Below are 45,419 nucleotides of genomic sequence, written 5' to 3'. Positions count from 1 at the left end.
TGCCGCCCGCTTCCTTCAGATTCCACGTCGCCGTGGACACCCTTGCGCTTGGCTAACTGTTACTTCTGCCTTCACAGTTCGGGACTCGCACCCTATAGATTACGCCCATGCCGGGCACACCAAAAAAAGAAGCCTTCCCGTTTCCGGTTTGGCTTCTGTTAATCGATTTTACATAAATAGACCGGACATTCTTCACAATTGATTTCGTCTTTCAGCCTTGGAATCTGATGGATTATGATTTTGCCGTCTCTCATCGAGATAATGCCATCCTTTTTCAAATCGCTCAACATACGGTTCACCACTTCTCGCGTCATGCCACAGAAATTGGCCAACTCCTGATTGGTCAGCTCCACATCGATGAGAACGCCTTCGCTGTGGGTTTCGCCGTAGCTGTTGCTCAGACGGATCAGCGTCGAATACAGGGCGCCTTTTTTTCCGTGCAGCAAAAGGTCGCGGAATTTTGTCTGTGTTTTCTGCTGGTCGATGCCTGTCCAGCGCATAAATGCGATTGCCATGGTATGGTCCCGTTGCAGCGCTTCCTCCAGATCTTCAATCGTTATCTTGAGGCATTCGGTATCTTCGATGGCTTTGGCATCCAGCCTGTACTTGGAAGGTCCGGAAAAAACCGTAACCTCCCCGACCAGCTGGTTTCCCCCACAGATTTTCAAGGTCAGCTCCCTGCCTTCCGGCGTCACTTTGCCAATTTGGACTTTTCCTGATCTTAACAGGTAAATGCCTCTGATCGGATCGCCTTCCCGGAACAGGTAACTCCCTTTTTCATATTTCCTGCTGGTGTGACGGATAGTCGCGAGATCCAGCAGTGCTTCATTTATACCAATTTCTGTATCCCGTGCATTCATATTCATCCACCTTTTCAAAATAATGTTACAACAAGAATAGCATATTAATAGTTTTTTGACTCACAAATTACACACTTATTTCCTATTGAAATAAAATCACAGTTTTGACTGCCATGTTAAATTTTTATCATAGAAAGAAGGAAGATTCAAGGAGAATAGAGAATTGACTTAATAGCAAGAGTTTGAAGGAGGAGATTGGATGACTCTAAAATATTCTCACATACTCGCCGCCGTAGATGGCTCGCCACAAGCGGAACTGGCTTACCGAAAATCGGTCAGCATTGCTTTGCGCAATCAGGCTGTTTTGAATTTGGTCACTATTGTTGATAACCGTTCGTTTGGTATGGTGGAAGCTTATGACAGACAAAGTGCGAAGAGAGCACATTTAACCGCAAGAGAGTTATTGGAAAAATACAAGAAGAAAGCAGAAGAGGCCGGTGTTAAGACGGTCAATGCCATCGTCAAATACGGCGTTGCAAAACAAATGATCCCGCGGGATATGGCGGAACAAACCAATGCCGACCTGATTATCTGCGGGGCCACCGGGATGACCGGCGCCGAGCGAATCATCATGGGCAGCATCTCCCAAAGCATTGTCCGTTACGCGAAATGCGACGTCCTTGTCGTCCGGACCGCAGAAGATGCTGAAAAGACAGATGCAAAAACAGAGTAGGCGTTTACTGTGAAAAAGTCGATTCCCCGTTGGAAGGAAGCGGCTTTTTCACATGCTCTTTCCTGTTGGATATGAAAATTTGCAGCGTGAGAAAAGAATCATTTTTCTTTGCTTAGGTTTAATAGGGCAGTTGAACGGGCTATAGAAAGAGTAGCCTGGAAAACCATTCGCGTTTCCACCGGCCCCAACCACTCCACATACGCACTCTCCAACCGCAGATTTTTGACAGGATGACTCAGACATTTGTGCTGATACAACGTCGGAAAGGATCACTGGATTCTTTGTGGCTTTTTTTAATGGCGTTATTTAATACTATAATCTGAAAGGAGCGGATCACATGACTCAACTGGAAGAAACGGCTAACGAAGTTGCCTCGTTGCTGGATGCGGAAATTGAACTGACCGAAAACGGATGCCTGGTGAAAAAGAAAAGGCGTTTGGATATTCACACGGAACAAAAATATTTTTCCTGCATACTGGAATTGGATATTTCGTTCAAGAACTTCAAAAAAAATGGACTCGCCATGAACAAAGCAGAAATACTCCTGCTTCCCGAGGAGCTTCCAGCATTTACAGCGGCCTGGTCAAATTTCGATATCCCGCTGCCAGTAAATTTCAAGCAGCGTTGTGAAACAAATCCGAATATCGTCTGCCTGCATTTGGAAACAACCGAATGCCCAAAAGATTTTGCTGCACGCCTGTCAGCCTCCCTGCACGCACTCGAACCGCTGGAATCCATCAGTTGACTGGAAATGGGGAGCTGCCACGCCGACAGCGATTTATATTAAAAATTAAAAAAAGCCGGAGCACCCATCAAAGGGGCTCCGGTTTTTCAATAATATCAGGATTTTCCGCCGTATAACTGCTGAAGCTCATCCTCTTTCATGGTGAAGCGGTGTTCTTCGGCCGGGAATGCCCCGGATTTCACTTCATCCACATAGGAGCTCAGGCCATTTTTCATGACTTCGCCGGCTTCCGCGTAGGAACGGACAAATTTCGGCAGGTGATGCGAACCGTATTTGACGGTGTCGTGGTACACGAGCACCTGACCGTCCGTTTCACTGCCGGCCCCGATGCCGATGACCGGAATCGAAACCGCTTCTGTTACCTCTTTTGCCAATTGGTAAGGAATGCACTCCAACACCAGCATAAACGCACCGGCCGCTTCACAGGCCTTCGCGTCTTCAATCAGCTTTTTCGCAGCGCCAGCAGTCTTCCCCTGCACTTTAAAGCCGCCAAGGACCCCCGCTGTCTGCGGCAATAAACCCAGATGTGCAACGACAGGTATGCCTGTACGCGTCAGCAGGCGGGTTACGTCCACCACTTCATCCGCGCCTTCAAGCTTGAGCGCCTCGGCTTCCGTTTCCTGGAAAATGCGGACGGCCGTTTGCAGGGTGCGGTCGATGTCACCATGGAATGAGGCAAACGGCATATCGACCACCAAAAACGTGTCCTTCGCCCCGCGCCGTGCAGCTTTGCCGTGGTGGATCATGTCTTCAACCGTCACTTTCACTGTCGAATCATAACCCAGGACGACCATCCCCAGTGAATCTCCGACAAGAATAACGTCCATGCCGGCTTCTTCCGCCAACTTCGCTGATGGATAATCATAGGCCGTCAGCATGGCGATTTTCTCGCCTTCTTTTTTCATTTTTGTGAATAGAGCTGTGTTCTTCATCATTTTTTCTCTCCTTTTCAGGGAAAAAACCGGAACTAAAAAGCCTTCTGTACCAAAATGGACAGAAGGACAGGACTTTCATCAGCTGGTTTCCTCCGTCCCTGTCATTGATTGATCAAGGCAGAATGTATTCGTTTGGCAGTGCATTATAAATGCCGGTGCAGTTCCCTTCGGATACCGCCCACACTCCCACTATAGCAGAAGCTGCAATAGTCTGACAATATTTCCCGCTTGTCTTTCCAAGGTTGCAGTTCGGATGAGTGGACAATAAACTGTCATATTTCTTCCTTTTTTAAGCAGGATCCGTTACCAATTCCCAAATACCCTGTATAGTATACGATAGATAGTTTATTTACGGAGGTTCCCATGGCAATCATCAGCAAATTAATCATCATTTCCATCATAGCAATCAGTTTTGCGCTCGCGTTTCTGGTCTTCTATTTGATGAGCAGCCTGCCCCAAAAGCAGCGGAAGAAACAGATTGAAGAAATCACCTCGCAGCTGATCAACTTCGTGCTGTTCCTGTGGCTTGCAAAAATCCTGTTGAACCTGCCTTTGTTTGTCCGGGACCCGCTGGCCGTACTTGCTTACCCAAGCAATTCGGAAGCCTTTTATCTGGCAGCGCTGTTTACCGGAGGGCTGCTGTTCTATAAAGCCCGCAAACGGAAAATCGCTGGCGGACTGCTGGCGCATTCCTTTCTGCAGGTATTTTTGGCGGCTTCGTTCTTTTACGAATTCATCCAATTGATCTGGCGCGAAAACCCATTTTCTTTCCCTTATCTGCCGGTTTACGGTCTTTTGCTGGCAGTCTTCCATGTGCTGCAGGGCCGTGTCAGCCGCCAAAGCCAGATCAGTATCGTGCTCGGCGCCGGGGCGGCCGGTTTCTTTGCCATCAGCCTCATGCTGCCGTACCTCTCTATGTTCGGTTATATTGTGGAACCGTGGTTCCTTGCGCTGGTGCTTGCTGCGTGTTTCGGACTCCTCATCAAAGATCCGCAGGACGAACCGCATTCCGAATCAAATTAAATTCCTGGAGGCATCTCAATGAAAAAGGCTTTATTCTTTACGATCATCGGCGCCATGCTTGCATGGGCCGTCTATGACTTCACATTTTCCGGCAGCAATTCCGGAGGACAGCAAAATGAGGCTTCGCCTGCCGAAACGGCCGGGGAAGCAGCAGACACCGGGCTTGCAGTGGGCAACACCGCCCCGGATTTCACGCTCCAAACGCTTGACGGCGAACAGGCAAAGCTGTCGGATTTCCGCGGCAAACCGGTCTTCGTCAATTTCTGGGCAACCTGGTGTCCGCCGTGCCGGGCTGAAATGCCCGATATGCAGGAGCTTTACGACAATATGGATATCGAAATATTGGCCGTCAACCTGACAAACACGGAAAAAAGCGAAGAAGATGTGTCGTCCTTCGTCGAAGACATGGGATTGACATTCCCGGTGCTGATGGACCCGAATGGTGATGTCTCTTCCGAATACAATGTAAAAGCTTACCCTACGTCGTACTTGCTCGATGCCGATGGCAAAATCACCTACATCGCATACGGTGCGATGAACTACAACCAGATGGTGCAGGAATTCGAGAAAATGAAGTAGATTTTTTCGAATTCACTTTTATTTCCCGGGAAATAATTAACGTTTGGCGACGAAGGACTGGTTTCACAGGGCTTTTTGCCGACTTTTTTTCACAAGAAGCCGGGGTATCGTCGAACTCCCTTATTTACAGGGACTTAGATAGAAAAAAAGCCGGAGCCACTTAGGTGGCTCCGGCTTTTTTTCACCTTGCAACATACAGGAAACTTTCATCCTGAGTTTTCGCGCCATTCATCTTCCAGCATGCCCATTTCCCACAAACTCCAGTATTCGTCGCCAAACTTCTGGTGATCGCGCAGCAGCCCTTCTTTTTGGAAGCCGGCTTTCTCGTAACAGGCAATCGCGGGTTTATTGAAATCAAAGACTCCCAGTGTGACGCGGTGAAGCTCCAGTTCTTCAAAGGCAATTTTCAGCACCTGTTGCATCATCTGGCCGCAAATTCCTTTTCCTTTTGCCTTCGGATCGCCTACTAATACACGGCCGATGCGACCAGAGCGATTGTTTCGGTCAATCCGGGTAATGGAAAGATGTCCGATCAGCCGTTCTGTCTCCACATCGACCACACTGTATATATAGGAGGATGAGTTTTTCCTGTTGGCATCTTTCAGATATTCCTCCAATTGATAGTCATTCAATGGAAAGACGAAACTCGGTCCGCCCCATTGGAGCATCAATTCAGCCGTTTCCACCCAGTCGATCATCTGGTTGAAATCCGCCTTTTCAAAATAGCGCAATTCGATCATCAGGGTCCACTTCCTCTTCTTAAAATCAGCTCTTACTTGTACTCTACCCTATCCGTCTGCACCCTAAAATCGGCAGCGCCGAAAAACGGACCCAAAAACATCAATAAGGACCCGAATATCGTGTTTAACACAATCGCAACAAGTAACTTCATTGTAACTCCCTCCTTTTTCTTAACCTCCCTAACACTACAGATACGTAATTGTCTGGTTCTTTTATCTGCGGTGCTTCATTTTCCGTTTCAGCATCCGTATTTGGCCCCTGTGGCTGATTTCGTCTTCGAGCACATGAAACCACAGGTAATAATTATTGTAGGCGACGTCATTCGGCCAGCTGTTTTCTTCAAACAGCCAGGCTTCGTCTTTGGTCTTCAGCTGTTTTAACGTTTCCCGCCGGACTTCCGCCAGTTCTTCAAGGTAATATTCCAACGGCTGCCCTTTGATGTCGCTTCGTGCTTTATCGCCGAGCTCCAGCGCTGATCCCCACTTTTTCAGTTCATCTTCATTCAAATCACGCTTTTCGAAAGAAATGACCTGATGAACTTTTTCAATGGAAGCGATATGCAACAACAGAGCACCGATTGAGTTGCTGTCACGAGCGGAAAGATGATCCAGGTCTTCCTGGCTCAGTCCGCCCAGTTCCCAGATTGTGACGGCACGGGCATGCTCCAGCATTGAAACAAGTTCCCCAATTTTATCCGCGTAACCTTTTTGCGCTTTGATGACGAAATCGATCATCTGCTCCATCTCCTTTTTGTAATACACCAGCGTCGTGCGTTCGTTGATCTTTTCAATCCTGCCCGTCCGGTTGTAGCCAAGTTTTTCATATAAATAGCAATTGCCGGTTTCTTCAGCGAGTGTCGCCAGCTCCCATGTCCGGTTGTTCGCAAACTTCTGCTCTGCAAGCAGGATAGCCCGTTGCGCAATGCCTCTGCCCTGATATTTTGGCCCTATAAAAATCGGGCTGATCCACAAACTTCCTGCCGTCTCTTTTCGGACAACATTGAGCGCACCTGCCAGTTCACCGTCCGCTATAATCATGAAATAAAAACTGTCCGGATTTTTCAGGCGGCGGACTGTTCTCTCTAGCGTTTCCGTCGCAGGACTCGTGTTGTAATCCTCGTATTTTTTCAGTAAAGGCGTGAATGCGGCAACCTGTAAAGCGTGTATCGCCGCGGCATCCTTTACCTTAGCCGTCTGAAAGGTGATTCTCATTTTTCATGCCTCATTTGCCTACAGCTTTTTGCCAGTCTTACTTTCTCTCATTGTTTGAAACTTCGCGAAATCGGTCTTGAATTCCTGTTCTTGAGTGAAGCCGAAGTTTTCGTACAGGCGGATGGCCCGCTTGTTGAATGCCGCGACGGTCAGCCGCATGGGCTTGTCGGGATGGCTTGCACGTATCTGGTCTCGGACATAGGCAAAAAATTCGCTGCCTTTTCCTTGTCCTGTTTCCGCGGGCTTTACGCCAAGGCCAAAGTCGATGTAACCGGACGGATAGACTCCCATTCTCCTGCCGGCCGGAACCTGTGCGGACGGTCCGGTGCAATAAAAACCGAATAGTTCTCCCCGTTCGTCCTGCACTGCCCGATATGTGCCGTCCAGCATTTCGGCCAGCGACTCCTCGGTCATTTCATTGTTGTAAAAATCATAGGGATATGGATACCGCCATTTCAGTATTTCAGTAGCAATTGTTTGGGTCATTGGTTTTGCAGTGAGATTCATGTTTAGCACCTTCTTTTATGATGTAGCTGGATCGCCCAGATATTCCGTTTTCAACATTTCTTCTTTTCCCGGAGACACAAAATACGCCTTCGCGTCCGGACGTGAACTAACGATTTTCTTTACTTCCCCATCGACGTAATGGATGGCGGCTCCGTCGTCCGCAGCGATGCCCGCCTGCAGGATTCCTTCATCCACCAGCTTGCGGTATGTCGGCCTTCTCTCGGGCTCGCCGTCATAATGCGGACAATTGCTGCCACTCAGGAAACCCAGCGCTTTCAGCGGCTCCAACCCGTCTCCATAAGAATCCGTCACGCCTTCTTCAAACCAGCAAATCGAACCGGCGCTGATGCCGGCCAATACGACTCCTTGGTCCAATGCCTTGCGCAGGATGTCATCCAATCCCCATTCCCGCCAGAGCGCCAGCAGATTTTTCGTATTTCCTCCGCCTACATAGATGATGTCCTTATCCAAAACAAAACTTTCCAAATCGCGTACCGGCGGTTTGAACAGGGACAGGTCGCTGGGCACACAATTTTCCTTGCGGAAACGTTCATAGAATTTTTGGGTCATGCTTTCCGCGTCTCCGCTGGCCGTGCCGATATAGCAGATTTCCGGCTTCGCTTTTTCTGCCTGTTGCAGGATGTAGCGGTCCAACAGAGGGTTTTCCGGTTCCATCAGAAATCCGCCTCCGCCCATGGCGATGATCTGTTTCATGCTGTTCACCCCTTGCTGTTGAGTTTGATTTTGAAGTGCTTTTTCTGAGTTGAGCGTATTGGAGCTGAAGTTGATCGTATTTATCATAAAGTTGATCGTATTTCAGTGAAAGTTGATCGTATTAGCCTCCTAGTTGATCGTATTTCGAAAATCCATTGATCGGTAAGCCTGTTCCAATATTCTTTTATTATTCGTAGGTAAATTTTACCGTTCAATTGCCCCTTTTACAATGAAATTCACAATATTTTGACTTGCATAAATTTAGACCCCCTATTTTCCGGAAAATGAGGTAGAATGGATTTATTACAGAAACACCCCAGAGGATTCCCATTGCAAAATCCAAAACGATTTTAGGAGGAATGCGGGTGGATGTGGATACGGTTTTGAACTTATATATTTTCTTTCTTGCCGCTGCAGCTGTCCTGTGTATGGTGATTGCCTGGTTCGTCACTAGAATTTCCGAGAATCTTTTTATTGGTTTTGTCAGCATTTTCATCGCCAGCCTGCTCAGCCTGATGCTGATTTTCGGCTGGTTCCAGTCCATGACCCTGAATGCCGCGGAAGAGACTATCCATTGGGTTTTCAGCTACGGTCTGGTGCTTCTCCTTTATCCGATCTACCTGTTCATGAATTGGTTTATTCTAAAAAGAGCCCGGCGCTTCCGGGCAGAAGAATAGCATTTTCCCGGTTTAGGTGCCGGGATTTTTTTATTTCTTTGTCTAGACTACAGTGCCTAGCTCTTCGGTACATAAGCCGGCTCAGCTATGCGGCAAAGATCGCCGCGCCTCTATTCCGTCTTATGCCTTTCAGAGCTGAACAGGCACTTTCGCTTTTCTATTCAATAAAATATTTCATTTCATAATGAACTTTTTCGGCGTTGCCGTGTCTAATGTGTAACTGGAGAGAAACGAGGTGTTGACCGTGGCCGATATTGAAGTTGCCCGAAAAGCGATAGAAGGTGACGAAGAAGCTTTTGTCACATTGATGCAAATACATAAAGAAGCCTTGCTGCGGACGGCTTTGGCTTTCCTGAAAAATGAGCATGATGCGCTCGAAGCCCTGCAGGAAACGACTTACCGGGCATTCAGGAAAATCGGTTCCTTAAAAGAGCCGACCTACGCTAAGACTTGGCTCATTCGCATTACAATCAACTATTGCCAGGATCAATTAAAGAAAGACGGACGTTACGTGAGAGATGGGAAATCAGCTGATTCGGCAGTATTGGATGATCTAACTCAACTGGAATTGCAGGAAGCTTTGAGCACCTTGTCGGCCGCCGAACAGCAATTGATCTATATGAAATATTTTCAGAACGTCAAAATCAAAGACATCGCAGCTCTCGAGAAGATTCCTGAAGGCACTGTGAAATCACGGCTCCACAAAACATTGCGGACATTGCGCAGCCATTTTGAAGGCAAAGGAGAGATGGATCATGTATGAAAAAGAGGAACAGAAATTGACTGATTTCAAAGATCGCCTTGAACAGGTCCCTCTTCCTTTGGAAGCCGCAGATGGCGCAATTATGCAGGGGCTGGAACGGGCGAAACGCGAAAAACTGCAGACGCGTGCCAAGCGGAAACGGTCGCTTCTGAGTTTGGCTGCTGCAGCGCTGCTCATTTTAACTTTGGTCACAACAATCCGCGTGTCTCCCGCATTTGCCAATGCGGTTGCGTCGATTCCCGGCATGGAGAAATTTGTTGAATTGATCCAAAACGATAAAGGGCTACAAGCTGTATTTGAAAACGAATATTATCAGCCTATTGGCGAGTCACAGACGGTTGGAAATGCGACACTGACGATTGATGGAGTTATTTTGGATGAGTCGGGGATGAATATTTTTTATACGATTGAGTCGGCTGTTGAGATGGATGATATTCGGATCAATCCGATAGCCCTGAAAAATCAAGAGGAGATTTCTCCTGATGGTATTTCATGGCACCATTCTGATTTTGAAGAAGGTTCACCCAAAATTTTTCAAGATGTCTTAAGTTATAGATTCTCAGAGTCAACCAAGTTTGAGGACTTGGATTTCACCCTTGCTTTGCAAGTTAAGTTGAATGGCAAGGAATTCGATTTCTCCATACCGTTTACAGTGCCGGAGAATGTGAAACCGAGTATCGTGTATGAAATGCATGAAGAAGTAGAGGTTGAAGGACAGAAGTTTACAGTAGAAGAAGTAACTATTGATCCGCTTCGGGTTGGAATCCGTCTTACCTTCGACCCCGACAACACGAAGAAAATTCTACAGTTCGAAGATATCCGCCTTGAAGATGAAGATGGTGAATCGTGGAGTTCCATCGCCAACGGCTTCTCTGCAAGTGGAGAGGCCGAGGACGGCGAAATCGTTTATTATCTGCAAAGCAACTATTTCGAAACGCCGGAAAAGCTTTATCTGCGCATCAATAAAATGCAGGCGGTCGATATTGAAGATTCCTATTTCCTCGTGGATACTGATAAGAATTTATTGCTTCACAGTCCGAAAGATGGCCAATTGGAATTGATTGAATCGAACCGTTCCGGAATTGAAATGATTCTGAAAAGGAAAGATCAACCGGATCACACATATGGAATCGATAAAAAGATTACAGATGCCGATGGAGAGTTGCTAGATATACAGTCATCAGGAATATCCTCGGGATATGAAGGCAAGCAGGATATCAGTATAGACATAAATGACAACGGCTACACCAACCCAGTAAGAGTCGATCTATTCGCCTACCCCAACTACATCAACGGAGACGTTAAAATTGAACTGAAAAAATGACAAGCGTACACTAAAGGGCAGGAACCTTCTTGAGGTTCTTGCCTGTTTTATTTCAATTAAAGGCTATTTGAATTCGATAAATGGAAATGGAGTGGATGGATAATGGGCAAAACGGCAATCATCACCGGTGCCAGCAGCGGTATCGGGCAAGCAGCAGCAAAAGAGTTGGCGAACAAAGGATTTTCCGTCATGCTGGCGGCGCGGCGCGAAGAACGCCTTGTGGAATTGAAAAAGGAAATCGAAGACGCCGGCGGAAGCGCGGCTTATAAAGTAACGGACGTCACGTCAGCCGAAGAAATGAAAGCATTGGCCGAGGCTACAATTGAGCAGTTCGGACAAATCGATGTCATGCTCAACAACGCAGGCTTGATGCCTTTATCGTTCATGAATAAACTGAAGATCGACGAATGGGACCGCATGGTCGACGTCAACATCAAAGGCGTGCTTTACGGCATCGCGGCTGTGCTCCCGCATATGGAAGAACGGAAAGAAGGCCACATCATCAATGTTTCATCCGTGGCGGGACATGATGTCACTCCGGGGAGCGCGGTTTACAGCGGAACGAAATTTGCCGTGCGCGCGATTACGGAAGGATTGCGTCAGGAACTGGATCCTGCGATGAACATCCGCGCGACGATTATATCGCCTGGCGCCGTCACGACTGAACTGGTGGAAACGATCACGGATGAAGATATTTTGTCCGCCTTTTCGAGCGGCCCTTCAATGGAATTCTTACAGGCGGAAGACATCGCCCGCGCCATCGGGTATGCCGTCGAGCAGCCGGCGCATGTCGATGTGAATGAAATATTGATCCGTCCGAGACAACAGAAGTAAACTTTTATGAGATAGCCCTCTGGAATTTTGAATTCCAGAGGGCTTTTTTGCGGAACGCGCATAAGTGACAGCTAATCGCGCGTATTGATTTTTAATCGCGCGCATTTTTTCCTAACCGCGCATAAAACTTTTTAATCCACCACATTTTCGAGTAATCGCCCATAAATCTGTTTAATCGCCCACATTTTTTTCTAATCGCCCATAACCTCGTCTAATCGCCCGCAAACCTCCTTCCAACCCACTAAACTGCTCCCCCAAACCCACATCCCCTCTCCAAAAAACCTCCAAAAACAAAAAAGGAAGCTTTTCGCTGAGCGAAAAGCCTCCAATTCCAAAATTACATTTCAAGCGTAGTTTTCGGCTTGCGCACTAAGCACATAATGCCGGCAATCAGATAGAAGATACCTGCAATGACACCGATGCCCGTTGTGATAATCGAGATGATGATTGCAGTCGCGATGAAGATGATTCCCGCAACAACCGGTTTTTTATTGCCCTTCAGCAAGACCATTGCGACGATGCCGAGAACAACTGCGGCTATGGCTGATGCCAGCAGCAGCCATCCGCCTGTACCGAACAGATCCATCATCGCTTCAAACTCTTCCATTGAAAAGTCAGTCGACGGATCGCCGGTACCAGTTGTCAATTCAGTTTCGATCAAGTCCCTATTGTTCTGCAACCAGAGCATAAAACCTCCTATTGCCGCCATAAATGCATAACCTAACGCTCCGATAATTCCTAATACGATTTCTGCTGTACGTTTCATTTTTTATTCCTCCTATTTTTTATTTTAAATTAATTCCCTGCTACGTCCCGTTTCGTAAAGGCTGCCCACGCTGCGCCCAAGAAGATGGCGAAGTAGACCAGCAGCACAATGATTGAAAAGGTCATCGACATTCCAGGAATCATCGGCTCCATGCCGTTTGTGTATTGTGCCAGGTTTGTGTTGGCGAACAGGATGAATTTCGACCATTCGTATTGCGACAGGAACGCAACAATTGCGTTGCCCGCCATCATCAAGAAGATCGCCAGGCCGATTGCCATGCCGCTGCTTCTGAAAATAGCGGAAATCATGAAGGCAAAAGTCGCCATCATTACCAAAGTCACGATACTGAAGCCGTATGATTTCGCAATTTCACCCAATACGTCATTGTGTGCGTAGCCCGGCATCATATCCTGCACAACCATCGGATTCAAGCCGTTCAGTCCGAATAATAATGCGCCGACGAGCCAGGATGAAAGCAATAGGAATACGAGCATTGTCAGAGCGAATATCAATACGGACACATATTTGGAGAATAAAATCTTCGTCCGCGAAATTGGGCGGATCAATAGTAATTTGATGGTGCCCCATTTAAATTCGTTTGAAATGATTCCCGCTGCCACGATAATCGTGAACAGGCTGATGACCGAAGTGAGGAAACTGTTCTCGAGTACATATTCCCAGCCGTCATAAGGCTGCGGCTTGATGTTGTTTTCGAGATGGTAACTGTTTTCGGCAATGATCATGTCATTCATGAAGCCGCCAAATTCTTCGTCCTGCATTTCGGCAGTCAGCTGTGCATTTTCTTCCTGCAGTTCCGTCTGCCAATTGTCGCCGTATTCCTTGAAATCCGATTCGGTCCCGAAAAATTTAGTAATAAGTCCGCCGCCGATGGCAATCACAAGGAGGACCGCAAACATGACCCACGTCGCTTTTTTCGCATACAATTTGATCTGTTCATTCCAGATCAGCTTCATGAAATTACTCAATGCTATTCTCTCCAATCAGGTCAAAGAATTTATCTTCCAGCGTCGCCTGCAGGACGCGCACCCCGTAAATGCTGATGCCTTGTTCCATAAGGTTTTTCAGGATTTGCGGAATCTCTTCACGTTTGACCGACATGGAAAGTTCCTTGCTGCCTACCCCGACTGCATTCGGCAGATGGGTATCAAGATATGTCTTCGCCGTTTCCATCGGCTCTACTTCGATATAAACTTCTTTCAGTGCTTCTTCGTTTTCAACGGTCCGCACTTCTTCGATGGCAATCAATTCACCGTTCTTGATGACGCCGATCCGGTCGCACATCAATTCGATCTCCGTCAATAAGTGGCTGGAAACGATAACTGCCACATTTTCCTTTTCCGCAAGATTGCGTATGTATTTCCGGATTTCGCGGATTCCTGATGGATCCAGTCCGTTTGTCGGCTCATCCAATATCAAAATCGATGGTCCGTGCAATAAAGCCTGGGCGATTCCGAGTCGCTGGCGCATACCAAGTGAATAACGGCCTGCTTTTTCATGTATCGCTTTTTCCAGTCCAACAAGGGACACCACTTCTTTGATCCGCTCATCTGTTACGCCTTCGACCATCCGCGCATATTGCTTCAGGTTCTTCCAGCCGCTCAGGAATGGATACATCTCCGGATTTTCAACGATAGCGCCAACATGCTGGATCGCTCCTTTGAAATCCGTTTTGATGCTTTTTCCTTCAATCAGGACATCGCCTTCTGTGATATCAATCAATCCAACCATCATCCGGATCGTTGTTGTCTTCCCTGCTCCGTTCGGCCCTAAAAATCCGAACACTTCGCCTGCTCTGATCTCAAAATCCAACCCTTTGATAATCGGCTTATTGCCAATTGTCTTTTTTAAATTCACCAATTGCATTGCCGGCTTCGACATGATGTGCACCTCCGTGTTTTACTTTCCACTCTCTTCTACGAACCAACAGGAAGAAAGTTCCCAAAAATGGTAATTTCCATTAAAAATTTATTGGTTCAGAAAAATTCAAGGTTCTCCGTTCAGAAGATGCAGGAAAATAAAAAAGCACATCTCTTTCAATGGAGAGGTGCTTTTGGATGACAATATTTACTTTTTTAATTATCTCTGATGCAGCGGCCGCTTATTTTCCGGCTTCTTGATCCAGTGGCGCAAGCCTTTTCCGGCATACGGTTCATCGTTGTAACGCGGGACGATATGGAAATGGCTGTGCAGAATCGACTGGTTCGACGCTTCGCCGACATTCCAGCCGAGAGTGAAGCCATCGGGCGAATACTTTTGCTTCAAATATTCCTGCGCCTGCTGCATTAGGTCGTAAGTATCGTTCCACTCTTCCTTCGTCAGTTCAAATGTGTTCACGCGGTGGGTCTTCGGAATGATGATGCCGGACCCTTCCAACACGTCTTGGTGACGATCATGCTGCAAAAAGTAGCACGTATTATTTTCAAAGACGATGTGCTGTTCCGGATCATCCGCAAAATTGCAGTATGGGCAATCCTCTTTATAACTCATTGTTTTCTCCCCTATCTCTTTTTCAATGAAGCATTTGCCTGGCCGCCGTGGAATATGCGCAGGATAAAATCGCGCTCCGGCACCTGCAGTTTATCGTATGCTTCGAGAAATGCTTTATTGTCGTAAACGGCTGATTTTATTTCCACTTCAAAGCCTTCGTCCTTCGCTTCGATGATGGCATACGGTGCTTCCGGTTTATCATTGCAACCGAGAGCGCCCGGGTTCAGGTAAATCGTCCGGTCGTTATGGAAAAAATGCTGCGGATGGTGATGGCCGAAGCAAATCAGGCTTTCATTGTGTCCGCTGAACATTTTTTCTGCGCTGTCAAGATTCGGCTCGACAATCTGTGAAAACGGATCTTCGCTGATCGGCGCTTCCGTTTTGCGTTTTTCCATATGGTAATGCGTGAAAAGTACGCGGTGGCCCCTGAATTTTTCACGGATGACACGCGGCAATTTCCCGAGCTTTGCGATAAACTTGGCGTCCATATTGTCCGCAATCCATTGATGATGAGCGAGAACGTGAAGATGGCTTCTTGGATACTCGCGGTCTGCAGCCAGCGCCAGCACGGCTTCATCGTGATTTCCAGTAATCATGGATACGTCATTCCGGCCGAACAGGATACCCAGCACCTCATTCGTTTCGTGGCCAATGGCAATCATGTCCCCCAAGCAATAAATGTGGCTGATATCACCGGCAGCATCGATTTCAGCAAGCACCGCTTCCAAAGCGCTGGCGTTGCCATGGACATCTGTTATCACTGCAAATTTCATGGCTGGATTCCTCCATTTTTCAATTCTTTACTGCTGTTACGAAACGTCAGTGTTTGATTTCGATAGAATAATAACACCGCCGCAATGAGATACCGGATGGAATTCGCTGCTGCAAATGTGGCTGATCGCTCTTTCAAATTCATCGTAAGCAAAATAGAACTCGTCTTCGTCCCAATACTTGATGCTATCCAATCGGCACTGTGCCAGATCTTCGCGTGTGCGGAAAGCGATATCGCCAATATAGATTTTGCCGCCCGGCTTTAAACGCGCGAGCAAAGTCTCAATAAACACCGTTTTCTCTGCGTCCGTCAAATGGTGCAATGCGTAAGTGCTGATGATCGAATCGTAGCGGCTGCTGGCAATCGGTTCCGGCAGGCCGTTGGTGATGTCCGCTTGCAGGAGCCGTGCTTTCGGCATCTTCTGTTGTGCGATGGTGATCATTTCTTCCGAAAAATCGATGCCGTCGATGTGGTGGCCATTTTCGCATAATTTTGCCGCCAATACCCCTGTGCCAAAACCGATGTCGAGCACATTCGATTGTTCTGTCTGCATCGCTTCATTGAATATCCCTTTCAATATTTCCTTATACCCCGCAAACGGATACTCATTATTTTCTTCGCTCAATTGAACGGTGCGGTCGTAATCGTTTGCCCATAAATCAAAGCCTTGCTTATTTAACATGTATGTATTCCTCCGTTAATCTCGATTACCTAAATTTTAACATAATTCTGCTGATGACAGTTATCCGCACAATTCAGACATAACTCAAAAACATTTCTTTCTCACAAAAAAGGTACTCTTCCCGCTGCGTCGAAACAATTAATAGAACCCTAAGAGAGAAAGGTGCGGCTACGATGGAAACCTGGTATGGTGCTGCTGGAATTTGCATAAATGAATCATCCCAATTATTGATGGTTCTGGAAGGTGAAACTGCAGAAACTCAAAAATGGTCCATTCCCACAGGCGGCCTCGAAAAAGGAGAAACTTTCGAGCAATGCATGCTGCGGGAAATCGAAGAAGAAACCGGTTATACCGCTGCAATCCGGGCGAAAATCAAAATAAAGAAGGGCGTATATGAGCACCTCAACATTGCCTATGAAGTCCATTATTTTGCCATTGAAATTACAGGCGGCAAAGCTAAAATACAGGATCCCGACGAATTTATTCTGGATATCGCCTGGAAACCGGCCGGGGAATTACGCGTGTTGCCGCTTTCCTATCCGGAAGACCGCGAAGAATTGCTGGCATTTTTGGCGGCACCGGAAACGCTGGCTGAAACACCTTCTACATAGCTCAAAAGCTGTGCGGGTGACTCACACTCGCACAACTCTTATCCTTCTTAAAATAATTACTTCCTAAGAAATAACCGATTCTTTCAAACCAAAACGCTATCTCCTATAATTTCCTGATCGATTCCTTCAGCGCATCTTTCTGCACGCCGTCCCATCGCTTATGTACTTCAAATGTGCCTTCTTCGAAAAACAATGGAAAGCGCTCACGGAACCACCCTTGCATCGGCAGCTCCAGCGCTTCTGCCACCGGCACCCATTTCAACTTTCCTTCTGGCGGATTTTCCAGCAGCTCGCCTTCGAACTCCGCTGCTGTATAATTGAAAACCATATACCGTAAATTCTCACTGAGGTCGGTGAATTCATCCAATCCCTTATAAATCAGCTTAGTGACGGTCAATCCCGTTTCTTCTTTTACTTCACGGATTGCACCTTCAGCAATCGACTCCGGATAATCCACTTTTCCACCGGCACCGATATATCCCGGAAACCCTTTTTCCGGCGGCCGCTCAATCAGCAGCACCTTATCGCCGTCGAGCACGAGACACATCGTCATCAAAGTTATTTTTGAGCTCTCAGCCATCTTCCTTCGCCCCTAGCGCTTTCCACTCCGGTTCAAGCATTGAAAAAATCAGCGCGTCGTGCGAAGTACCCCGCTGGAATAAATAACCGCGTAAAGTTCCTTCTGGCTTAAAGCCAAGCTTGGTCAGCATGTTGTTTGAAGCATCGTTCGCAGGATACGTAACAGCCCCCATCCGGTAAAGCCCCAATTCTTCAAAAGAATAGCGAAGCACTTCAAGAACCGCTTCTTTGGCCAGTCCCCTGCGCCAGAAATCCGGATGCAGTTCATAGCCGATTTCCGATTTCTTTGCCCCCGAATTTAAATTATTCAGCCCGATTGTGCCAATAAATTCGCCGGTCTCTTTCACTTCCAGTCCCCAGCGGTAACTGCGCTGCGCTTCGAATCCGACTTGAAATGCCGACACCATTTTTTCCGCAATATCGCGGTCTTGAAGACTGTCCATTCCGTAATACTCAGTTACTTCATCTTTTGATAAAATGCCGAACAGCGCATCGATGTGCTCTGGACCAATCTGAACCAGGCGAAGCCTTGTTGTTTCCAATACTGGAAATATCATTTCCATTCCTCCTTGTGGATTGCATATACGTATGCGGTTCTGCCGGATATCAGGCTTTTCTTCTCCAATTTCATGCCGCAATTTTCAGCAACCCGCTGCGATGCTTTATTATCCGGATGGATCAATGACACAGCGCGTTCTTTGCCCAGCTCATCAAAAGCGTAATCCCGCAATGCCTTTGCCGCTTCTGTCGCATAGCCCTTAGACCAGTAATCTTTTGCAACCCAATAACCGATTTCCCATTCATCGGTACCATCCACTTTTTGCGGGACGAGTCCGGCGTGGCCGACAGGCTCCCCATCGCTTTTCCGCTCCAGCAATAACAGCCCCGTTTTCGGATCTTCCTTATACCCCTGATAAACCCAGTAAAGAAAACGCAGCGCTCCGTCTTTATCCCGCGTCTCTCCGTTTCCGACATACTTCACCATTTCCGGATCTGCTGCCATCCTGTGCAAAAAAGGAAAATCCGTATCTACATACCGGCGAAAAACTAAACGTTCGGATTCGATTTTCATGTCATTCTCCCCTTATGCCTGCTCTTTTGCTGTTATGACTTCCACCTTTGGCCATTTCTTCATCCAGTTTTTCGACTCAAGCCGTTGACGATAAACAGTCATCAAACGCTCATCTTTTTTAAAAGCTGGTGTCGGACAAACTTTCATGCCAATCAAACCTTCCAACCCATGCGGCGCCGCCAATTCCAACTTACCCTGCCCATCCAGCTTCACACCAAGGGCAGTCGCTGTTTCGGGAAACTGTGATATGGCATCGACCGAGGACTGGTAAGGCGGCAGGTCGTTGACTTTGTGCATCCTTGCCTGATTTTTAACGGACCATGGCAACCCTGGCATTAGCCCGCTTAATTGGTGTTCATAGTTTTTCTCCAGTTCTTCATCCAAATTATTCTCATCATAATAAATGACGTCGATATCGCCCAAAGGGGTTCTTTTTGTGTAATCATGCAGATGATCCCATACTTTGGAACGAACAAATCCGGCGCATACCCACCAATCAGGCAATTGCAGCTTCTCGGCTGAACGCAGCACTTTCATCATCCAGTCGTCTTCTTCAATCCCTTTTAGAATGTCGTCTCTATTTTTCATCCAGCATCTCCCGCTTCACCAATTGTTCCGCTTCTTTATTCGTCTTCCGGATTGATAATGGCCATGACGACGTGATCCTGCCATCTGCCATTGATCTGCACATTTTTACGGGCAAGCCCTTCCCGCTCGAACCCCGCCTTCTCAAGCGCACGGATTGACGGCGCATTATGCGGCATGACGCCGGCTTCAACCCGGTGCAGCCCAAGTTCCCGAAAAGCATAGTCCACAGCCAGCCGGATCGCTTCCGTCGCATATCCTCTGCCATTGAATTTCTTATCGATGACATAACCGATCATGCTGCTTTGCAGCGGTCCGCGAAAAATTCGAAAAAGGTTGATTGTGCCCACTAATTTTCCGGTCTCATTCTCGACAATCGCGAAATTATATTCCCGGCCAGCTTCGCGGTTCTCCGTACTTTGTTCAATCACTTCTTTTTGCATCAATAAAGTATAGAAATCTTCGCCAGTAATGACGGAGAATTCTTTGAAGAACTCTTTATTATCCAGTTCCATCTGCAGCTTAGCTTGTGCGTCTTTCAGCGTCAAAAAACGGATATGAACTTTTTCTCCCCGCATCTTACCGTCTCCTCTTACTGATCAATTCGAACAAAAACGTGCTAAAAGAACAAAAAGATGTTTCACGTGAAACATTATTGTTTTATTGTCCAATCTTCAGTGCCTATTCTACAACAGTCGATTCCTTGTATTCTGCTTTTCTTCTATTCCTCGTAAGTTTTTCGGAATCCATAAAAAGCACGAAACTTTTTCGCTTCGTAATAAGATCTGGACGTAGTGCTGGCGAGCAGTTCCATCCGCGTTTCGGGATATAAATCATGGACATACTGCATTAACTTCCCGCCAATTCCAGTGCCACGCCTGCTTTTCTCTACCATTAATTCGCAGACGTAAAGCGTTACGGCTCCGTCCGTCAGCGCCCTGAGACAGCCGATCAATTGGCCATCCTGTTCCGCCACTACGGCCAGATTCGAACCTTGCCACGCCGCTTTAGTCTGCTGATGTTTCGCCACCAGATTACTCCAGCCTTCCTGCTCGTTCAGCTGATGGATCGCCGGAAAATCCGTTTCTTCATATGGACGGATTATCAGCTCTTGCTGTTCTTGCATATTGTGATTCCTGCCTTTCATAATTTACCTTCTTTAATCCAGCTTCGAATTCTGAAACTGCCGGCGACCGTTACGAGGCCCAGCAATAACGCATACATAATATAGACGATCAATTGGTTTATTTCCTGCAGCTCTTCAGCGTTTATGACGATGAAAACCATCAAGCCGATCAGCAGAAAATACATCAGCACATTCGGCAGGATCCACCCCAGTCGCAGCGCTTTATTTTTCATTTAAATTCATCCTTTTCTTAGAATAAAGGAATTTCAGGGAACATGAAGTTGGCAAAACTTAAAATAAACAGGATGATCAAAGGGAATTCCAGCAGCGTGAAGATATATTCCCTCGGATTCTCTGCATATTTCCGTTCCATATATGCCTTGTAGAGAGTGACGATCAACGCCGCAATGACTGAGGCATAGATTGGATACAGCGCCCCATGTTCATATCCATAAATGAATGCAGCAACCATTACCACTGTCCCGGCTATATTCAAATAGAACTCCACTTTCTCATGTCTGGCATTAACATAATTCGCTTTGAATATATTCCGTTTCTCGACACCCAACACTTTTTTCAGGAAGAAATTGACGAGGAACAGGATTGCGACCATCCCCAATAGAAAGAAAACAAACTTCCACTCAAAGTCCAGAGGCAGCCATGTGCGGGAATATTCTGGATGGTCATCATACATGAAGTTCATCCTCAACTTCCGGCTTGGATCTGAGCAATAACACAAACGACAGCAGACAGGTCATTAACAAGCCGATGCCTAAAAGAATTCCTCCCAGGACAAGAAATTGGTTGATGCCGGCTTCGTAAAGCATATTGTACTGAGCTGTATCCATGCTGTTAAATTGGCGAGTCAACTCAGCAGCCGCAACGGACTGTCCCCTGGATCCGCTATTGAAAATCATCAGCAAGCCGATGATGATGCTGATTCCTGAAAGTGCATAAGTGAAAGTAAGATAATTTTTATTCACCCAACCATCCTTCCATCGAATTTATGATTGTTCTCAGTTTCAGCCGCTGAATTCCGCCGCCGCCCGTCCAGCCACTCTGCCGGAAAACAGGCAGCCACCGAGGAAAGTCCCTTCGAGCGAACGGTAACCATGTACTCCGCCGCCGCCAAAACCGGCGACTTCTCCTGCTGCGTATAAGCCGGGAATCGGCTGGCCGGCATCATTAAGCACGCGCGCAGACAAGTCTGTCTGCAGGCCGCCGAGCGTTTTGCGACTGACGATATTCAGGCGTACTGCGATGAGGGGACCGTTTTTCGGATCCAGTATTTTATGAGGTGACGCGACACGGATTAAACGGTCGCCTCTGTAATTCCGGGCTCCGCGCATCGCAGTCACCTGCAGATCTTTCGTAAATGTATTGTCCAGCTGGCGGTCGCGCGCAGCGATTTGCCGTTCGATTTCATTTAAATCCAACAGATTTTCACCGGTCAGCTTATTCATGCCGGCCACCAAATCAGGCAGATTATCCGCGACAATAAAATCTTCGCCTTTGTCCATGAAAGCCTGAACCGGTGCCGTTGCACCTTTTTTCACCCGTGACAACACCTGCGGAATGCTTTTTCCGGTTAAATCGGGATTCTGCTCCGAGCCGGACAGTGCAAATTCCTTTTCGATGATTTTTTGAGTGAGAATAAACCAGGAATAGCTATAGCCTGATTTTTGAATGGTTTCAAGTGTCCCCAGCGTATCAAAGCCCGGAAAATTCGGTGACGGGAAGCGTTTGCCTGTTGCGTCAAACCATAGCGAAGACGGCCCCGGAAGAATGCGGATGCCATGGCGGCTCCATACAGGGCTCCAGTTTTTGATGCCTTCAGTGTAATGCCACATGCGGTCGCGGTTAACAAGGCGACCGCCTGCCTGTTCCGTAATCGCGAGCATCCGGCCATCGACATGTTCCGGCACACCGGATAACATATCCTGCGGCGCTTCGCCGAGCCGCTCCGGCCAATTTTTGCGGATCAATTCGTGATTGCCGCCGATGCCTCCGCTCGTGACGATTACTGCTTTGGCGTTGTATGTAAAGTCCCCAATTTTATTGCGCGAACTTACTTCTCCCCTTGCCGCTTCGCTCGGTTCCAGAATCGATCCATGGATACCGGTGACCGCAGCGCTTTCTGTCAGCAAACCGTCCACTTGATGGCGCGGACGATATTCGACGAGACCATTTTTCATATGCTCCCGGACGCGGCGTTCGAACGGCGCGACAATTCCCGGACCCGTGCCCCATACAATATGGAAACGAGGCACCGAATTGCCGTGGCCTTCGGCAAGGTAGCCGCCCCGCTCCGCCCAGCCGACTACAGGAAAAAATTTAACGCCCATTTTTGCGAGCCATTCCCGTTTTTCACCGGCCGCGAAATCGACATAAGCTTTCGCCCATTTCAATCCCCAATAATCTTCGTCACCGGTTCGGTCAAAGCCTGCCGCTCCCAGCCAGTCCTGCCAGGCGAGCTCTTTTGAATCCTTGATTCCCATACGCCGCTGTTCCGCTGAGTCGATCAGGAATAATCCCCCAAATGACCACCAGGCCTGTCCGCCAAAAGACGCTTCCGGTTCCTGGTCCACCAACAACACTTTCCTGCCGGCATCCGCCAGCTCCGCTGTTGCCGTCAATCCCGCCAATCCGGCACCCACTACGATTACCCCAAACTCCATCCACGCTTCCCCCTTGACGATGCTGTTTCTGCTAATATCGTATCATTTTGAGCTGGTAAATTATAGTTAATAATTTTTGTTTTCTGACAATGAAGCCGATGGTGAGTCTGGTGATTTTATCCAATTATTTTCTCTGAAGGAGCTGGGTAGGTTACTGTGGAGATAAATTCTGCTGAACGCGCGCAAAATTATTTAATCGCCCACAAGTTCGTTTGGCTAAAGAGTTTATCTTATTCCAAATAATTAAAGGAAATATTCCAGACAACCACTCCACTTCCGCTCTAAAATAACCCCATATAATTGAAAAAACCTTCGCTCCCGCGAAGGTTTCCCACAACACCGGAAGTTTTCCGCCTTGCGAAAAACTTCCACTATCGGCTTTTATTAAATCTCTCTTCTTTTCCTGCTTTAATTGTCATAAAAAATCCGGCACCCCATCTAACCGGGGTACCGGATTTTATTCGCATCAGCCCAGGTGTTTACGCTGGAAGTCGGCGATGCTTGCGTATTCGTCTGTTAACAGGCGTGACAGCCGGATGAAAATCGGCAGCAGTTCCTTGTAGATTTCGGTGCAGTCCGGATCCGGTTCGTGGGTATGCGTATGGCCGATCATGTCGCCGACGATGCTGAAGTCGTCGATTTCACCGAGCGCATACATGCCGAGAACGACGGCGCCGAGGCACGAACTTTCAAAACTTTCGGGAACGGTGACGGGCTGGCCGAAGACATCGGCCATCAGCTGACGCCACATTTCTGAACGGGCAAAGCCGCCGGATGCTTTGATCAATTTCGGTTCGCCGGTCAATTCCTCGACCGCGAGCAGAACGGTATATAGATTGTAGACGATGCCTTCGAGCACGGCACGGATCATATGCTGCTTTTCATGATGGATGCTCAGGCCGAAAAACGAGCCACGGGCATTAGAATCCCAAAGCGGCGCGCGTTCACCTGTCAAATAGGGATGAAACAGCAGCCCATCCGAACCCGGATTAACGGTTGAAGCGATGCGCGTCAGCACGTCGTACGGATCGATGCACAGGCGCTTGGCCGTTTCGACTTCCGCAGCCGCAAATTCGTCGCGCAGCCAGCGGAGAATGATGCCGCCGTTATTGACAGCTCCCCCGATGACCCAATGGTCGGCGGTAAGCGCGTAACAGAATGTCCGCCCTTTCGGATCAGTTTTCGGCACCGGAGAAACGGTGCGCACAGCTCCGCTCGTGCCAATGGTTACAGCGACGACACCCGGGTCGATGGCACCGACGCCAAGATTGGCGAGTACACCGTCGCTTGCACCGATGACGAACGGCACGTCTTTTGGAATACCCATGAAAGCGGCATATTCAGTCGCTAACCCGCTCATCTGCTGTGTCGTCGGCACCGGTTTCGGCAACTGGCCGGCATCGATTCCAGCGACTTCAAGCGCGCCGCTGTCCCAATCGAGATTCTCGAGATTGAACAAGCCGGTCGCTGAGGCGATTGAATGATCGACGACGTATTCACCGAATAATTTATGGAATACGAAGCTCTTAATGTCTGCGAACATCGCCGTTTGTTCGAAAATCTCCGGCTTGTCTTCTTTCAGCCAGACGATTTTGGATAACGGTGACATCGCATGGATCGGCGTGCCGGTGCGCAGGTAGATCGCATGGCCGTCCATTTCTTCTTTGATGCGGGTGGCATGTTTGGCAGCGCGCGAATCCGCCCAGGTGATGCTTTCAGTCAATAATTGATCTTCTGCTCCGACCGCAATCAGGCTGTGCATTGCCGAACTGAATGATACCAATTTCAGCGTTGCCGGATCGATGGCGCTTTTGCGGATTGCTTCCCCCACCGTCCCAAGAACGGCACGGAAAATTTCTTCCGGATCCTGTTCCGCTGTCAGCGGCGTGGGCGTATACAATGGATACAGAATTGTCTCCGTCGCCAGGATATCGCCGGTTTTATTGAACAGAACGGCTTTCGTCGAAGTCGTCCCGATGTCCACTCCAAGATAATGTGATGGTTCAGCCATTGGAACCCTCCTCTTCTGATACTCAAATTATACGCGAATAAAACCGGTGTCGCCGTCAGTTTTTATTTCTTCACGACTGCGTGTCCGCCAAATTCGTTGCGCAGTGCCGCGACAACTTTGCCTGTAAACGTGTCTTCTTCCTGTGAACGGTGGCGCATCATCAATGACATGGTGATGACCGGTGCCGGCACTTTCAGGTCAAGCGCCGTTTCAACGGTCCACTGGCCTTCGCCCGAAGAGTTCATGACGCCTTTGATGCCGTCGAGCTTGGCATCTTTTGAAAATGCATTTTGTGTGAGGCCCATCAGATATGAGCTGATGATGGAACCGTTGTCCCATACGCCCGCAACTTCTTCGTAATCGTAATCGAATTGGCTTTTGCTGAGGATATCGAACCCTTCTGCAATCGCCTGCATCATACCGTATTCGATGCCGTTGTGGATCATTTTCAGGAAATGGCCGCTGCCGGCTTTGCCCGTGTACAGATAGCCGTTTTCAACGGAAATATCCTTGAATACCTGTTCGATATCCTTGAACTTTTCTTCGTCTCCGCCAATCATCGAGCAAATGCCATGACGGGCACCTTCCGTGCCGCCGCTTGTGCCGCAGTCAAAATAGTAAAGGCCCTGTTCCTGCAGCATTGCCGCACGGCGCAGCGTGTCTTTGTAATTCGAGTTGCCTCCGTCGATCAGTGTGTCGCCTTTTTGGAGCAACGGCAGCAATTCGCCGATGACCGTTTCCGTGATGTCACCCGCCGGTACCATCAACCAGATGGTGCGCGGTGCTTCCAAACTGTTGACCAGTTCTTCTATAGAAGAAGCCCGCTTGAAGCTGTCATCTTCAAATGTCGCGAAATTATCGTATCCAACCACTTTGTGTCCGTGATCTGTTAAATTCAAGGCAAGGTTCAAGCCCATTTTTCCTAGTCCAATCAAACCAATTTCCATTTTAACCGCTCCTCGTAGAAAATTTTTCCGTAGTGGTTTTATTATATCAAATTTTTTTCCTTAAACAAGGGAAGTGTAGTATAATGTCGGTATGAAACGGTCCAGAAATGAGGAACTTACTATGAAAGAGCAGAAATTTGCGCTTGCGGCCATACGCGGCAGCTATTCGCAATTCAGTGACAAGGAAAAGAAAATCGCTGATTTTGTTTTGAATGATCCACGCAACATTATCCATTTGACGATCAACCAGATTGCGGACGAATTGAATATCGCAGAATCCACCATTTTCCGTTTTTGCCAGCGTATCGGTTTCAAAGGTTTCCAGGCCTTTAAAATTTCGCTCGCTTCAGAAGTCGTAACACCGCTGAAAGACATCCACGAACAGATCGAAGAAGGTGACGAAGTCAAAACGGTAGCGGATAAAGTCTTCCGTTCCAATATCAAGACGCTGGAAGCGACGCTGCAGATTGTCGACGGCGAAACGATGGAAAAAGCGGTCTCGACGATACTCAATGCGCGCAAAGTGGAGTTCTTTGGCAACGGCGGCTCCGCCAGCGTCGCGATGGACGGCTACCACAAATTCATCCGGCTCGGGTTGCCGGTGGCGATGAACCTCGACGCCCATGTCCAGGTCATGTCCGCCTCCCAGATGAACGAGCAGGATGTCGCCATCGTCATTTCGCATTCCGGTTCGACGCGCGATATTCTGGATGTGCTGCACGTGCTGAGGAGCAAAGGCGTGGCAATCATCTGCGTGACGAATTTCGCGAAATCCCCGCTGACGAAAGAATCGGATATGTGCCTGTATACCGTATCGGAGGAAACTGATTTCCGTTCGGAGGCGCTGTCTTCCCGCATTGCCCAGCTGAGCCTGATCGATGCGCTTTACACGAACCTGATGATTGCGCGCAGCGACGCCGGCAAGCAATCGCTGCAGGATATGCGTGAAGCGATGGCACTGAAAAGATTATAGTACTGAATCCCCGCTGAAAAGGTGGGGATTTTTTTGCTTTAGCGAAAATCACCATCAAGTCTGGCAGCATTTTTTCGGTACTTTTTATTCGCAGCGAGCCGTTTCCCGCTCATATACAACCCTAAGCCCACACTCACCGCCAGCATCAGCAAAGAACCCACTACAATCACCGGCCGGATGGCCAATAAATCAGCAGTCACACCGAAACTGAACGTCAGCAGGATAATAAATACGGCTTCGACCAGTCCGTAAATGCTGCCGATGCGTCCCATCATGGCGACCGGAATGTTGTCCTGGTAGAAAGTCTGGAAGCCGGTGTTGGCGAAAGCGAGCGCAAAGGCCAGAACGAAAAAGCCTGTTGCGACTCCCCAGAAACCTGCGGAAAATGCGTAGATCAGATAGCCGGCAGAAACGAAGGCCGTTCCGCCGCCTATCAGAAACGGCACCTGAAGGCGGTTGCTGAGCACAGCGGCTATGAGCGAACCGGCAGCGATTCCGGCACCCGCGATGCTGACGAGAAAACCGTATTGCTGTTCGCTGAGGCTGAGCACCCCGATGGAGAAAGCGGCTTCGAGTGAATCCAATGCGGTCGCCAGCACCATGAACAGGCTGAATGCCAGGTAGACTGCCGCAACGTAAGTGTTTTGCCGGCTGAAGCCGATGACCGCAGCGACGTCCTGCCGGATCAGTTTCAAGTTCAAGGGTTCAACGGCGCTTTCGGCTTTATTGCCATCGAGGTTCGGCAGCACCACGGTCAGCGCGGCGGCCAGGAATAAAGCGGCGGCGTTGCTGTAGAGGGCAAAATCCGCACTGCCGATGGCGAGCAATGCGCCGGCGACCGCGGGACCGATGAGAAAAGCACCGGAACCGACGAGGCTGCGCAGAGCGTTGAAGCGCTGGCGCTGCTCGGGTTTCAGCAACAGCGTCACGTAAGCCATCGACGCTGGCGCAAAAATTGAACCCGCCATGCCAAGCACAAAAACCGTGGCGTAAATGAGCGCTAAAGAATCGAATTGCGGCAATAGCAATACCAGTGCCGCGCGTGACAGATCGAGCCCGATCAGAAGCTTGCGCTTGTTCAGCCGGTCGATCAGGCTGCCGGCCCAGAAGTTCGTGAAAATCGCAGCGAGCGGAACGGTCATGTACAGTCCAGCCACCGCGAGCGCCGAGCCGTCCGTCATTGCCAGCACGCTCAGATTGAGGGCAATCAGGTAAATCCATGCCCCGATATTCGAAATGCCGATGGCCGCCAATAGGATCAATGGGTCTTTCCAAGCGTTCAATTTCATCCCTTCGCGCTCCTCCGCTCCCGGATGCGGCCATAAAAAAACCGCCTCCAAGACATTTCGTCTTGGAGGCGGTTGTGGTTCGCGGTGCCACTCCAGTTCATCGCCATGTCGCCATGCCGATCTCAGTAAGTACGGCAGACAGTATCTGCTTATACTTTTGCCCGGTAACAGGAGCTCCTGGCGCGCCACCCCCGATCCTCGGTTCCGGCGCGCTGCTCAGAGTTTTGGTTCGGCATTCCGCCCTTCCCCCTTTTCAGCGGCCGGGGGTCTCTTGTGAAAGGTGGATCTTGCGTACTCTTCTCTTCTTCGCATTTGGTTTTTATTAGGATAGCATTTGGCACTGTTGCTGTATAGGCTAATTTTTTGTGAACCGGCCATTTTCCTGAGCAATGCTTTTGACACCCACCGTCCCTTCCTCTATCGTAATGAATAATTCCAAGTATTTTGATACGGATTAAACTATTTGGCAATAACTTTAAAGGAGGCCCCTCATGAAAGCTTTATGGAGAACTTATTTAGATACATCATTGATTGTTAAAATCACTATTGCTTTGGTGCTCGGTGTCGCCGTTGGACTGATTTTCGGCGCAGATGCCGCGGTACTGGCGCCGCTCGGCGATTTGCTGCTGAGCCTGCTGACCTTCCTGATCATTCCGCTGATCCTCTTCACCTTGATGGTGGGTGTGAACCAAAGCCACTTGAATGACCTTGGCCGCATGGGCGGAAAGGTTTTTCTCTATTACATTTTGAGTTCCGCTTTCGCCATCATTGTCGGCCTTTCGGTGGCGAGCCTGTTCCAGCCGGGTTCGGGAATGACGCTTCCGATTGATGCAACCTTCGATGTGCCGGACAATCCCGGTTTCATCTCTGTGCTGCTGAACATTGTGCCGTCGAATATTTTCATCGCCTTCACGGAAATGAACCTGCTCGGCATCATTTTCATCGCATTCGCGTTCGGCCTGGCGATTTCCTATATGCGCGGTTCTTCGGATCTCGGCGATCTCGGGGAACACCTCTACAAAACCGTGAATGGTTTGAACGAAGCGACCATCGTCGTGTTGAAAGTGATCCTGCAGTACGTGCCGATCGGCATTTTTGCCATCATGGCGGAAGTGGTCGGCAGCCAGGGGCTCAACACGCTGCTGGAGCTTGGCGAAATGGTACTCGTGTTATACGTCGCCATCGCCGTGCAGATTACGATTTACACTTTGGTGCTGATTGCATTTAAAATAAAACCGGGATTCTTTTTCCGGCATGCGCGGACACCGATGCTGACGGCATTCGTCACGCAAAGCAGCTCCGGCACCTTGCCGCTGACGCTTGATGCCGCACGGGGCCTCGGCTTGTCGAAAAGCTTATACGGCTTCAGCCTGCCGCTCGGCGCAACCATTAATATGGACGGCGCCGCCATCCGCATCGCGGTGTCCGCGGTCTTCGCCGCCAACCTTACCGGCAACCCCTTGTCCTTGCCGGATATGCTGATGGTGGTACTGATCGGTACGCTTGCGTCCATCGGAACAGCCGGTGTACCGGGGGCGGGCATTGTCATGATCGCCACCGTCTTTGTACAGCTCGGACTGCCGATGGAAGCGGTCGCGCTATTGACTGCGATTGACGCACTTGTCGGTATGGGCGCAACGATGCTGAACGTAACCGGCGACCTCGTCGGAACGAATGTAATCGATAAAACCGAAAAGAAACGGCAGGCTGCAAAAGAGTAGCACAGCTGCCGCAAACTGGAAAACCCGTTTTTTTATTCGCATGAGCGGGTATATTGAAAGGCACACGATTCTCTGATTGGGGGGTGATCGAACGATGAAAAACTTAACTTCTGCAAGCACTTTGCATAACGGTGTGGAAATGCCGTGGGTCGGCCTCGGCGTATTCAAAGTCGAGAACGGTTCCGATGCAGCGGATACCGTCCGGACAGCGATTGTAAATGGCTACCGCAGTATCGACACGGCCGCCATTTATGGCAATGAAGCGGGCGTAGGCCAAGGAATCCGCGAAGCACTCGAAGAAACGGGCCTGGCGCGTGAAGACCTTTTCATCACGTCCAAAGTCTGGAATTCCGATCTGGGCTATGATTCCGCAATTGCGGCGTTTGAAACGAGCCTTGAAAAATTGGGGCTGGATTACCTTGACCTGTATCTGATTCACTGGCCGGTTGCAGGCAAATACAAAGACGCATGGCGCGCACTGGAAAAACTCTATAAAGACGGCCGCGTCAAAGCGATCGGCGTCAGCAATTTCCAAATCCACCACCTGCTAGATTTATTGCCGGACGCGGAAATTGTGCCGATGGTCAATCAGGTCGAATACCATCCACGCCTTACGCAGAAAGAGCTTCACGAATTCTGCAAAGCCCGCAACATCCAGCTGGAAGCCTGGTCGCCGTTGATGCAGGGCCAGCTTCTCGATGATCCCGTACTTGGGGAAATTGCGATGAAAAACGAAAAAACGCCGGCCCAGGTCATCCTGCGCTGGAACCTTCAAAACGGTGTCGTCACCATTCCAAAATCCAACAAAGAACATCGCATCATCCAGAATGCCCAAATATTCGATTTCGAGTTGATCGGCGAAGACATGGAGCGCATTTCAGCTTTGAATGAAAACCGCCGCATCGGTCCGGATCCGGATAATTTCGACTTTTAATAAAGCTGTTTTACAGCAAACGCCATCCTTGTTCACCGTTATGCAGTGGGAGGGATGGCGTTTTTTGTGTTGGGGTGCGGGTGGATTGTGTTGGGGTGCGGCTTGAGTCGTTTGGGGTGCGGTTTTCCGTCTGCGAGGTGCGGAAATCGGGTTGCGAGGTGCGGTTATCTCCTGTTGAGGTGCGGTCAGCAATTATTCAGAGCTAATATATAAAAAAACGAATATGAATTTGAAATATTTACCAATATCTTATTTGTAGTTGCGCGATTCTGCAATTTAGTTGCGGTTCCCGGCCATTTAGTTGCGGTCAACAAAATATTCAAAGGCAATTTCGATTTTTAAAATCTTGTTTTAAAGCGAACGCCACCCTTTACACCTTTATGCGGTGCGAGGGATGGCGCCTTTTGTATGTTGCGCTCGAACAGGGCTAGTCGATGATGGTGATTTCGAATTTCATCCTTTCCGAATCCCAAACGTCTTCATTGTAATTGGTTAAGACTGTCACTTTTACCCTTTGCCCAACTTCATACTCTTCAAAGCTGTCTACAGGGATTTCATATATATTGCCCGCACGTCTGCCTTCTGACTCCCCTCCATATTCTTTGACCTCAAGAAATTTGTCATCAAACAGGAATTTTTCTTCCGTTATCAGTTCTTCGATGGTTCCGGTAAACTCGTTATCGACGGTGTAAGGAGCAAAGGTGCAAGCCGCCATGCCTGGAATTAGGATGCATAAGATCAGCAAGCAATAAATTCTTTTATGTTTCATTGCGCCGCCCCCTTCTGTAGTTTATCAAACAGCACCCGCCTTACAGTTGAATTGATAAGGATTTCATCCTAGCACTAACGCGAATAAAATTCGTCCTTTAAAACTGCGTACATCGCCAGATCGACAAATTCCCCTTTGATGATCATGTGTTTGCGCAACACACCTTCCCGAATCATTCCCAGCTTTTCGGCGACGCGCTGCGATTGTTTATTGTCCAGCATGATCGGCGCTTCGACTTTGATGAGATTCATTTCTTTGAATCCGAAATCAATCAGCGCTTCGGCTGCTTCCAGCATCAGCCCTTGCCCCCAATATTGATGGGACAAGGTGTAGCCGATTTCCGCGCGCTGCCGTTTCTGCAGCCAGGTGACAAAATCAATGGTGCCAATCATCTTTTTTTCGCTTTTCAGCTCGATGGCCCAGGTCAACTGGTTTTCGTTGACATAGCCTTTGCGGATAAATCCGATAAACTCCCTCGTATCGTCAGTTGTTTGATGCGCCTGCCATGGCATGAATCGCGATACGGTGGGCTCTGAAGCGTATTCGAACATGTCTTCAGCATCTGTCCCTTCAAGCTTCCGCAAGGTTAATCGCTCACTTTCGATGGTCGGAAGTTGGCTGTAAATGGTCGTCGTTTGGGGCATATGTATTCCTCCATAATCGATTTTGATGGATGCGCAAACAGGAAATTTGGGGTATTCTGAAAAGAGTAATAACGATAAAGGAGTTGATCTGGGTGACCACAATCGGCATCGTCAGACACGGCATTACGGAATGGAACCTGCTCGGGATTGCGCAGGGCAGCAGCAATATCCCGCTGAATAAAACCGGCAAGGAACAGGCGCTTGCCCTGTCCGATCGCCTCGCGGTTGAAGAGGAATGGGACCTGATCATCGCGAGCGACCTGGAGCGTGCCAGGGAAACCGCTGAAATCATCGGCGCAAAACTCGGATTGCCCATCAGCCATTTTGATACTCGTTTGCGCGAAATGAACGGCGGCGAAATCGAAGGCACCACAGAAGAGGAACGCCTTGAAAAATGGGGAGCCGACTGGCGTTCGCTCGACCTCGGCATGGAAACGCGTGAAGCGGTTGCAGAACGCGCAACCGCCGCCTTGCAGGATATCGTAAAAGATTTTCCCGGCAAACGCGTGCTGGTCGTCAGCCATGGCGGCCTGATCGGCTTGACGCTTAAGTCTTTAATGCCGGAGCAATTCAAGAAAACCCTGCTCGACAACACCTCGATCACCATTCTGAAAAATCTCGAAGGGGCGTGGCAATGTCCGCTCTATAATTGCACGCGCCATTTGGAAGGCAAAGTTTTCGCACAATAAAATCGTTCTCGGCCTGGGTATTTCTCGCCCAGGCTTTTTATTTTGAATCCGGTTTTGCGGTAGAAGCCCACCGCGTCCCGGTCCGTTTCCGCGAAGATTTCATGGATGCCGTGTAGCCTGGCAACTTCATCAATCATGCGGGATCCGAGTCCGTGGCTTCGGCTGTTGCCGGCAACGGCTATATGGCGAATCTCACAACGTGAAGCGGCTTTCAATTCGATGCCGATAAACGCTTCGTTTTCAGCCACATACAAGAATCGATGCGAGTTTGTTCCATACCGGAGGAACTCCTCTTCCACTTTCTCTTCCGACATCGCGTAAGCCATCAATTCCCTGAGCTGCAGGCTTGGATTGGCTGCAGTCACTTTACTCAGCACCCCAACTCTCCCCTTTCGTAACAGTTTGCTGATTGCTGGCGTACAAGGGTTTTTCCGCAATGTCGACTGTCCAGGAAAGCACCGTAACGCTGTCGCGCACACCCTTCCGCTGCACCGTTTCCAGCAGCGTTTGAATGCCGGTTTCCTGCGAAAGGTCCTCAAATTCCCCGAAGATGTCTGCGGGATCCGCATACGGTTCACCTGGACATTCCGTCAGGCCGTCCGTTGCCAGCAGGATATGGTTAAGCCCCTGCCGCAACTCGCGCAAGCCGCTGCTGAAACTCGGCACCGGTTGGTCAAAACTGTTCTGTTGCCCGATCCATTCGTAAAAATGGCGCTGGTTTAATTGATATTGCCCCATGGCCGCCAGTTCCGGGTGATGGAGATACAGCAAGCAATCACCGACCGAAAACCAGTACAGGTGCTTGCTCTTGCGGATGGCGATCAAACAGGCGGTCTCTCCCTGAATCTCCCGGCACGTCGCCAGAAAATCCTTTTGCCGGAAAATCCGCAGCAGCAATGCCTCGAAGCTCTGAAAAAATTCAAAGCTGACGTCCATCGTAAGGAACGATTTGATCTCTTCCTGGTGCGCAAGAAACTGCTCCCTCACCAGCTCCGCGCTTTCAGCTGTATTATGCGCATCCATGATCATCGCCAATTCCCAGTCTTCCTCCGCATGTTCCCATGCCAGGCAACCGTCTTCGTTCTTTGTCTGCCCGGCCGCGGAATTGCCGCCGAACCGGCCGACGACCATCTTGTTCATTTCCCATACATCCGGCTGATCGACAAAGTGCTCTTCGCTGCCTACCCAGTCAAACTCCTCCATCAATCCCACATCCTCTTTCTAATATTCTTACAATTATAGAACATCTGGCAGCGGCTGGAAAATATTTTAAGAATTTATTTGAATAAAACCGGCGGCGAGGGAGCGATTTGTGGGTTGGGGTGCGGCTTGATCGATTTGGGGTGCGGGTTGATTGGCTTGAGGTGCGGCTTGATCGCTTTGGGGTGCGGTTATCCGTCTGCGAGGTGCGGAAATCGGCTTGCGAGGGGCGGTCCGGCCCATTTGAGGTGCGGTCAGCAATTATTCAAAGCTATAGATAGAAAAAAGCGAACAATAATCTGAAATATTTTCCACATTTTTTATTTTAGTTGCTCAATTTCACAATTTAGTTGCGGTTAAACCCAATTTAGTTGCGCTTAGCAAAAAATCCAACGAAAAATTTGAAAAAGCCGCCACTTTCGTGGCAGCTCCTCAAAATCCTGGAGTTTTTCGCACAGCGAAAAACATCCGCTCTACGCTTTTGAACTTTGCATAACGCGATATAAAAAAAGTCCATGCCGGAAAGCAACGCTTTCCACCATGGACTCCACATCAATAATTGCTTCGTTAATCCGGCCGCTTCAATGAGAAAACTTCACCAAGCTTGGCATAATTTGTACCCGCCAAACGGCTGACCGGTTTCAAAAGGTCTGCATTGATGCGTCCCTCTTTGTAAATCGCCTCATCCACATGGATTCGGACAATCCGGCCGATAAGAAGGTCCGCACCCGGCAGGTCGACTGCCTGATGAAGGACGCATTCAAAGCGGATTTTTGACTGAACCACGGCCGGCACACCGACTTCTTCGCTGTCGACCAACGTCAGTTTGGTCACATCGATTTCACTTTGGTCCGGCGGCAACGAAGCGGATGTTTCATTGATTTCAAAGACGTTTTCTTCGTCCACAACGTGAACGACAAATTCCTTGCCGGAAAGAATATTGCGTGCGGTATCTTTCTTTTGGCCGCCTTGCCGCTGCACGGAAACAGAAAGCATCGGCGGATTCGACGACACGAGGTTGAAGTAGCTGAAAGGCGCAGCGTTGACAATGCCCTGCTCTGATTTGCTCGTCACAAAGGCAATGGGCCGCGGAATGACCGAGCCGATCAGCAATTTATAATTTTCACGGTCCGTCTGTTGGTAAGGATCAAAGCTCAGCACAGCCATCACTCCTTTTCTTTCAGTGTACCCGAAACAGCTGCAATTGCCGCACCAGAAGCTTGCTTCAGGCTTTAACGGCGGTAATTCCCTGGGGTTCTTTTGCCGGTTTGCCGAAATAGTAGCCCTGGAACAATTGGTAGCCCTGCTCCTTCAGCCATTCAAAATCTTCTTTCGTCTCGATGCCTTCCGCCAGCGGAACAGAACCAATTTCCAGGGCTTTCTCAAGGAAGCGCAACGCTGTTTGTTGTTTGCTTTCGTCACTTGCGACGCCCTGTACAAATTGCATATCCAGCTTCATGTAATGGGGCTTCAGATCCGCCAGCATTTCGATCGTGCTGTAACCTTCGCCGACGTCATCCAACGCATATTGGAATCCTTTCTTCTTATAGAAAGCGAGAATTTCCCGCAGATGTTCGATATCATCCACTTGTTCCGTCTCCACCACTTCAAATACCAATTGCCGCAGATCCACGCCAAGTTCGTTGGCCAAATCTATGGTGGACCGCAGGCAGAATTCAGGCGAATAAATCGAAGTCGGGATGAAATTAATGAACGCTTTCACGTCTTTTATTGCAGCGGAATGGCGGACAGCGGCCATGCGGCAGACCCGGTCGAGCGCGTAAAGCCGGCTGCGCGATTTGGCCGCCGGGAAAATTTCGTTCGGGTAAATGACCGAGCCGTCTTCGTTATGGAAACGGGCGAGCATTTCGTAGGCGAATACTTCTTCCTGTGCCGTAACAATTGGCTGGTAATGGCACACCAGCAGCTCTTTGCGGATGACTTCATCGATCCATTCCGTCTTGAAAACCTGTTCCATTTCACTCAGTTCCTGCCACGCGCCTTTATCGATGCGAAACTGCACTCCAGCCGGTTCCATCAGATGCAGACAGAAATCCAGAAATTCCTGTGCGCCGCGTTCTTTCATAAGCAATCTATTTTCTTTCCTTGTAATCTCCATGTCTCGTCGTTCCAGGTGGCTGACGACTTTATCCATCAGGGACAGATTGGTGTCGCCTTCCAGCTTGATATCAAACCTCAGCTCAGCGACTGAACAATTGTTGCACTCCATTAGTCACACTCCTTTTGTACTATCTCTTTCAGATTACCGTAATTTGGTTAATAAATCTTTATTTTTTTAAAAAATTAGGAAGTCACTTTCCTGTTCTTCCTTTTCACACATGCTACTGGCAATCCCGCTCCACACCAAAACAGGCGGAGAAAAAGGGTCTCTTTTTCTCCGCCTGTTTTATTTTGGGACTAAATCCAAAGATCATTCTCAGCTGTGAATTCTGATTTAGTATCGCCAGTGTTCACAACGCCCCTTGGCTCTACCAGCATGATATGACACTCCTGGTCCGCAAAAGGTTTATGTTGCATTCCTTTTGGAACCGTAAACATCTCTCCCTGGGAAATTTTCACTTGGCCATCGCGGAAATCAATGAACATCTCACCTTCGAGAACGATAAACACCTCATCGGTATCGGGATGATCGTGCCACTCAAAATGCCCCTCTATCTTGACGAGTTTAAATTGATAATCGTTCATTTCAGCAATGACTTTTGGCGACCAGTGTTCATTGAACTTAGAAAATTTCTCATTCAGATTGATAGCCTGGTATTTGATAGTAACCCCACCTTTTTTGTATTTTGTATACCCTTTTAGTGACTCGTTCAATTCTTCGGCTGAAAAACGTATTTTTTTCTTTCCAACATAAAAGTTATTTCCAATTAAGCAAGTACGCTATACTATGGATAATCTCAGTAAGGAGTGATTTTTTTGTCCGGAATTTTTATTACAGGTACCAGCACCAATGTCGGAAAGACTATTATTACCACGTGTCTTACATATGCGTTTCGAAAACAGAATATAGATGCAGTTCCCTATAAACCGGTGCAGTGCGGAGCCATTACAGAAGGGGAAGAATGGCTGGCTCCTGATGTGGAACTTTACCGGAAGGTTTATGAGCCACAAGAAAATGAACAGCTGAATTCTTTTTTGTATGAGCCTCGTTTTTCTCCTCATTTTGCTGCGCAATTAGCCGGGAACCCCATTGATCCGGAAGTAATTATGAGGAATTATCAAGTATTGCAAGAGAGACATGAATTGGTGCTCGTTGAAGGGGCCGGGGGACTGGCTGTTCCTTTAATTGATGAGCAGTACGGAACGCCGGAGCTGATTAAAGATCTGAACATACCGATCGTGATTGTCACTCAAGCTAACGTTGGAACATTGAACGCTACTTCATTGACTGCTCACTATGCTCAAAGTAAGGGCCTTACTGTAAAAGGTATTATAATCAACGGTTATCCGGACAGTCCATCCGAAGGGGTTAAAGACAACCTGAAAATGATTGAGAAAACTACCGGACTACCCGTCATCGGAGTTGTTCCGCAGATTGCTGATGTGGAAGCTCGGATAGGTGAAGAAGAAGTATTGGAGGAACTGATAAAAGGAATAGACTTAGATAAACTATTGGAGTAAGCTGCTTTCTTTTTAACCGGATTTCATAGATACAGTTCCTTTTGAAACGTTATGTATAGATGTCTGCTCAAATAATGAATATGAAAAAGGATTGAGTATCGCACTACGATCTACTCAATCCTTTTAACTGGTATGCTGGCAAATGCTATTCAATCGAAAAGCAAAAACCTTATTTAGTTTTATGCCTTTATCATTTTAAAGCATGTAAGATAAGTCTGACGCTGCTGTCGGATAGGCATAAATCATTTGTTTCAAGTCCTGTGTTGTCAGCTTGAATTGAATCGCCGTCGCAAAGTGGTTGATCAGTTCGTCTGCTTCTTCACTGAGTAGATGTGCCCCCAGTATCTGATCGGAATCTTCGTCAATGATTACCTTTGCCATGGCGTAACGCTCGTTCGTCCTTCTGTACGTATACCAATCTGACGTATCAAACTTATTGACTCGAATGTTGTGCTTCTTTTTTCGAGCTTCGTCTTCAGAGAAGCCGACTGAAGCCAATTTCGGCAGTGTAAATACCACCGTCGGCATTACTGTGTAGTTCGGTGAACGGTCGTTGCCTTTGAGTAAGTTTGAAGCCACTACTTGGGATTCCATTGAAGCAATTGGTGTTAACGGCAGACCTTCAGTTGACGCCGCATCTCCGGCGGCATAGACATGGGGATTGCTGACGCTCTGCAGATAACCATTAACGGTTATACCGCCTTTTTCCCATTCCACGTTCCCTTTTTCGAGTTGCAGGTCATCTATTGCCGGAATCCGCCCAGCTCCGTGAATCACCAGATCCCCCTCCAATTCGAGCGAGCCTTTGCTCGTCATGGCCGTCACCATAAACGAATCAGCTTTCTTTTCAACCGATTTCACTTCGCTGTTGAGATGGATGTGTATGCCAATTTCTTTCGACTTTTCCATCAGTAAATCGACCAGCTCCTGCTCAAAATTTCCAAGTACACGTTCTCCTCGTTGGATGATGTGCACTTCAGCTCCGGCCCGGGCAGCAATATGGGCAAACTCAAAGGAAATGTATCCACCACCCACAAAGATTAATCTTGCCGGTAATTCATCCAACTCCAGGAATTCGTCACTGTGAATCAGATGTTCTGAACCCGCAATCGGCAGGGAAACAGGTTTTGCACCACTTGCTATCAAGATTTTTTTCCCTGTCAGAACGTCTCCCCCTATCCGGATTGTATCTTCGCCTGTAAAGGACGCTTGGCCATGGAAGGTGTAAATTCCAGATTTTTCAAACCCTTTTTCCCGGTTTGCTGATACCGGTTCTGTGAAAGTCCGCTTGAAAGCCATCAATTCCTGCCAATTAATCGAGGGAGTGGATGTGATTCCTTTTCCTTTCATTCTCTCGGCACTTTCAATCATATCTGCAGCGCCAACAAGCACTTTTTTGGGGTCACATCCCCGAAGAGCACAAGTCCCTCCAAATGGTCTCGAGTCGATAATGGCTACTTCCCATCCGGCTTTCTTGCATTTCATCGCGGCGGCCGACCCGCCTGAACCGGTTCCAATTACGATGAGATCAAATGTTCTCTGCATGTTATACATCTCCTTTTCGTGTAATGTAAATCTTTAAGAAAAAAACTCCTGGAGAAATCCCTTTGTTTCATCAGGCGTTTTAGCATTGGCACTGTGAAGATGACCCAACTTCCGATCGTTTTGAAAAACCAGCAGACTCGGTATCCCCATTACATCCTGTTTATTCGCAACTTCTTCAAATTGATCTTTATTGAGGGAATACGCAGAGATATTGTGGAAATCCGCCAGAACTTCCCCCATGAACATATCCATCCGCTTACAGTCCGGACACCAGTCTGCGAAAAATTTTATAAGGACCGGCTGATCTTTTTTGCTGATGGCGTTATTGAATTGCTCTTCTGATAAGATTTTTTCGAACATTGAAACCACTCCTTTGTTAGCATTTACAATTCTTTTCAACAGCAGCATATGAGATTGTTGGAAAGAAAACTGTAACGTAGGTTACTTTACTGGAGCAATTCCTATTATTAAAAATCCTTTCCCGAACTACCAGGGAAAAGTTTTCCGATAGATTTGGAGAGGGTTCCTTCTATTATTCATTCTTTTGAAGAAAACCTTTAATTTCTTCAGCGAACTCCTTAGGGGCATCTTGCGGCAGCCAATGGCCGGAATGCTCTATCTTCAGCAGCTTGCTGTCAGGAATATCTTCTTGAAGTTTTTCGCCGAATTTTAATTTCTGCCAGGGATCCTGTACTCCCCATAAAATGAGCGTAGGATGTGGAATTCCGGATAACTTATGGGTCAACCTCGTTATCTCATTCGTATTTAACGCCGCAGCATTTCGAACCATACTCTTCTTGCCTTCTTCATTTTGATATGGCTCTACGATTCCTTCAAGAAATGCATCTGTCTTCTGTTCTTTGTTTAAGATGCCATCTTGAAATGCCTTTTTCAGAAAGTCACTCACTTCCTGAACAGGTTTGTCTGTCCATGACGGATGCCCTAACTGCATCATTTCTTTAATCGGCCAGGAATCATAAGCGACATTGTTGGATAAAATAAGGCTTTCCAATCGGTCAGGATAATCAACCGCGAGCACCAATCCGACTCCGCCGCCGATGTCGTGACCCACGAAATGAACTTTTTCCAATTGCAATATATCCATAAGACCCGTAATGACTTTGGCCTGTACTTGCAGTGAGCGGTCAAATCGGTCACGGCGGTCAGACCAACCATAACCCAGCATATCAGGTGCAATGACGCGGTAATCTTTTTGAAGCTCTTCAATCATTTCCTGATACAAATAAGACCAGGTAGGAATACCATGAAGCAACAGTAACGTTGGGCCAGAGCCGACGTCCGTATAATTTATTCTTACAGGTTCGTCGACTATTCCATCCAGCATCACGGACTTTTGTCTTTCTTTAAATTCTCCAACTTCCATCGTTTTTTCATTCTGCACCTTCGGGTCCTCCTTCTTTTTTTATTTACACTCCAGTCTTACCCTTTCATCCCTGTTTCAACACTGCCATTTTTTCACCATCATTAAACCACACCTTTCCGGACACTCCAAAAAAACAGAAAAAACGTTCGCAAAGTGTCAAAACACCTTACGAACGTTTTTACAGTTATACGTGCAAGAATCCCTCAGCTCTTCGCGAATTTATTTTTCGCATACACGTACGTAACCGCTAAAGCCGCAACGAGCACAGCCCCTTTGACAATGTCAAAAGCGTAATACGGCAGGTTCTGAATCGTCAGCCCGTTCAGCAGGATGCCGATGACGGCTGCGCCGAAGAACGTGCCGAGCGCATTCGGCTTGCCGGCGCCGAGCACCGAATAACCGACAAATACTGCGGCAACTGCTTCCATCAATAAAGGCGCACCGGCATCAATCTGGCCGGAACCGACGCGCGCCGTGAACAGGACACCTGCCATCGAAGCGAAGACGCCGGAAATGATGTACGCCGAAGTCTTGACCTTTTTCACGTTGACGCCCGATAGTGTGGCTGCTTCCGCATTGCCGCCGGTCATGTAGAGAATGCGGCCCCAGCGCGTGTGATTCAGGATCACATACGCCGCCAGCACCATGATGACCATGATCCACACCGGCACCGGAAGGCCGAGCATCTGGCCCTGCCCGATCCACAGGAACGCCTCGGACAATTGGCCGGGAGCCGTGCCGCCGGACGTCAGCGGCATATTATTGTAGATGGAATAGCCTTCCGTATACGTGCGGTGAAGACCCGCCACAATATACATCATACTGAGTGTCGCGAGGAGATCGGGAATGCCGATGACCGTGATGAGGAAGCTGTTGACGAGCCCGACCGCCACACCGATCAGTAGCGGCAATAACAGCACCAGCCAAAGCGGCATGTCATACCAGACCATCAGCGATGCCGTCACGACGGTCGACAGGGACATCGTCGAGCCGACGGACAAGTCAAAGCCATCGACGACGAGCGTGAATGTAACGCCGAGCGCCAGCAGCGTGACGATTGAAATCGACCGGAGAATATCCGAGAAGTTGCCGTAGCTGAAGAACGCGTCGCTGATGCTGCTGAAATACAGGATAATCGCAACCAGCAGGATGATGGCGCCGTATTTAAACAGAAATTGGACTGCGTTCTCTTTCACTGAGTTTTTCGGCTTTGTTAAGCTCTTCTTTTCCACCGCTTGCATAAAGTAATATCCTTTCCTGGGTCGCTTCTTGACGTGATAATTCCTTCACGATCTGACCATCGCACATTACCAGAATCCGATCGGAAATGCCGATCGCTTCATGGATTTCACTGGAGAAGTACAGGCAGCCTTTGCCGCTTCCGGCCAGTTCCCGGATCAATTTGAATATGTCCACTTTCGCGCCGATGTCGACGCCTTTTGTCGGTTCGTCGAATAAATACAGCAGCGAGTCGAGGCTCATCCACTTGCCGATGGCCACTTTCTGCTGGTTCCCGCCGCTCAGGTGGAGGAGCGGTGTTTCGGTGTCGCCGGTCTTGATTTTCAATTTGCCGATGATTTCTTCCGCAAATTTGGTTTCGGCGGCTTTGTTCATGAACAGCCCCGATGAAAATTTCCGCAGGTTAGGAAACGAAGCATTGGCTCTGAGCGTTTCGCGGACAAACAACCCTTCTTTCCGGCGTTCTTCCGGAATCAGTGCCATGCCGGCCCGGATTGCATCGCCCGGATGCTTGATGCGGGTTTGTTTCCCGGCAATTCTCACCGAGCCGCTGACGGAATTCGCCGCTCCGAACAGCGCTTTGGCGAGCTCGGTTTTGCCGGCGCCGACGAGTCCTACAATGCCGACGATTTCACCAGCTCCTACGGACAATGAAATATCCTTTAATTTATGGCCATCCGACAAGCCATTGACTTCCAGCAAACCGGTTCCTGCCGGATGCGGCTGGTATTCCAACTCATGGCTCAGCGCCTCGCCCAGCATCGCTTCGATAACCCCTTCGGAATGCGACTCTGCCGTAACGAAAGTGTTGACCCATTTCCCTTCGCGCATAACCGTTATGCGGTCACTGATCTCAAAAACTTCCGGCAGCCGGTGGGAGATGAAGACACAGCCGACGCCTTCGCTGCTCAATTTCCGGATGACCGAAAACAGTTTATCCGACTCCGTCAATGACAAAGGCGCTGTCGGCTCATCAAAAATGATGATCTTTGCCGAATGCACCAATGCCCGTGCAATCAGCACCAGCTGTTTTTCCGCCAAAGTGAGCGTTCCCGCTTTTCGGGTGACGGAGATTTCTTCCGACTGCAGTTGGACCAATGCTTCTTTCGCCTGTTTGTTTATCTTTTGCTTCGACAGCAGAAAACTGCCCCCTGCCGCAAAACTGTCCATCAGGATGTTTTCCGCCACCGTCAGTTCCGCAACAATGGCCGTATCGACTTCCTGGTAGACGCAATAAATGCCGTGTTCTTTTGCCTGTTTCGGCGAGTGCAATGAGACGGTTTCGCCGTCCAGCCGGATGTCGCCGCTGTCCTGGCCGTAAACCCCTGACAGAATCTTGATCATGGTGCTTTTTCCCGCTCCGTTGACACCAAGCAACGCGTGAACTTCCCCTTTTTCGAGTGCCAGCTGGCCGTTTTCCAGCGCTGTCACATTGCCGAATCGCTTGCCGATTGCCTGCATATCCAATAATTGTGCCATCACTGCAATCCTCCTTTCGCCGAAAGGAGCCGCCCAATTCCGAGGACGGCTCCACTCTTTCATTTTCCTTCCAGTTCACGAAGGTCGTCGGTATAGCCCTGCTCGCTTGCTCCCCATCCTTCGATGTGTTCGCTCAACGTTTCCGTTGTCACCGTTTCTTCCGGAAGCTGTTCGGCATCGATGAAGACTGGCTCCAATACCACTTTCTCTTCCGGCTGTTCACCGTTGATCAACTGATACGCGTAACGCACCTGGATGCGCCCGATATCCGCCGGATCGACCGCTGCCGAAGCGACCCACGGGCTGCCGTCTTTTTGGATCATCTGCAAATCTTCATCGCTCATGTCGATGCTGTAAACTTTGATGTCGGTGCGTCCTGCCTGCTCGATTGCACGGACCGCGCCTTTCGCGAATTCATCCCAAGCCGCCCAAACAGCTGTGATGTCCCCTTCGTTCGGATATTGCTTCAAAATCGCTTCCATTTGCGCCTGCGTATCGAGCGCTGTATTTGCCGTTGCCGCGCCGAAAGCTGCCACTTCCTTGATGCCCGGGTTGTCTTTCAAGAATTGCTCATACGCGATTTGGCGGCGTTCCATCGGCGCAAAGCCAGCTGTCCAGATTTTCACGATATTCGCTTCGCCGTCGTGGTCTTCAGCGAGTTTCCCCAAAGTCTGTTCCGCCATCAGCTGGTCACCCTGTTCAAGCGAAACCACACCTTCCACGTCGATTCCCGCGTCAAACGCAACCACCGGAATCCCTTTTTCCACCGCTTTTTCAACTCCCTGGTTCAACGCCTCTTTTGTTCCATGGTCAATCAGGATTGCGTCTGCTCCCTGGTTGATGGCTGCGTCCAAATTGGATGCCATTTTCGCCAAATCTCCTTCAGAGTTGAACACGGTGACTTTGCCGCCAAAGTTCTCCACCTGTTCTTCCACTCCGGCTATGTATTGGGCCGAAAACGTTCCGAGATTCTGCTGCAGAATCAATGCCACTTCTTTGCCGGCCAATGGATGTTCCGATGTTTCCGCCTTCTTGTCCGAGTCCGTTTCCGCTTCCGTCACCGTTTCGCCTTTCGGCTGGCAGGCCGCCAATAAAAGACTGATGAATAATAAAGCCGCAAGTATTAAAAATGATTGTTTTTTCATAATTTCTCTCCTTTTCCACTAACTGTTGTAAACACTTCAAGAATATTTCGCTCGTAATCCGGATAGATGATGCCTTTTTCCGTGATGATCGCCGTGATGTATTGTGCCGGCGTTACGTCGAATGCCGGGTTAAAGACTTTGGTGCCGTTCGGTGCGATGGGCTGTCCTGCAATATGGGTGATTTCTTCCGTCGCCCGCTCTTCTATCGGAATGTTCTTGCCGTTTGGAATCTGCAGGTCGAATGTCGCCACCGGCGCCGCCACATAAAACGGAATGTTGTAAGCCGCGGCCAGGATCGCCAGGTTGAGCGTCCCGATTTTATTCGCGGTATCGCCATTTGCCGCAATGCGGTCAGCGCCGACGATGATCGCTTCAATGCCTTTGGCGCCAATGGTGTGCGCTGCCATGCTGTCGGTGATCAGCGTCACATCAACGCCTGCCTGCTGCAGTTCCCATACCGTCAGCCGCGCCCCCTGAAACACCGGACGCGTTTCGCAGGCATAGACTTCAAATTCACGGCCCAGTTCCTTGCCGAGGTGGAACGGTGCCAGCGCGGTGCCGTATTTCGCAGTCGCGATGGAACCGGCGTTGCAGATCGTCAGGACGCGCGTGCGCCCTTCCAACAGCTCTAGCGCATAACCGCCAATCTTGCGGCACGCTTCTTCGTCTTCTTTATGGATGCGGACCGCTTCGGCCAGAATTTGCGCTTTGGCCGCCGCGACTGTTTGCGCCGACTCAATCGAATGCTGCAGCCGGCCGAGCGCCCACACCAGGTTGACCGCTGTCGGTCGCGACGAACCCAGGTAAACCGCGTCTTTTTTCACGTAATGATGGAAAGGCTCA

Annotated in this window: 53 protein-coding genes and 1 pseudogene (1 of these 54 only partly in view); 14 read left to right on the top strand and 40 right to left on the bottom strand. The window is 48.8% G+C overall.

The window, feature by feature from the left end:
- Nucleotides 1-158: 158 nt before the first annotated feature.
- On the bottom strand, nucleotides 159-866 hold the full coding sequence (locus DIJ65_RS09120; protein WP_117300983.1) for a Crp/Fnr family transcriptional regulator: 708 nt from the start codon (nucleotides 864-866) through the stop codon (nucleotides 159-161).
- A gap of 193 nt (nucleotides 867-1,059) precedes the next feature.
- Here DIJ65_RS09120 and DIJ65_RS09115 point away from each other — a divergent pair, with 193 nt between their 5' ends.
- Nucleotides 1,060-1,533, top strand: a complete 474-nt coding sequence (locus DIJ65_RS09115; protein WP_071151864.1) for a universal stress protein — start codon at nucleotides 1,060-1,062, stop codon at nucleotides 1,531-1,533.
- Between the two features lie 337 nt (nucleotides 1,534-1,870).
- Nucleotides 1,871-2,278: a DUF1259 domain-containing protein gene (locus DIJ65_RS09110; protein WP_084226060.1), complete on the top strand. Its 408-nt coding sequence runs from the start codon at nucleotides 1,871-1,873 to the stop codon at nucleotides 2,276-2,278.
- A 95-nt stretch (nucleotides 2,279-2,373) separates the two neighbouring features.
- On the opposite strand, the gene panB is transcribed toward DIJ65_RS09110, so the two are convergent.
- Nucleotides 2,374-3,210: a 3-methyl-2-oxobutanoate hydroxymethyltransferase gene (gene panB, locus DIJ65_RS09105; protein WP_117301126.1), complete on the bottom strand. Its 837-nt coding sequence runs from the start codon at nucleotides 3,208-3,210 to the stop codon at nucleotides 2,374-2,376.
- A gap of 366 nt (nucleotides 3,211-3,576) precedes the next feature.
- On the opposite strand from panB, the gene DIJ65_RS16330 reads away from it, so the two are divergent.
- Nucleotides 3,577-4,236, top strand: a complete 660-nt coding sequence (locus DIJ65_RS16330) for a hypothetical protein (RefSeq protein ID WP_071151866.1) — start codon at nucleotides 3,577-3,579, stop codon at nucleotides 4,234-4,236.
- An 18-nt stretch (nucleotides 4,237-4,254) separates the two neighbouring features.
- A complete protein-coding gene (locus DIJ65_RS09095) occupies nucleotides 4,255-4,815 on the top strand; it encodes a TlpA family protein disulfide reductase (protein WP_071151867.1) in 561 nt (186 codons plus the stop codon).
- A 206-nt stretch (nucleotides 4,816-5,021) separates the two neighbouring features.
- On the opposite strand, the gene DIJ65_RS09090 is transcribed toward DIJ65_RS09095, so the two are convergent.
- The 5 genes and pseudogenes from DIJ65_RS09090 to DIJ65_RS09075 all read right to left on the bottom strand — a co-directional run bounded on the left by DIJ65_RS09090 (nucleotide 5,022) and on the right by DIJ65_RS09075 (nucleotide 7,988).
- On the bottom strand, nucleotides 5,022-5,555 hold the full coding sequence (locus DIJ65_RS09090) for a GNAT family N-acetyltransferase (RefSeq protein WP_071151868.1): 534 nt from the start codon (nucleotides 5,553-5,555) through the stop codon (nucleotides 5,022-5,024).
- Between the two features lie 213 nt (nucleotides 5,556-5,768).
- Nucleotides 5,769-6,290: a DinB family protein gene (locus DIJ65_RS16325; RefSeq protein ID WP_071151872.1), complete on the bottom strand. Its 522-nt coding sequence runs from the start codon at nucleotides 6,288-6,290 to the stop codon at nucleotides 5,769-5,771.
- Between the two features lie 63 nt (nucleotides 6,291-6,353).
- A pseudogene (locus tag DIJ65_RS16320) lies at nucleotides 6,354-6,767 on the bottom strand (GNAT family N-acetyltransferase); the annotation flags it as partial.
- Nucleotides 6,768-6,785: 18 nt separating this feature from the next.
- The gene (locus tag DIJ65_RS09080; protein WP_071151869.1) at nucleotides 6,786-7,274 is read right to left on the bottom strand and encodes a GNAT family N-acetyltransferase; all 489 of its coding nucleotides are present in this window, start codon (nucleotides 7,272-7,274) and stop codon (nucleotides 6,786-6,788) included.
- A gap of 15 nt (nucleotides 7,275-7,289) precedes the next feature.
- Nucleotides 7,290-7,988, bottom strand: coding sequence for a Type 1 glutamine amidotransferase-like domain-containing protein (locus DIJ65_RS09075; RefSeq protein WP_071151870.1), 699 nt, complete (start codon nucleotides 7,986-7,988; stop codon nucleotides 7,290-7,292).
- A 365-nt stretch (nucleotides 7,989-8,353) separates the two neighbouring features.
- Between DIJ65_RS09075 and DIJ65_RS09070 the strand changes: the two genes are divergently transcribed.
- The 4 genes from DIJ65_RS09070 to DIJ65_RS09055 all read left to right on the top strand — a co-directional run bounded on the left by DIJ65_RS09070 (nucleotide 8,354) and on the right by DIJ65_RS09055 (nucleotide 11,586).
- Nucleotides 8,354-8,665, top strand: a complete 312-nt coding sequence (locus DIJ65_RS09070; RefSeq protein WP_071151871.1) for a hypothetical protein — start codon at nucleotides 8,354-8,356, stop codon at nucleotides 8,663-8,665.
- 244 nt (nucleotides 8,666-8,909) lie between these two features.
- A complete protein-coding gene (locus tag DIJ65_RS09065; protein ID WP_117301127.1) occupies nucleotides 8,910-9,428 on the top strand; it encodes a sigma-70 family RNA polymerase sigma factor in 519 nt (172 codons plus the stop codon).
- Nucleotides 9,421-10,752, top strand: coding sequence for a DUF4179 domain-containing protein (locus DIJ65_RS09060; RefSeq protein WP_117300984.1), 1,332 nt, complete (start codon nucleotides 9,421-9,423; stop codon nucleotides 10,750-10,752). Before DIJ65_RS09065 ends, DIJ65_RS09060 begins: the two co-directional genes overlap by 8 nt.
- Before the next feature lie 102 nt (nucleotides 10,753-10,854).
- Nucleotides 10,855-11,586 carry an SDR family oxidoreductase gene (locus tag DIJ65_RS09055; RefSeq protein WP_117300985.1) on the top strand — a complete coding sequence of 244 codons (732 nt, stop codon included), beginning with the start codon at nucleotides 10,855-10,857 and terminating at the stop codon, nucleotides 11,584-11,586.
- 337 nt (nucleotides 11,587-11,923) lie between these two features.
- Here DIJ65_RS09055 and DIJ65_RS09050 read toward each other — a convergent pair whose 3' ends face one another.
- The 6 genes from DIJ65_RS09050 to DIJ65_RS09025 all read right to left on the bottom strand — a co-directional run bounded on the left by DIJ65_RS09050 (nucleotide 11,924) and on the right by DIJ65_RS09025 (nucleotide 16,314).
- Nucleotides 11,924-12,352: a DUF4064 domain-containing protein gene (locus tag DIJ65_RS09050; RefSeq protein ID WP_117300986.1), complete on the bottom strand. Its 429-nt coding sequence runs from the start codon at nucleotides 12,350-12,352 to the stop codon at nucleotides 11,924-11,926.
- A 29-nt stretch (nucleotides 12,353-12,381) separates the two neighbouring features.
- Entirely contained in the window at nucleotides 12,382-13,338 is a 957-nt protein-coding gene (locus DIJ65_RS09045) for an ABC transporter permease (protein ID WP_117300987.1), read from the bottom strand.
- Nucleotides 13,331-14,251, bottom strand: coding sequence for an ABC transporter ATP-binding protein (locus DIJ65_RS09040; protein WP_117300988.1), 921 nt, complete (start codon nucleotides 14,249-14,251; stop codon nucleotides 13,331-13,333). Before DIJ65_RS09040 ends, DIJ65_RS09045 begins: the two co-directional genes overlap by 8 nt.
- Nucleotides 14,252-14,449: 198 nt before the next feature.
- On the bottom strand, nucleotides 14,450-14,860 hold the full coding sequence (locus tag DIJ65_RS09035; RefSeq protein ID WP_117300989.1) for an HIT family protein: 411 nt from the start codon (nucleotides 14,858-14,860) through the stop codon (nucleotides 14,450-14,452).
- 11 nt (nucleotides 14,861-14,871) lie between these two features.
- A complete protein-coding gene (locus DIJ65_RS09030) occupies nucleotides 14,872-15,633 on the bottom strand; it encodes a metallophosphoesterase family protein (RefSeq protein ID WP_117300990.1) in 762 nt (253 codons plus the stop codon).
- A 36-nt stretch (nucleotides 15,634-15,669) separates the two neighbouring features.
- Nucleotides 15,670-16,314: a class I SAM-dependent methyltransferase gene (locus DIJ65_RS09025; protein WP_117300992.1), complete on the bottom strand. Its 645-nt coding sequence runs from the start codon at nucleotides 16,312-16,314 to the stop codon at nucleotides 15,670-15,672.
- Between the two features lie 173 nt (nucleotides 16,315-16,487).
- Between DIJ65_RS09025 and DIJ65_RS09020 the strand changes: the two genes are divergently transcribed.
- Entirely contained in the window at nucleotides 16,488-16,925 is a 438-nt protein-coding gene (locus tag DIJ65_RS09020) for an NUDIX hydrolase (RefSeq protein WP_117300994.1), read from the top strand.
- A gap of 103 nt (nucleotides 16,926-17,028) precedes the next feature.
- Here DIJ65_RS09020 and DIJ65_RS09015 read toward each other — a convergent pair whose 3' ends face one another.
- The 12 genes from DIJ65_RS09015 to gnd form a co-directional block, all read right to left on the bottom strand.
- The gene (locus tag DIJ65_RS09015; protein WP_117300996.1) at nucleotides 17,029-17,505 is read right to left on the bottom strand and encodes an 8-oxo-dGTP diphosphatase; all 477 of its coding nucleotides are present in this window, start codon (nucleotides 17,503-17,505) and stop codon (nucleotides 17,029-17,031) included.
- Complete coding sequence (locus DIJ65_RS09010) at nucleotides 17,498-18,061, bottom strand: GNAT family N-acetyltransferase (protein WP_117300998.1); 564 nt, start codon at nucleotides 18,059-18,061, stop codon at nucleotides 17,498-17,500. The genes DIJ65_RS09015 and DIJ65_RS09010 overlap by 8 nt, the downstream gene beginning before the upstream one ends.
- Nucleotides 18,058-18,576, bottom strand: coding sequence for a GNAT family N-acetyltransferase (locus tag DIJ65_RS09005; protein WP_230321321.1), 519 nt, complete (start codon nucleotides 18,574-18,576; stop codon nucleotides 18,058-18,060). The genes DIJ65_RS09010 and DIJ65_RS09005 overlap by 4 nt, the downstream gene beginning before the upstream one ends.
- Before the next feature lie 12 nt (nucleotides 18,577-18,588).
- Nucleotides 18,589-19,164 carry a nucleotidyltransferase family protein gene (locus DIJ65_RS09000; protein ID WP_117300999.1) on the bottom strand — a complete coding sequence of 192 codons (576 nt, stop codon included), beginning with the start codon at nucleotides 19,162-19,164 and terminating at the stop codon, nucleotides 18,589-18,591.
- Between the two features lie 35 nt (nucleotides 19,165-19,199).
- Nucleotides 19,200-19,739 carry a GNAT family N-acetyltransferase gene (locus DIJ65_RS08995; RefSeq protein ID WP_117301001.1) on the bottom strand — a complete coding sequence of 180 codons (540 nt, stop codon included), beginning with the start codon at nucleotides 19,737-19,739 and terminating at the stop codon, nucleotides 19,200-19,202.
- A 143-nt stretch (nucleotides 19,740-19,882) separates the two neighbouring features.
- The gene (locus tag DIJ65_RS08990) at nucleotides 19,883-20,308 is read right to left on the bottom strand and encodes a GNAT family N-acetyltransferase (RefSeq protein WP_230321328.1); all 426 of its coding nucleotides are present in this window, start codon (nucleotides 20,306-20,308) and stop codon (nucleotides 19,883-19,885) included.
- The gene (locus tag DIJ65_RS08985) at nucleotides 20,305-20,520 is read right to left on the bottom strand and encodes a hypothetical protein (protein ID WP_117301003.1); all 216 of its coding nucleotides are present in this window, start codon (nucleotides 20,518-20,520) and stop codon (nucleotides 20,305-20,307) included. The genes DIJ65_RS08990 and DIJ65_RS08985 overlap by 4 nt, the downstream gene beginning before the upstream one ends.
- A gap of 17 nt (nucleotides 20,521-20,537) precedes the next feature.
- Nucleotides 20,538-20,981 (bottom strand): DUF4181 domain-containing protein, encoded by a 444-nt coding sequence (locus DIJ65_RS08980; RefSeq protein ID WP_185959533.1) that lies wholly within the window; start codon nucleotides 20,979-20,981, stop codon nucleotides 20,538-20,540.
- Nucleotides 20,974-21,270: a hypothetical protein gene (locus tag DIJ65_RS08975; protein ID WP_117301006.1), complete on the bottom strand. Its 297-nt coding sequence runs from the start codon at nucleotides 21,268-21,270 to the stop codon at nucleotides 20,974-20,976. The genes DIJ65_RS08980 and DIJ65_RS08975 overlap by 8 nt, the downstream gene beginning before the upstream one ends.
- 39 nt (nucleotides 21,271-21,309) lie before the next feature.
- Complete coding sequence (locus DIJ65_RS08970) at nucleotides 21,310-22,965, bottom strand: FAD-binding dehydrogenase (RefSeq protein WP_117301008.1); 1,656 nt, start codon at nucleotides 22,963-22,965, stop codon at nucleotides 21,310-21,312.
- 466 nt (nucleotides 22,966-23,431) lie between these two features.
- The gene (gntK, locus tag DIJ65_RS08965; protein WP_117301010.1) at nucleotides 23,432-24,976 is read right to left on the bottom strand and encodes a gluconokinase; all 1,545 of its coding nucleotides are present in this window, start codon (nucleotides 24,974-24,976) and stop codon (nucleotides 23,432-23,434) included.
- A gap of 62 nt (nucleotides 24,977-25,038) precedes the next feature.
- A complete protein-coding gene (gene gnd / locus DIJ65_RS08960; protein ID WP_117301011.1) occupies nucleotides 25,039-25,923 on the bottom strand; it encodes a phosphogluconate dehydrogenase (NAD(+)-dependent, decarboxylating) in 885 nt (294 codons plus the stop codon).
- Nucleotides 25,924-26,044: 121 nt separating this feature from the next.
- Between gnd and DIJ65_RS08955 the strand changes: the two genes are divergently transcribed.
- Entirely contained in the window at nucleotides 26,045-26,896 is an 852-nt protein-coding gene (locus DIJ65_RS08955; RefSeq protein WP_117301013.1) for a MurR/RpiR family transcriptional regulator, read from the top strand.
- A 38-nt stretch (nucleotides 26,897-26,934) separates the two neighbouring features.
- Here DIJ65_RS08955 and DIJ65_RS08950 read toward each other — a convergent pair whose 3' ends face one another.
- The gene (locus tag DIJ65_RS08950; protein WP_117301015.1) at nucleotides 26,935-28,185 is read right to left on the bottom strand and encodes an MFS transporter; all 1,251 of its coding nucleotides are present in this window, start codon (nucleotides 28,183-28,185) and stop codon (nucleotides 26,935-26,937) included.
- Nucleotides 28,186-28,676: 491 nt separating this feature from the next.
- On the opposite strand from DIJ65_RS08950, the gene DIJ65_RS08945 reads away from it, so the two are divergent.
- A complete protein-coding gene (locus DIJ65_RS08945) occupies nucleotides 28,677-29,906 on the top strand; it encodes a dicarboxylate/amino acid:cation symporter (RefSeq protein WP_117301018.1) in 1,230 nt (409 codons plus the stop codon).
- A gap of 94 nt (nucleotides 29,907-30,000) precedes the next feature.
- The gene (locus DIJ65_RS08940) at nucleotides 30,001-30,840 is read left to right on the top strand and encodes an aldo/keto reductase (RefSeq protein WP_117301020.1); all 840 of its coding nucleotides are present in this window, start codon (nucleotides 30,001-30,003) and stop codon (nucleotides 30,838-30,840) included.
- Nucleotides 30,841-31,267: 427 nt separating this feature from the next.
- Here the strand turns inward: DIJ65_RS08940 and DIJ65_RS08935 are convergent, their stop codons facing one another.
- The gene (locus DIJ65_RS08935; RefSeq protein WP_117301022.1) at nucleotides 31,268-31,609 is read right to left on the bottom strand and encodes a hypothetical protein; all 342 of its coding nucleotides are present in this window, start codon (nucleotides 31,607-31,609) and stop codon (nucleotides 31,268-31,270) included.
- A 74-nt stretch (nucleotides 31,610-31,683) separates the two neighbouring features.
- A complete protein-coding gene (locus tag DIJ65_RS08930; RefSeq protein WP_117301024.1) occupies nucleotides 31,684-32,253 on the bottom strand; it encodes a GNAT family N-acetyltransferase in 570 nt (189 codons plus the stop codon).
- Nucleotides 32,254-32,345: 92 nt separating this feature from the next.
- On the opposite strand from DIJ65_RS08930, the gene DIJ65_RS08925 reads away from it, so the two are divergent.
- Nucleotides 32,346-32,942 (top strand): histidine phosphatase family protein, encoded by a 597-nt coding sequence (locus DIJ65_RS08925; RefSeq protein ID WP_117301026.1) that lies wholly within the window; start codon nucleotides 32,346-32,348, stop codon nucleotides 32,940-32,942.
- Here the strand turns inward: DIJ65_RS08925 and DIJ65_RS08920 are convergent.
- The 5 genes from DIJ65_RS08920 to DIJ65_RS08895 form a co-directional block, all read right to left on the bottom strand.
- Complete coding sequence (locus DIJ65_RS08920) at nucleotides 32,897-33,319, bottom strand: GNAT family N-acetyltransferase (protein ID WP_230321333.1); 423 nt, start codon at nucleotides 33,317-33,319, stop codon at nucleotides 32,897-32,899. The genes DIJ65_RS08925 and DIJ65_RS08920 overlap by 46 nt on opposite strands.
- On the bottom strand, nucleotides 33,309-34,145 hold the full coding sequence (locus tag DIJ65_RS08915; RefSeq protein ID WP_117301028.1) for a PP2C family serine/threonine-protein phosphatase: 837 nt from the start codon (nucleotides 34,143-34,145) through the stop codon (nucleotides 33,309-33,311). The genes DIJ65_RS08920 and DIJ65_RS08915 overlap by 11 nt, the downstream gene beginning before the upstream one ends.
- 564 nt (nucleotides 34,146-34,709) lie before the next feature.
- Complete coding sequence (locus DIJ65_RS08905) at nucleotides 34,710-35,303, bottom strand: flavin reductase family protein (protein ID WP_117301032.1); 594 nt, start codon at nucleotides 35,301-35,303, stop codon at nucleotides 34,710-34,712.
- Between the two features lie 64 nt (nucleotides 35,304-35,367).
- Nucleotides 35,368-36,372, bottom strand: coding sequence for an EAL domain-containing protein (locus tag DIJ65_RS08900; protein ID WP_117301034.1), 1,005 nt, complete (start codon nucleotides 36,370-36,372; stop codon nucleotides 35,368-35,370).
- Between the two features lie 188 nt (nucleotides 36,373-36,560).
- Entirely contained in the window at nucleotides 36,561-36,926 is a 366-nt protein-coding gene (locus DIJ65_RS08895; protein WP_117301132.1) for a cupin domain-containing protein, read from the bottom strand.
- A gap of 153 nt (nucleotides 36,927-37,079) precedes the next feature.
- Here DIJ65_RS08895 and bioD point away from each other — a divergent pair, with 153 nt between their 5' ends.
- On the top strand, nucleotides 37,080-37,784 hold the full coding sequence (gene bioD, locus DIJ65_RS08890; protein ID WP_185959532.1) for a dethiobiotin synthase: 705 nt from the start codon (nucleotides 37,080-37,082) through the stop codon (nucleotides 37,782-37,784).
- Between the two features lie 195 nt (nucleotides 37,785-37,979).
- Here bioD and DIJ65_RS08885 read toward each other — a convergent pair whose 3' ends face one another.
- From DIJ65_RS08885 to mtnA, 7 genes are all read right to left on the bottom strand, one after another.
- A complete protein-coding gene (locus DIJ65_RS08885; protein WP_117301038.1) occupies nucleotides 37,980-39,329 on the bottom strand; it encodes a dihydrolipoyl dehydrogenase family protein in 1,350 nt (449 codons plus the stop codon).
- A gap of 33 nt (nucleotides 39,330-39,362) precedes the next feature.
- Nucleotides 39,363-39,689, bottom strand: coding sequence for a thioredoxin family protein (locus tag DIJ65_RS08880; protein ID WP_071151780.1), 327 nt, complete (start codon nucleotides 39,687-39,689; stop codon nucleotides 39,363-39,365).
- 172 nt (nucleotides 39,690-39,861) lie between these two features.
- Nucleotides 39,862-40,731: an alpha/beta fold hydrolase gene (locus tag DIJ65_RS08875; RefSeq protein ID WP_230321335.1), complete on the bottom strand. Its 870-nt coding sequence runs from the start codon at nucleotides 40,729-40,731 to the stop codon at nucleotides 39,862-39,864.
- 185 nt (nucleotides 40,732-40,916) lie between these two features.
- Nucleotides 40,917-41,954 (bottom strand): ABC transporter permease, encoded by a 1,038-nt coding sequence (locus tag DIJ65_RS08870; protein ID WP_071151781.1) that lies wholly within the window; start codon nucleotides 41,952-41,954, stop codon nucleotides 40,917-40,919.
- Nucleotides 41,878-43,431 carry a sugar ABC transporter ATP-binding protein gene (locus tag DIJ65_RS08865; RefSeq protein WP_071151779.1) on the bottom strand — a complete coding sequence of 518 codons (1,554 nt, stop codon included), beginning with the start codon at nucleotides 43,429-43,431 and terminating at the stop codon, nucleotides 41,878-41,880. The genes DIJ65_RS08870 and DIJ65_RS08865 overlap by 77 nt, the downstream gene beginning before the upstream one ends.
- 59 nt (nucleotides 43,432-43,490) lie before the next feature.
- Nucleotides 43,491-44,576, bottom strand: a complete 1,086-nt coding sequence (locus DIJ65_RS08860; protein ID WP_117301040.1) for a sugar ABC transporter substrate-binding protein — start codon at nucleotides 44,574-44,576, stop codon at nucleotides 43,491-43,493.
- On the bottom strand, nucleotides 44,573-45,419 hold the 3' portion of the coding sequence (gene mtnA, locus DIJ65_RS08855; protein WP_071151997.1) for an S-methyl-5-thioribose-1-phosphate isomerase. The gene runs 215 nt beyond the window's last position; only the last 847 of its 1,062 coding nucleotides appear in the window; its start codon lies off the right edge, out of view — the gene reads right to left on this strand; the stop codon is at nucleotides 44,573-44,575. The genes DIJ65_RS08860 and mtnA overlap by 4 nt, the downstream gene beginning before the upstream one ends.

The organism is Planococcus salinarum, assembly GCF_007004625.1.
Classification (GTDB): domain Bacteria; phylum Bacillota; class Bacilli; order Bacillales_A; family Planococcaceae; genus Planococcus; species Planococcus salinarum.
Note: the sequence above shows the minus strand (reverse complement) of the source record. Positions and strands in the feature narration are given on the sequence as shown.

Bases quoted from the DNA above. Each gene is read 5' to 3' on its own strand.
- DIJ65_RS09115 (WP_071151864.1), top strand. From the start codon at position 1,060: ATGACTCTAAAATATTCTCACATACTCGCCGCCGTAGATGGCTCGCCA.
- DIJ65_RS08995 (WP_117301001.1), bottom strand. From the start codon at position 19,739: ATGCGGGGAGAAAAAGTTCATATCCGTTTTTTGACGCTGAAAGACGCA.
- DIJ65_RS08935 (WP_117301022.1), bottom strand. From the start codon at position 31,609: ATGAAACATAAAAGAATTTATTGCTTGCTGATCTTATGCATCCTAATT.
- DIJ65_RS09090 (WP_071151868.1), bottom strand. From the start codon at position 5,555: ATGATCGAATTGCGCTATTTTGAAAAGGCGGATTTCAACCAGATGATC.
- DIJ65_RS08865 (WP_071151779.1), bottom strand. From the start codon at position 43,431: ATGGCACAATTATTGGATATGCAGGCAATCGGCAAGCGATTCGGCAAT.
- DIJ65_RS09040 (WP_117300988.1), bottom strand. From the start codon at position 14,251: ATGTCGAAGCCGGCAATGCAATTGGTGAATTTAAAAAAGACAATTGGC.
- DIJ65_RS08950 (WP_117301015.1), bottom strand. From the start codon at position 28,185: ATGAAATTGAACGCTTGGAAAGACCCATTGATCCTATTGGCGGCCATC.
- panB (WP_117301126.1), bottom strand. From the start codon at position 3,210: ATGAAGAACACAGCTCTATTCACAAAAATGAAAAAAGAAGGCGAGAAA.
- DIJ65_RS09035 (WP_117300989.1), bottom strand. From the start codon at position 14,860: ATGAGTTATAAAGAGGATTGCCCATACTGCAATTTTGCGGATGATCCG.
- DIJ65_RS09015 (WP_117300996.1), bottom strand. From the start codon at position 17,505: ATGGCTGAGAGCTCAAAAATAACTTTGATGACGATGTGTCTCGTGCTC.
- DIJ65_RS08940 (WP_117301020.1), top strand. From the start codon at position 30,001: ATGAAAAACTTAACTTCTGCAAGCACTTTGCATAACGGTGTGGAAATG.
- DIJ65_RS09055 (WP_117300985.1), top strand. From the start codon at position 10,855: ATGGGCAAAACGGCAATCATCACCGGTGCCAGCAGCGGTATCGGGCAA.
- DIJ65_RS09095 (WP_071151867.1), top strand. From the start codon at position 4,255: ATGAAAAAGGCTTTATTCTTTACGATCATCGGCGCCATGCTTGCATGG.
- DIJ65_RS09120 (WP_117300983.1), bottom strand. From the start codon at position 866: ATGAATATGAATGCACGGGATACAGAAATTGGTATAAATGAAGCACTG.
- DIJ65_RS08990 (WP_230321328.1), bottom strand. From the start codon at position 20,308: ATGAAAGGCAGGAATCACAATATGCAAGAACAGCAAGAGCTGATAATC.
- DIJ65_RS08900 (WP_117301034.1), bottom strand. From the start codon at position 36,372: ATGGAGTGCAACAATTGTTCAGTCGCTGAGCTGAGGTTTGATATCAAG.
- DIJ65_RS09000 (WP_117300999.1), bottom strand. From the start codon at position 19,164: ATGAAAAATAGAGACGACATTCTAAAAGGGATTGAAGAAGACGACTGG.
- DIJ65_RS09020 (WP_117300994.1), top strand. From the start codon at position 16,488: ATGGAAACCTGGTATGGTGCTGCTGGAATTTGCATAAATGAATCATCC.
- DIJ65_RS08985 (WP_117301003.1), bottom strand. From the start codon at position 20,520: ATGAAAAATAAAGCGCTGCGACTGGGGTGGATCCTGCCGAATGTGCTG.
- DIJ65_RS09010 (WP_117300998.1), bottom strand. From the start codon at position 18,061: ATGATATTTCCAGTATTGGAAACAACAAGGCTTCGCCTGGTTCAGATT.
- DIJ65_RS08970 (WP_117301008.1), bottom strand. From the start codon at position 22,965: ATGGAGTTTGGGGTAATCGTAGTGGGTGCCGGATTGGCGGGATTGACG.
- DIJ65_RS09050 (WP_117300986.1), bottom strand. From the start codon at position 12,352: ATGAAACGTACAGCAGAAATCGTATTAGGAATTATCGGAGCGTTAGGT.
- gnd (WP_117301011.1), bottom strand. From the start codon at position 25,923: ATGGAAATTGGTTTGATTGGACTAGGAAAAATGGGCTTGAACCTTGCC.
- DIJ65_RS08955 (WP_117301013.1), top strand. From the start codon at position 26,045: ATGAAAGAGCAGAAATTTGCGCTTGCGGCCATACGCGGCAGCTATTCG.
- DIJ65_RS08870 (WP_071151781.1), bottom strand. From the start codon at position 41,954: ATGCAAGCGGTGGAAAAGAAGAGCTTAACAAAGCCGAAAAACTCAGTG.
- DIJ65_RS09060 (WP_117300984.1), top strand. From the start codon at position 9,421: ATGTATGAAAAAGAGGAACAGAAATTGACTGATTTCAAAGATCGCCTT.
- DIJ65_RS09025 (WP_117300992.1), bottom strand. From the start codon at position 16,314: ATGTTAAATAAGCAAGGCTTTGATTTATGGGCAAACGATTACGACCGC.
- DIJ65_RS09080 (WP_071151869.1), bottom strand. From the start codon at position 7,274: ATGAATCTCACTGCAAAACCAATGACCCAAACAATTGCTACTGAAATA.
- DIJ65_RS08945 (WP_117301018.1), top strand. From the start codon at position 28,677: ATGAAAGCTTTATGGAGAACTTATTTAGATACATCATTGATTGTTAAA.
- DIJ65_RS09030 (WP_117300990.1), bottom strand. From the start codon at position 15,633: ATGAAATTTGCAGTGATAACAGATGTCCATGGCAACGCCAGCGCTTTG.
- DIJ65_RS08980 (WP_185959533.1), bottom strand. From the start codon at position 20,981: ATGTATGATGACCATCCAGAATATTCCCGCACATGGCTGCCTCTGGAC.
- DIJ65_RS09005 (WP_230321321.1), bottom strand. From the start codon at position 18,576: ATGAAAATCGAATCCGAACGTTTAGTTTTTCGCCGGTATGTAGATACG.
- gntK (WP_117301010.1), bottom strand. From the start codon at position 24,976: ATGGCTGAACCATCACATTATCTTGGAGTGGACATCGGGACGACTTCG.
- DIJ65_RS08860 (WP_117301040.1), bottom strand. From the start codon at position 44,576: ATGAAAAAACAATCATTTTTAATACTTGCGGCTTTATTATTCATCAGT.
- DIJ65_RS09075 (WP_071151870.1), bottom strand. From the start codon at position 7,988: ATGAAACAGATCATCGCCATGGGCGGAGGCGGATTTCTGATGGAACCG.
- DIJ65_RS08885 (WP_117301038.1), bottom strand. From the start codon at position 39,329: ATGCAGAGAACATTTGATCTCATCGTAATTGGAACCGGTTCAGGCGGG.
- DIJ65_RS08930 (WP_117301024.1), bottom strand. From the start codon at position 32,253: ATGCCCCAAACGACGACCATTTACAGCCAACTTCCGACCATCGAAAGT.
- DIJ65_RS16325 (WP_071151872.1), bottom strand. From the start codon at position 6,290: ATGATCGATTTCGTCATCAAAGCGCAAAAAGGTTACGCGGATAAAATT.
- DIJ65_RS08915 (WP_117301028.1), bottom strand. From the start codon at position 34,145: ATGGAGGAGTTTGACTGGGTAGGCAGCGAAGAGCACTTTGTCGATCAG.
- DIJ65_RS08880 (WP_071151780.1), bottom strand. From the start codon at position 39,689: ATGTTCGAAAAAATCTTATCAGAAGAGCAATTCAATAACGCCATCAGC.
- DIJ65_RS16330 (WP_071151866.1), top strand. From the start codon at position 3,577: ATGGCAATCATCAGCAAATTAATCATCATTTCCATCATAGCAATCAGT.
- DIJ65_RS09110 (WP_084226060.1), top strand. From the start codon at position 1,871: ATGACTCAACTGGAAGAAACGGCTAACGAAGTTGCCTCGTTGCTGGAT.